General features: G+C 63.3%; 56 protein-coding genes and 2 pseudogenes (1 of these 58 running past the window's edge). 25 read left to right on the top strand and 33 right to left on the bottom strand.

Annotated elements, in window-relative coordinates; translation table 11 throughout:
* Positions 1 to 653: 653 nt before the first annotated feature.
* The 9 genes from QN413_RS12320 to QN413_RS12360 all read right to left on the bottom strand — a co-directional run bounded on the left by QN413_RS12320 (position 654) and on the right by QN413_RS12360 (position 8,549).
* Positions 654 to 1,886: a tyrosine-type recombinase/integrase gene (locus tag QN413_RS12320; protein ID WP_323496896.1), complete on the bottom strand. Its 1,233-nt coding sequence runs from the start codon at positions 1,884 to 1,886 to the stop codon at positions 654 to 656.
* Between the two features lie 369 nt (positions 1,887 to 2,255).
* The gene (locus QN413_RS12325) at positions 2,256 to 2,621 is read right to left on the bottom strand and encodes a hypothetical protein (protein ID WP_323496897.1); all 366 of its coding nucleotides are present in this window, start codon (positions 2,619 to 2,621) and stop codon (positions 2,256 to 2,258) included.
* Between the two features lie 557 nt (positions 2,622 to 3,178).
* Positions 3,179 to 3,625 carry a DUF3619 family protein gene (locus tag QN413_RS12330; RefSeq protein ID WP_323497037.1) on the bottom strand — a complete coding sequence of 149 codons (447 nt, stop codon included), beginning with the start codon at positions 3,623 to 3,625 and terminating at the stop codon, positions 3,179 to 3,181.
* Between the two features lie 248 nt (positions 3,626 to 3,873).
* Positions 3,874 to 4,380 carry a hypothetical protein gene (locus QN413_RS12335; protein ID WP_323496898.1) on the bottom strand — a complete coding sequence of 169 codons (507 nt, stop codon included), beginning with the start codon at positions 4,378 to 4,380 and terminating at the stop codon, positions 3,874 to 3,876.
* A gap of 106 nt (positions 4,381 to 4,486) precedes the next feature.
* Entirely contained in the window at positions 4,487 to 5,428 is a 942-nt protein-coding gene (locus QN413_RS12340) for a mechanosensitive ion channel family protein (protein WP_323496899.1), read from the bottom strand.
* Positions 5,429 to 5,477: 49 nt separating this feature from the next.
* Positions 5,478 to 5,933 carry an SH3 domain-containing protein gene (locus tag QN413_RS12345; RefSeq protein WP_323496900.1) on the bottom strand — a complete coding sequence of 152 codons (456 nt, stop codon included), beginning with the start codon at positions 5,931 to 5,933 and terminating at the stop codon, positions 5,478 to 5,480.
* Between the two features lie 38 nt (positions 5,934 to 5,971).
* Positions 5,972 to 6,532, bottom strand: coding sequence for a murein hydrolase activator EnvC family protein (locus QN413_RS12350; protein WP_323496901.1), 561 nt, complete (start codon positions 6,530 to 6,532; stop codon positions 5,972 to 5,974).
* Positions 6,533 to 6,536: 4 nt separating this feature from the next.
* On the bottom strand, positions 6,537 to 8,048 hold the full coding sequence (locus QN413_RS12355; protein WP_323496902.1) for a tripartite tricarboxylate transporter permease: 1,512 nt from the start codon (positions 8,046 to 8,048) through the stop codon (positions 6,537 to 6,539).
* A gap of 12 nt (positions 8,049 to 8,060) precedes the next feature.
* The gene (locus tag QN413_RS12360; RefSeq protein ID WP_323496903.1) at positions 8,061 to 8,549 is read right to left on the bottom strand and encodes a tripartite tricarboxylate transporter TctB family protein; all 489 of its coding nucleotides are present in this window, start codon (positions 8,547 to 8,549) and stop codon (positions 8,061 to 8,063) included.
* A gap of 207 nt (positions 8,550 to 8,756) precedes the next feature.
* Here QN413_RS12360 and QN413_RS12365 point away from each other — a divergent pair, with 207 nt between their 5' ends.
* Positions 8,757 to 9,173 (top strand): MarR family winged helix-turn-helix transcriptional regulator, encoded by a 417-nt coding sequence (locus QN413_RS12365; protein ID WP_323496904.1) that lies wholly within the window; start codon positions 8,757 to 8,759, stop codon positions 9,171 to 9,173.
* Positions 9,174 to 9,390: 217 nt separating this feature from the next.
* Positions 9,391 to 10,632, top strand: coding sequence for a sodium:proton antiporter (locus QN413_RS12370; RefSeq protein WP_323496905.1), 1,242 nt, complete (start codon positions 9,391 to 9,393; stop codon positions 10,630 to 10,632).
* Positions 10,633 to 10,665: 33 nt separating this feature from the next.
* Here the strand turns inward: QN413_RS12370 and QN413_RS27345 are convergent, their stop codons facing one another.
* On the bottom strand, positions 10,666 to 10,824 hold the full coding sequence (locus QN413_RS27345) for a hypothetical protein (protein WP_416352179.1): 159 nt from the start codon (positions 10,822 to 10,824) through the stop codon (positions 10,666 to 10,668).
* Positions 10,746 to 11,673 (bottom strand): annotated as a pseudogene (locus QN413_RS12375) (SulP family inorganic anion transporter); the annotation flags it as partial. The pseudogene QN413_RS12375 and the gene QN413_RS27345, both read right to left, overlap by 79 nt.
* 184 nt (positions 11,674 to 11,857) lie before the next feature.
* Here QN413_RS12375 and QN413_RS12380 point away from each other — a divergent pair.
* The 16 genes and pseudogenes from QN413_RS12380 to QN413_RS12455 all read left to right on the top strand — a co-directional run bounded on the left by QN413_RS12380 (position 11,858) and on the right by QN413_RS12455 (position 27,261).
* Positions 11,858 to 13,681, top strand: a complete 1,824-nt coding sequence (locus QN413_RS12380) for a glycoside hydrolase family 15 protein (protein WP_323496906.1) — start codon at positions 11,858 to 11,860, stop codon at positions 13,679 to 13,681.
* Positions 13,678 to 14,397 (top strand): ROK family protein, encoded by a 720-nt coding sequence (locus QN413_RS12385; RefSeq protein ID WP_323496907.1) that lies wholly within the window; start codon positions 13,678 to 13,680, stop codon positions 14,395 to 14,397. The genes QN413_RS12380 and QN413_RS12385 overlap by 4 nt, the downstream gene beginning before the upstream one ends.
* Before the next feature lie 245 nt (positions 14,398 to 14,642).
* Entirely contained in the window at positions 14,643 to 15,446 is an 804-nt protein-coding gene (locus QN413_RS12390) for an SDR family oxidoreductase (RefSeq protein WP_323497038.1), read from the top strand.
* Positions 15,436 to 17,016, top strand: coding sequence for a GMC family oxidoreductase (locus tag QN413_RS12395; RefSeq protein ID WP_323496908.1), 1,581 nt, complete (start codon positions 15,436 to 15,438; stop codon positions 17,014 to 17,016). Before QN413_RS12390 ends, QN413_RS12395 begins: the two co-directional genes overlap by 11 nt.
* A complete protein-coding gene (locus QN413_RS12400) occupies positions 17,013 to 17,417 on the top strand; it encodes a DoxX family protein (protein ID WP_323496909.1) in 405 nt (134 codons plus the stop codon). The genes QN413_RS12395 and QN413_RS12400 overlap by 4 nt, the downstream gene beginning before the upstream one ends.
* Positions 17,414 to 17,851, top strand: coding sequence for a cupin domain-containing protein (locus QN413_RS12405; protein ID WP_323496910.1), 438 nt, complete (start codon positions 17,414 to 17,416; stop codon positions 17,849 to 17,851). Before QN413_RS12400 ends, QN413_RS12405 begins: the two co-directional genes overlap by 4 nt.
* A gap of 226 nt (positions 17,852 to 18,077) precedes the next feature.
* Entirely contained in the window at positions 18,078 to 18,188 is a 111-nt protein-coding gene (locus tag QN413_RS12410; protein ID WP_323497039.1) for a hypothetical protein, read from the top strand.
* Positions 18,173 to 19,024: a VOC family protein gene (locus QN413_RS12415; RefSeq protein WP_323496911.1), complete on the top strand. Its 852-nt coding sequence runs from the start codon at positions 18,173 to 18,175 to the stop codon at positions 19,022 to 19,024. Before QN413_RS12410 ends, QN413_RS12415 begins: the two co-directional genes overlap by 16 nt.
* Positions 19,025 to 19,166: 142 nt before the next feature.
* Positions 19,167 to 19,613: a DUF305 domain-containing protein gene (locus QN413_RS12420; RefSeq protein WP_323496912.1), complete on the top strand. Its 447-nt coding sequence runs from the start codon at positions 19,167 to 19,169 to the stop codon at positions 19,611 to 19,613.
* Positions 19,614 to 19,647: 34 nt separating this feature from the next.
* Positions 19,648 to 22,077: a glucose/quinate/shikimate family membrane-bound PQQ-dependent dehydrogenase gene (locus QN413_RS12425; protein WP_323496913.1), complete on the top strand. Its 2,430-nt coding sequence runs from the start codon at positions 19,648 to 19,650 to the stop codon at positions 22,075 to 22,077.
* Positions 22,078 to 22,128: 51 nt separating this feature from the next.
* On the top strand, positions 22,129 to 22,842 hold the full coding sequence (locus QN413_RS12430) for a glutaredoxin family protein (RefSeq protein WP_323496914.1): 714 nt from the start codon (positions 22,129 to 22,131) through the stop codon (positions 22,840 to 22,842).
* On the top strand, positions 22,832 to 23,656 hold the full coding sequence (gene cyoA / locus QN413_RS12435; RefSeq protein WP_323496915.1) for a ubiquinol oxidase subunit II: 825 nt from the start codon (positions 22,832 to 22,834) through the stop codon (positions 23,654 to 23,656). The genes QN413_RS12430 and cyoA overlap by 11 nt, the downstream gene beginning before the upstream one ends.
* A 9-nt stretch (positions 23,657 to 23,665) precedes the next feature.
* Positions 23,666 to 25,657 (top strand): cytochrome o ubiquinol oxidase subunit I, encoded by a 1,992-nt coding sequence (gene cyoB / locus QN413_RS12440; protein WP_323496916.1) that lies wholly within the window; start codon positions 23,666 to 23,668, stop codon positions 25,655 to 25,657.
* Positions 25,654 to 26,289, top strand: coding sequence for a cytochrome c oxidase subunit 3 (locus QN413_RS12445; RefSeq protein ID WP_323496917.1), 636 nt, complete (start codon positions 25,654 to 25,656; stop codon positions 26,287 to 26,289). The genes cyoB and QN413_RS12445 overlap by 4 nt, the downstream gene beginning before the upstream one ends.
* Positions 26,286 to 26,636 carry a cytochrome o ubiquinol oxidase subunit IV gene (gene cyoD / locus QN413_RS12450; RefSeq protein WP_323496918.1) on the top strand — a complete coding sequence of 117 codons (351 nt, stop codon included), beginning with the start codon at positions 26,286 to 26,288 and terminating at the stop codon, positions 26,634 to 26,636. The genes QN413_RS12445 and cyoD overlap by 4 nt, the downstream gene beginning before the upstream one ends.
* Before the next feature lie 15 nt (positions 26,637 to 26,651).
* A pseudogene (locus tag QN413_RS12455) lies at positions 26,652 to 27,261 on the top strand (glutathione S-transferase family protein).
* A 34-nt stretch (positions 27,262 to 27,295) separates the two neighbouring features.
* Here the strand turns inward: QN413_RS12455 and QN413_RS12460 are convergent.
* The 3 genes from QN413_RS12460 to QN413_RS12470 form a co-directional block, all read right to left on the bottom strand.
* On the bottom strand, positions 27,296 to 27,979 hold the full coding sequence (locus QN413_RS12460; RefSeq protein WP_323496920.1) for a chemotaxis protein CheB: 684 nt from the start codon (positions 27,977 to 27,979) through the stop codon (positions 27,296 to 27,298).
* Positions 27,980 to 27,981: 2 nt separating this feature from the next.
* Positions 27,982 to 28,467 carry a response regulator transcription factor gene (locus tag QN413_RS12465; RefSeq protein WP_323496921.1) on the bottom strand — a complete coding sequence of 162 codons (486 nt, stop codon included), beginning with the start codon at positions 28,465 to 28,467 and terminating at the stop codon, positions 27,982 to 27,984.
* A gap of 369 nt (positions 28,468 to 28,836) precedes the next feature.
* The gene (locus tag QN413_RS12470; RefSeq protein WP_323496922.1) at positions 28,837 to 29,448 is read right to left on the bottom strand and encodes an RNA polymerase sigma factor; all 612 of its coding nucleotides are present in this window, start codon (positions 29,446 to 29,448) and stop codon (positions 28,837 to 28,839) included.
* Between the two features lie 406 nt (positions 29,449 to 29,854).
* Here QN413_RS12470 and QN413_RS12475 point away from each other — a divergent pair, with 406 nt between their 5' ends.
* Positions 29,855 to 30,007 carry a hypothetical protein gene (locus QN413_RS12475; RefSeq protein WP_323496923.1) on the top strand — a complete coding sequence of 51 codons (153 nt, stop codon included), beginning with the start codon at positions 29,855 to 29,857 and terminating at the stop codon, positions 30,005 to 30,007.
* A gap of 230 nt (positions 30,008 to 30,237) precedes the next feature.
* Entirely contained in the window at positions 30,238 to 30,651 is a 414-nt protein-coding gene (locus tag QN413_RS12480) for a fasciclin domain-containing protein (RefSeq protein WP_187052351.1), read from the top strand.
* Positions 30,652 to 30,778: 127 nt separating this feature from the next.
* Here QN413_RS12480 and QN413_RS12485 read toward each other — a convergent pair whose 3' ends face one another.
* The 6 genes from QN413_RS12485 to QN413_RS12510 form a co-directional block, all read right to left on the bottom strand.
* Complete coding sequence (locus QN413_RS12485) at positions 30,779 to 31,759, bottom strand: MerR family transcriptional regulator (RefSeq protein ID WP_323496924.1); 981 nt, start codon at positions 31,757 to 31,759, stop codon at positions 30,779 to 30,781.
* Between the two features lie 75 nt (positions 31,760 to 31,834).
* Positions 31,835 to 32,722, bottom strand: coding sequence for a Brp/Blh family beta-carotene 15,15'-dioxygenase (locus QN413_RS12490; protein WP_323496925.1), 888 nt, complete (start codon positions 32,720 to 32,722; stop codon positions 31,835 to 31,837).
* 4 nt (positions 32,723 to 32,726) lie between these two features.
* The gene (locus QN413_RS12495) at positions 32,727 to 33,887 is read right to left on the bottom strand and encodes a lycopene cyclase family protein (RefSeq protein WP_323496926.1); all 1,161 of its coding nucleotides are present in this window, start codon (positions 33,885 to 33,887) and stop codon (positions 32,727 to 32,729) included.
* Positions 33,877 to 34,836, bottom strand: coding sequence for a phytoene/squalene synthase family protein (locus QN413_RS12500; RefSeq protein WP_323496927.1), 960 nt, complete (start codon positions 34,834 to 34,836; stop codon positions 33,877 to 33,879). Before QN413_RS12500 ends, QN413_RS12495 begins: the two co-directional genes overlap by 11 nt.
* A gap of 14 nt (positions 34,837 to 34,850) precedes the next feature.
* Positions 34,851 to 36,437 carry a phytoene desaturase family protein gene (crtI, locus tag QN413_RS12505; RefSeq protein ID WP_323496928.1) on the bottom strand — a complete coding sequence of 529 codons (1,587 nt, stop codon included), beginning with the start codon at positions 36,435 to 36,437 and terminating at the stop codon, positions 34,851 to 34,853.
* Positions 36,438 to 36,441: 4 nt separating this feature from the next.
* Positions 36,442 to 37,194 carry a bacteriorhodopsin-like gene (locus QN413_RS12510; protein WP_323496929.1) on the bottom strand — a complete coding sequence of 251 codons (753 nt, stop codon included), beginning with the start codon at positions 37,192 to 37,194 and terminating at the stop codon, positions 36,442 to 36,444.
* Positions 37,195 to 37,493: 299 nt separating this feature from the next.
* Between QN413_RS12510 and QN413_RS12515 the strand changes: the two genes are divergently transcribed.
* Positions 37,494 to 38,360, top strand: coding sequence for a TorF family putative porin (locus QN413_RS12515; protein WP_323496930.1), 867 nt, complete (start codon positions 37,494 to 37,496; stop codon positions 38,358 to 38,360).
* A 107-nt stretch (positions 38,361 to 38,467) separates the two neighbouring features.
* Here the strand turns inward: QN413_RS12515 and QN413_RS12520 are convergent, their stop codons facing one another.
* From QN413_RS12520 to QN413_RS12540, 5 genes are all read right to left on the bottom strand, one after another.
* Complete coding sequence (locus QN413_RS12520; protein ID WP_323496931.1) at positions 38,468 to 39,670, bottom strand: OmpA family protein; 1,203 nt, start codon at positions 39,668 to 39,670, stop codon at positions 38,468 to 38,470.
* Positions 39,667 to 41,391 (bottom strand): serine/threonine protein kinase, encoded by a 1,725-nt coding sequence (locus tag QN413_RS12525; RefSeq protein ID WP_323496932.1) that lies wholly within the window; start codon positions 41,389 to 41,391, stop codon positions 39,667 to 39,669. The genes QN413_RS12520 and QN413_RS12525 overlap by 4 nt, the downstream gene beginning before the upstream one ends.
* A 205-nt stretch (positions 41,392 to 41,596) precedes the next feature.
* On the bottom strand, positions 41,597 to 41,989 hold the full coding sequence (locus QN413_RS12530; RefSeq protein WP_323496933.1) for a hypothetical protein: 393 nt from the start codon (positions 41,987 to 41,989) through the stop codon (positions 41,597 to 41,599).
* A gap of 206 nt (positions 41,990 to 42,195) precedes the next feature.
* Positions 42,196 to 42,543, bottom strand: coding sequence for a hypothetical protein (locus QN413_RS12535; protein ID WP_323496934.1), 348 nt, complete (start codon positions 42,541 to 42,543; stop codon positions 42,196 to 42,198).
* Positions 42,544 to 42,606: 63 nt separating this feature from the next.
* The gene (locus QN413_RS12540; protein ID WP_323496935.1) at positions 42,607 to 43,413 is read right to left on the bottom strand and encodes a PPK2 family polyphosphate kinase; all 807 of its coding nucleotides are present in this window, start codon (positions 43,411 to 43,413) and stop codon (positions 42,607 to 42,609) included.
* A gap of 96 nt (positions 43,414 to 43,509) precedes the next feature.
* Between QN413_RS12540 and QN413_RS12545 the strand changes: the two genes are divergently transcribed.
* On the top strand, positions 43,510 to 43,851 hold the full coding sequence (locus tag QN413_RS12545; RefSeq protein ID WP_323496936.1) for a hypothetical protein: 342 nt from the start codon (positions 43,510 to 43,512) through the stop codon (positions 43,849 to 43,851).
* A 23-nt stretch (positions 43,852 to 43,874) separates the two neighbouring features.
* Here QN413_RS12545 and QN413_RS12550 read toward each other — a convergent pair whose 3' ends face one another.
* From QN413_RS12550 to QN413_RS12560, 3 genes are read right to left on the bottom strand one after another with little or no spacing between them, the layout of a single operon-like run.
* Positions 43,875 to 44,297: an RNA-binding S4 domain-containing protein gene (locus QN413_RS12550; protein ID WP_323496937.1), complete on the bottom strand. Its 423-nt coding sequence runs from the start codon at positions 44,295 to 44,297 to the stop codon at positions 43,875 to 43,877.
* Positions 44,298 to 44,299: 2 nt separating this feature from the next.
* Complete coding sequence (locus QN413_RS12555; protein ID WP_323496938.1) at positions 44,300 to 45,736, bottom strand: sensor histidine kinase; 1,437 nt, start codon at positions 45,734 to 45,736, stop codon at positions 44,300 to 44,302.
* Positions 45,733 to 46,410 carry a response regulator transcription factor gene (locus QN413_RS12560; RefSeq protein WP_323496939.1) on the bottom strand — a complete coding sequence of 226 codons (678 nt, stop codon included), beginning with the start codon at positions 46,408 to 46,410 and terminating at the stop codon, positions 45,733 to 45,735. The genes QN413_RS12555 and QN413_RS12560 overlap by 4 nt, the downstream gene beginning before the upstream one ends.
* A gap of 143 nt (positions 46,411 to 46,553) precedes the next feature.
* Between QN413_RS12560 and QN413_RS12565 the strand changes: the two genes are divergently transcribed.
* From QN413_RS12565 to QN413_RS12575, 3 genes are all read left to right on the top strand, one after another.
* Entirely contained in the window at positions 46,554 to 47,513 is a 960-nt protein-coding gene (locus QN413_RS12565) for a Bug family tripartite tricarboxylate transporter substrate binding protein (RefSeq protein ID WP_323496940.1), read from the top strand.
* A 166-nt stretch (positions 47,514 to 47,679) separates the two neighbouring features.
* The gene (locus QN413_RS12570) at positions 47,680 to 48,237 is read left to right on the top strand and encodes a tripartite tricarboxylate transporter TctB family protein (RefSeq protein ID WP_323496941.1); all 558 of its coding nucleotides are present in this window, start codon (positions 47,680 to 47,682) and stop codon (positions 48,235 to 48,237) included.
* A gap of 1 nt (position 48,238) precedes the next feature.
* A complete protein-coding gene (locus tag QN413_RS12575; RefSeq protein WP_323496942.1) occupies positions 48,239 to 49,747 on the top strand; it encodes a tripartite tricarboxylate transporter permease in 1,509 nt (502 codons plus the stop codon).
* On the opposite strand, the gene QN413_RS12580 is transcribed toward QN413_RS12575, so the two are convergent.
* From QN413_RS12580 to QN413_RS12600, 5 genes are all read right to left on the bottom strand, one after another.
* Positions 49,744 to 50,238: a hypothetical protein gene (locus tag QN413_RS12580; RefSeq protein ID WP_323496943.1), complete on the bottom strand. Its 495-nt coding sequence runs from the start codon at positions 50,236 to 50,238 to the stop codon at positions 49,744 to 49,746. The genes QN413_RS12575 and QN413_RS12580 overlap by 4 nt on opposite strands.
* Positions 50,239 to 50,273: 35 nt before the next feature.
* On the bottom strand, positions 50,274 to 50,642 hold the full coding sequence (locus QN413_RS12585; RefSeq protein ID WP_323496944.1) for a hypothetical protein: 369 nt from the start codon (positions 50,640 to 50,642) through the stop codon (positions 50,274 to 50,276).
* A 200-nt stretch (positions 50,643 to 50,842) separates the two neighbouring features.
* Complete coding sequence (locus tag QN413_RS12590; RefSeq protein WP_323496945.1) at positions 50,843 to 53,989, bottom strand: efflux RND transporter permease subunit; 3,147 nt, start codon at positions 53,987 to 53,989, stop codon at positions 50,843 to 50,845.
* 12 nt (positions 53,990 to 54,001) lie between these two features.
* Positions 54,002 to 55,129, bottom strand: coding sequence for an efflux RND transporter periplasmic adaptor subunit (locus tag QN413_RS12595; protein ID WP_323496946.1), 1,128 nt, complete (start codon positions 55,127 to 55,129; stop codon positions 54,002 to 54,004).
* Positions 55,126 to 55,805, bottom strand: the final stretch of a protein-coding gene (locus tag QN413_RS12600; protein WP_323496947.1) for an efflux transporter outer membrane subunit. It continues 880 nt past the right edge of the window; the window shows 680 of its 1,560 coding nt (coding positions 881–1,560); its start codon lies beyond the right edge, outside the window — the gene reads right to left on this strand; its stop codon occupies positions 55,126 to 55,128. Before QN413_RS12600 ends, QN413_RS12595 begins: the two co-directional genes overlap by 4 nt.

A 55,805-nucleotide genomic window follows, 5' to 3' on the forward strand; every position in this document is an offset into this window, starting at 1 on the left:
GGGTGAGAACTTGTTCGACTTGTTCATGGCTCAATCCTCTCAGAGTGTTGAGCCTCCTCAAAAACCGGGGCGATTCACTGCCCCTAATGTGCAATACGCTAAGCACCCAACGAGACAATTCTGCCGCATGGCACGTCCATCGCCGACTAGTCCCGTTTACCCACCTTACTTAAGACAGCAGTGTGTCGCGAACTCAACTTATCCAGCACCGATCTCGCACCGTTTCATTGGGAAAAAAGAGCAATTCGACGGGTTTGTGATAGGGCAGGAGTGAGCCGCTATATCGGGCCATTCACCCGATTTGGTCTACCGGTCGATCCAAGGGAGTTTTCACACCTTTATCAGAAGGCAATAGCAACCAAACAACTGGTTTGTGCACGACGGAAAGTCGTCGTCCATGTCGTCGAAACCGAATGTGCTCGCCCGTGCTGCTGGGTGTTGTGCGGCGCGGCCTCTCCCATAGACCGACGCCGGTTGCTGAGCATCTGCCCCTCGTCGACACGAATGTCGGTTGCGTACTTTTCGACGCCGTCCTTGTCGTGTACTTGCGGGTGCGGATCTGACTTCGACATAGGGCTGCGAGCCCTTGCGCCGTTGAAGTGAGCCGACTTCGTCCGTGCCGCGACGGTCGTGCTTCGCTGAGAAAGCGGCGTCTATGCTTTGCGCGCGTGCGGCATGACATTGCCTTTTTTGACGGGCGTCTCGCAGAAGTCTGCCCACGTTTGCATCATCTTCAGCCGCTTGGCGAGCAGATCGCCGCGCCGGTAGGCCGCTTCGACCTTCGATTCGATCGTGTGCGCCAGCGCCATTTCAGCCAGCTCACGCGGGAAGTTCGTCCGCTCCGATGCCCAATCTCGGAACGTCGACCGAAAGCCGTGGGGCACGGCGTCGACTTCCATGCGGCGCATCACGGCCGACAGCGTCATATCGCTCAGGATCTGGTTCTTGCTGCCGGGAAACACGATGTCGACATCTTTGATGCGGGGCAGCGCGGCGAGCAGCGCCAGCGCCTGCTTGGACAGCGGCACGCGGTGCTCACGCTTGGCTTTCATGCGTTCGGCCGGCACGATCCACAAGGCGGCGGCAGTGTCGATCTCTGACCAAAGGGCGCCGCGCACTTCACCGGACCGGGCCGCGGTGAAGATGGCGAACTCAAGCGCGCGGGCGCCTGTGCCATCCATTCGGCGCAGATCGGCGACGAATGCCGCGAGGTCGTCAACCGCTACAGCTTCGTGGTGCTTGACCGTCGCGATCTTGTTCGGTTTGGCGAGTAGCTGGTCGAGGTGGCCTTTCCAGCGCGCCGGGTTGTCGCCGGTCCGGTAGCCCCGGACGGTCGCCCAGTCGAGCACGTTTTCTATACGTCCGCGCACGCGGGTCGCTGTTTCGGTGGTGGTGTGCCAGATTGGCTCGAGCACCTTCAGCACTTGCGCGAGCCCAACGTCTTTCACGAGCAGCTCGCCGATCACCGGGCCGGCGTGCATGTCGAGCGAGTTTTGCCATTGCTGCTTGTGCTTGGCGTTCTTCCATTCCGAAGCGCGGGCTTCGATAAGGCCGGTGACGCACTCGTTGAAGGTCTTGGCAGCCGCCTTGCTGGCGACCAGGGCGCTGCGTGCTTCGGTGCGTGCCTGTATGGGGTCGGTCCCGCCGTGAATCTGCTCACGCGCCACGCGGGCACGTTCGCGGGCTTGGGCAAGCGTGACATCTGGAAAGCCGCCGAGCCCCATGTCGCGACGCTTGCCGGCAATCAGCGACCTCAACACCCATGATCGCGCGCCCGAATCGCTGACTATCAAATGCAGGCCGGCCACGCCCCCGACCGCATGCCGGCCAGGCGTTACAAGCCGGTTCACCTGCAAGGGCCCAAGTTCAACAGCTTTCTTCGGCATTCGAAAAATTCCCACAACCTTTCCCCCATTCTGGACAAGATTGCAAAAGATCGCAATAGCCGGGGCTAGACGATGTCTCGTCGTTCCTCCAATGAGAAAAGCGCCGTACTAGACGACGCTTGTCATTCGGGAAGCTTATCGACGGGGACTCCGGTTCCGCCAGCTATAGCTTTCAGATCACTTCACGGTGCATCAGCAAGCGCTCTAAAGCCCCGCCAGTCGGGGCTTTTTTGCGTCTGATCACTTCACATCGTGTTTTGACACTGCATTCTTTCAGGGTGCAAATTCGGGTGAACAGAGGCGACAACTCGCGACATTCGCGCATGAAGAGGGGCTCTCCGCCCGTCACCATCACCTTGCCAGCCAGCATCAAGGCCGCGGTTCACCGGCCAGATCGCTCTGGTACCGGCATCGAAGATCTGTGACGCGAACGACCTGCGGCGCCGTGTCAATGGAGGCGCCGGTCGCTTCGATCGCACCCCAGCGGTTAAGTGCCATTTCAATGCCATACCGCGCTTCCCATTGCTTTCCCAGGGTGCGCTCAGTGCACTTCTGAACATCGTGGTACTTGACGTTCAGTTCGGTCGCGTCGTGGGTTGTGGCGCTCAGGGCCGAGGCGCTCACCAGCGACAGCGCCAGGACGAAGTTGAAACGAAAGCAAACGATCATGATCAGACAAATCTGTTGGGCGGCACTACGGTATTCACAGAGATCGACCGCGGCGAACCCTGCCATTGCGGAAATCGCAACCCTCAGTCGCACCGGAACACGGCTTCGGCCTCAGGCAGATTTGTAAAGGGCGTCAGTCCACTGGAATCTACCTGAAGGATATCGACTCGTTTGCCGTTCTCTCGACATTGTTTGGACGCTTCCAGGATCGCTGTCGTACGCAGGGTGAAACGATGTGGGCTACTCACTTCGAGGGAGTGAATCCCATTGGCTGACAGGCCCGAACTCGCGCAGGCTGCAAGCAAGAGGAGTGGGCTCATGATGACGAGACGTTTCATTCATCCTCCGATGCTCGCCCAGCGCACCGTCGCCAAAGCGGTCCGAGAGGAGCGTTTAGTTTCAGGGCGGCCCACGATGCCCGGTCGACGACGGCAGCCGGGTTGGCATGCCCATCGATGCACGTGTGAACCGTTGTTCAGCGGTTCTGCTTCAGGCATTTTTGTGTACGAGTGAGCACGGCTTGTCATTGGGCATCTCGATCGGATCTGCCAGCGTGCCGGCACCTGAAGGCACTGCTGCACTGTGAGATCACCGACGATGCTCACTTGGCGGGAGCGACAGCCTCAAGTTGGCCCGTCGGCAGCAGCGACGGCGTTCTGCCGATCGCGCCGCACGAACTCGGCGAAGCCTGGATCGGTGTATGCGGCAAGCGGCAGCTTGCTGGTCAACAGCCTCAGTTCGATTTCCGCGATATCGCTTGAAAGGTTCTCGCTGGTGACCGTGTCGATCGTCCAGAGACCCGCCGCGAGCAGAACAAACGGGACCACCGTCGCAAGCTTCAGTCCGCGAGAGCTCAACTGCAGCCACGATGGGATGCGGCGGGCCGTTGATCGCATCGGGCGACTCAAAGCCTTCTTCTTGCGCCCGAGTGCGCGGCTTCGAGCAGCTTCAAGTCGGGCGAGTTGGGCTTCAGGCAGTTCGTCGGTGCCCACCGTCAGGCACGCCGCCACACGCCCTCCGAACCTGTCGGAGGGAGACGCGCTTCCCAGAGTTTCTTGACGTGATTTCATACCCGTAAATTGATGCTGCTGTGGCGTGAAACGCTGTGATTGCGAATCGCGCGGACGATCCTTGCCCAATCCGAAACAATTTCGGCGTGCTCGGTATTTTCCCGCTGCGAGCCTAATAGGTCACATTGTGATGCATTACACGCGCAGCTCCAACATGAAAAGTTCTGTCGTTGGCGACGGCGTCTGGCCAACGCCCTCAGGATGGTGTGGTCGAGAGCGTGGCTGTCGCTGTCTAAGGTCGCGCAGGCCTATGGTCTTGATCTTTTTATGGCCCAGCATCGCCTGACGAGTTCCTGCAGGTGATCCCTGAATGCAACGGCATTCAACCAAGTCCCGACGTTCACTGTAAATCGAGGTTGCGAGGTAAGTCTGCCGCCAGTGAACACTTTCACTTGGTACTCCCCGTCTTTGGCATTCGTGTCGAACACGGCGTGAGCACGCGCCAGAGCAACGCGCACGCCGTGTCGAGAGGAGAGTAAAGCAGTGAAGCGCAACGTGCATGCGTTGACCAGCAGCGCTTCGCGGGAGGCGTGGTCTGGATCGGACGCCAACATACCGTTGATTGCTGCCAGATGTTGTGCGGCGCCCATGCTTCGTGTATCCGGGGCATTGGACGTCGGATAGCCTTGGCTGCAGCCGGCCAACACCAGAGTTGCAACAACATAGGCAGACCACTGCCTGCCTGTGGCGAAGATCAGCCCCAGGGAACCTGAAGCGAAGCGCAATCGGTCAGCGGGGACGAAGGCGGGATGCATTGCAAGACACTCTAGCTACCGTCGCGACGTATTCACGTCTTTCGCAGGACCGTTCTGTCTGTCACTGCGCTGAATCTCTTCGCCGACGTTGATGCTATCGCTGCGCTCAAGGCAGCACATGATCGAGCACCGCCTGGGCCTCGAGGGCACCGGCCGGCAGCCGCACCGGCAACGCCGGAGCCGAGCCGTCCTTGCCTACGCCCGCATAAACGGTGACATGCGGAAACGGGATCTCGATGCCTTGTGCGTCGAATGCCGCCTTCATGCGGCGCAGGTATTCGCGTCTGACCGTCCATTGCTGGAGCGGTGCTACCTTGAAGCGGCATCGCAGTACAACGGCGCTGTCATCAAGGCGCTCCACGCCTGCAATCTCCAAGTCGCCGAGGATTTTTACGGCATGGTCAGGGTCCGCTCTCAGCTGTCGACCGACCTCGGCCATGAGTGCCATCACCTGATCGACGTCTTCGCGGTAAGAGACGCCCACATCCATCACGGCCTGTGCGAAGGACCGGGACATGTTGGTCACCGACGTAATCAGTCCATTCGGCACGAAGTGCACATTGCCGTCGTAGTCCCTCAGGCGGACATGACGCAGCGTGATGTCTTCAACAGAGCCACCGATGCCCGCGATGCTGACGACGTCGCCGGTGCGGATTTGATCCTCGAACAGGATGAAGAAGCCGGTAAAGTAGTCCTTGACCAGGCTCTGGGCGCCGAAACCTATGGCGAGACCCACCACGCCGGCAGCGCCCAGGATGGGTGCCAGCGACACGCCAACTTCCGCCAGCACCAGCATGACGGCGACGGCGCTGATCACCATGGCGATCAGGTAGCGCACGACGCGACCCAATGTTTCGGCGCGTCGCGCGCTGTCGGTGCCATCCAGGCGCCCCTCGACCCGCAGGCGGATCACGCGCACTGCGCGCTGCAGCACGCTGATCGCAATCCACGCGACCACCACGATCAGCACGATCCGAAGCCCTGAAAGTGCAGGGGCGCTCCAGCGCTCCCAGTTGATCGCGCGGATGGTTTCTATAAGGTCGTTCATGTGCGTGCAATCCGTTGGTGAGCGTAGTGTTCAATGTGATTCACGGCGCCTACCATCCCCAGAGCCTGCTCTTCACTACCCAGCCAACGGGGCCGTGTTCGTGGCGCACCTTGATCCAGCTCCCGCGTTGGCGAAGCGTGCGCAGCACATCGCCTCGGGCGGCCCTGAAGACCACGGCACTGCGTGCGTTGGGGGCTGCGCGCAGCGTCGCCGAGGCCGCACTCACGATGTAGTGCCGCGTCTTGTTCATCAGCGGGCCGTAGACCCAGCCCGAGTCGTGCTCGAAGTCGCTGACCTTGAGCCACTTGCCCTTGCGCGCGAGCACCTTGAATGGGTAGCCCTTGTCGACTGTCCAGCGCGCGACGTAGCTTGTCCCGGGCCCCGTGCGCATGTTGACGGTGTTGCCGGCGGCGCTGACCATCTGGGCGGCCAACGCCGATGGCGCTGCGAGCCAGCAGACCGCGAGCAGGATGAGCAGATTCAAAAGTCGCTTGGGATGAAGCATTCGTATTGGGTTCCGTGTGAAGTAGAAAAAAGAAGATCTCAATGGGCGAGGCCCTGAAGGTAGAGCTCGGGATCGACCGCGACGCCCATCTTGCGAATCTCGAAATGCAGCGCGACCTCGTCGTTCTTCCGGAAGCCAAACTCTGCAATCTGCTGGCCCTGGCGCACCTCGTCGTTCTCGCGCACGAGCGTCTTTCCGAGGTGCGCATAAGCCGTGATGAACGTGTCGTCGTGCTTGATCACGATCATGGTTTCGTAGGCAGGCAGGGCACTGCTCACGAGCACGACGCGGCCGTTGCGCGAGGCGAAGACCGGATCGCCGGGTTGCCCCGCGATATCGATGCCCGGGTTGCCGGCGCCGTCGAACCATGCCCGCGCCGGGCCGCGCGCGGGCATCGCAAAATCGGCTTTGGGCGGGTGCAGGGCGGTGGGGGAGGGCACCACGACCGCCTGCTCGACGCGGCCAGGCGATGCCGTCGAAATCCGTGCAGGCGAAAACGGCGAGGTCGGATTCAAGGGAACTTGGGTACTGCATGCGGCCAGGACCACCAATGTCCCGCCGGGAATGGCAATGCAGAGACGGGAGAGGTATCTGTGCATCGGGTTACTCCTCTACAAACGCTTCTTCGCGTTTCGATTTGACTGCCGGCAACAACACGACGGTGAGCAACAGCACAGCAGCAACCAGCAGCCCCGCCGATATCGGCCGCGTGACCAGCACCCCCCAGTCCCCTCGGGACAACAGCAGCGCGCGCCGGAGGTTCTCCTCCATCATCGGTCCGAGGATCAGGCCCAACAACAGCGGCGCAGGCTCGCAACCCAGTTTCAGGAAGGCGTAGCCGACGACTCCGAAGAAGCCGACCATCCAGACATCGAAGGTGTTGTTGTTCGTCGAGTACACGCCGATGGCACAGAACAGCACGATGGCCGGGAAGAGCCAGCGGTAGGGGATCGACAACAACTTGATCCACACGCCGATCAGCGGCAGATTCAGGATGATCAACATCAGGTTGCCGATCCACATCGACGCGATCAGGCCCCAGAACAGCTCGGGGTTGCTCGTCATGACCTGCGGACCCGGCTGGATGTTGTGGATGGTCATGGCACCGACCATCAGGGCCATCACCGGATTGCCTGGAATGCCAAGGGTGAGCAGCGGGATGAAGGACGTCTGTGCGCCAGCATTGTTGGCGGACTCCGGGCCGGCGACGCCGCGGATGTTGCCCTTGCCGAACGGAATCTCGCCTTGCCGCAGCTTGATCTTCTTTTCGAGCGTGTAGGAAGCAAAGGCCGACAGCAGCGAGCCTCCGCCCGGAAGGATGCCGAGCGAACAGCCCAGCGCCGTGCCTCGAAGCACGGCAGGCATCATGTTCCTGAAATCTTCCTTGGTGGGCATCAGGCCGTGCAGCTTGGCCGTGAAGACCTGGCCCTCCTCTTCGCTGCGTGACAGATTCGCGATGATCTCGCCGTAACCGAAGATGCCCATGGCGATGGCCACGAAGCTGATGCCGTCGGTGAGTTCGGGAATGTCGAAGCTGAAGCGCGCCACGCCTGAATTCACATCGGTGCCGACCAGGCCCAGAAGCAGACCCAGCATGATCATGCAGATGGCTTTGATCAGCGATCCGGAGGCCAGCACCACCGCGCCGATCAATCCCAGCACCATCAGAGAGAAGTACTCCGCCGGGCCGAACTTGAATGCCAATTCGGTCAGCGGCGGCGCGAAGGCCGCGAGCACCAAGGTGCCGACGCAGCCGGCGAAGAACGACCCGAGCCCCGCGGCCGCGAGCGCCGGTCCGCCCCGTCCCTGTTTGGCCATCTGGTGCCCGTCGATGACGGTGACGACAGAGGACGATTCGCCGGGCAGGTTGACCAGGATGGCCGTGGTCGAGCCGCCGTACTGCGAGCCGTAGTAGATGCCGGCCAGCATGATGAGCGCGGCCACCGGGGGAAGCGCGTAGGTGGCCGGCAGCAGCATCGCGATCGTCGCGACCGGGCCGATGCCGGGGAGCACGCCGATGAGCGTTCCGAGCAGGCAGCCCACGAAGCAATAGATCAGGTTTTGAACGGTGAGCGCGGCTTCGAAGCCGATGGCGAGGTTGTGGATCAGTTCCATGGAACGCAGACCTCAGCCGGTGATGAACGTGGGCCAGACCTGGAACTGCAGGCTCAGGCCGATGATGAAGGTCAGGTAGCTGCCAATCGCCAGGATCGTGGCCAGGATGAGGGCCGCCTTGAGCGTGAAACGTGTGCCGGCAAGGCTTGCGATCAGCACTAGGGCGTAGATCGCGATCATCAACCCCATCGCCGGAACGCCCATCGTCGGCAGGCCTCCGAGCAGCAGGCCAAACACCAGGTTGGCGCCGATGACCAGGGTCAGCGGTTTCCAGGCGATGCGCCCGACCGGGTCACCGCCGGCCGGACCTGCCGACAGGGCCCCCACCATGACCACCCCGCCACCGATGGCCAGCAGGATGCCGAGCACGAGCGGGAAATAGCCAGGCCCCATTCGGGCTCCGCTTCCGATGTTGTAGTTCATCGCACCAATGGCAAAGGCAAGGCCAACGCCACTGAACATGAGACCGGACAGCAAGTCCTTCTGGCTCTTGATTTTCATGGATTGGGAAGATCTCTCAGGGAAGTGGAATTCGACAGGGGAAGCCTGCACGAAAGCAGAAACGCAGCCATGACGCCGGGTCAGGCTGCGTTCAGATATGTCATGTTATGAGGTTATGTATGTCACGTCGTGAGTAATAACCCTTCGCACTGCGGGAACAGTCCGCAAGCCACTGCTACATTCATCTGTCCGACGAGCACACAGCCAATGACAAACAACCAAGGTGCAGCGGAGAAGCATCGCTTCGAAGCTCTTTCAGATTTCCGCTTTCGCTTGCGCAGCTTCCTGCGGTTCAGCGAAGACGCTGCACGTGAGGAGGGCATCACGGTGCTGCAGTACCAATTGATGCTTCACACGCAAGGGTTTCCAGGAAGACAGTGGGCGTCGATCGGAGAAATTGCCGAGCGGCTGCAGGCGCAGCCGCACGGTGTGGTCGCCCTGGTTTCGCGTTGCGAGGAAGCCGGACTCGTCAGGCGCAAGGCGAGTGCGGTGGACCGACGCCAGGTTGAAGTTCATCTGCTTGCTGCAGGCCGCAAGAAGCTTGCTCGGCTGGCCACGCAGCACGCCGACCAGCTGTCCGAGTTGGCCATCGCAGTGGGCCTGGCCAATCGCACGCCCGACTGAGCCCTCCGACCGAGTCGCGCTGTGCATTGCGTCCCACGCGGGGGCCGGCGGTTGAGCGCGAGGCTTGCGCCATGGCGTCAGTTGTTCCTCTGAACGCCCGCATCCGCAAACTGCGCAACCCACTCGGCGCTTCATCGACCACCGGAGCGAAGGGCGCGGTGTCCTCCATCACTCTCGAGGCGCTCCGCCTGTCGCTCGGCCTATACAGTTGCCGTACATGCTCGATATTGCCGCCATCTGTCTCGTCGTTACGGCGTTGCTCGCCTACCTTAACCACCGCTTCGTCCGGTTGCCCACCACCATTGGGGTGATGGCCATCGCCTTGGGTATCTCGCTCGTCCTGCTCGGCCTCAACGCACTCGGCCTCGATCACGGGCTGCGCCAGTACGAGGAATCGTTTCTGCGCTCGATCGATTTCTCCGATGTGCTGATGCAGGGCATGCTGTCGTTCCTCTTGTTCGCGGGCGCATTGCATGTCGATCTGCGCGCGCTGCGGCAATACCGATGGCAGATCGCCGTGCTGGCCCTGGTCGGAACGATGGCCTCGACCCTGGTGGTCGGCACGGGCATGTGGCTGGTGCTCCCCTTCATCGGTGTCCAGCTGCCCTTTCTGTACTGCCTCCTCTTCGGCGCACTCATCTCGCCGACCGATCCGATCGCGGTCATGGGCATTCTCAATTCCGCTGGTGCGCCGAAGAACCTGGAGCTTGTGATCGCCGGTGAGTCGCTGTTCAACGATGGCGTCGGGGTGGTGATCTTCGCGCTGCTGCTGGGTGTGCTGACCAGCGGCAGCGCGCCGACGCTGACGGTCGCTGGAGGGTTGCTGCTGCGCGAAGCCGGTGGCGGCATCGCTTTCGGCCTGGTGCTGGGCTACGTGACATTCCGCTTGCTGCGCAGCATCGACCAGTACCAGGTCGAGGTGTTGCTCACGCTGGCTGCGGTGATGGGCGGCTACGCGCTGGCCAGCCATCTCCATGTCTCGGGGCCGTTGGCGATGGTGGTCTGCGGACTCATGATCGGCAACGGTGGTCGTGCGCTCGCCATGTCCGATCACACGCGCCGCTACATCGACATGTTCTGGGAATTGCTCGACGAAATCCTGAACGCCGTGCTGTTCGTGCTGATCGGTCTCGAGGTGCTGCTGATCGCCTTCACCGCACCGATTCTCGTTGCGGGAGTGGTGGCCATCGTCGTGACACTGGCGGCCCGCTGGATCACGGTGGGCTTGCCCGTCGGCATCGCCGGCACCTTGTTCCGCCTGCCGCACGGCTCTCCGCGCGTGCTCGCATGGGGCGGACTGCGCGGCGGTATCTCGGTCGCACTTGCACTGTCGCTGCCGGTCGGCGCCGAACGCGAGATCATCCTTGCGCTGACCTATTGCGTGGTGGTGTTTTCGATCCTGGTTCAGGGACTGACCATTGGTCGTGTCGTGCGATCCGCCATTGGTGCGGTGCGGTGAATTTGCAATGGCTCGCAGGCGACATGCCGCTGTTTACTCGATGCCGACATCCAGCTTCGCCACGAGTGCGCGACCCTGCTCGTTCAGGCCGAACACGTCGACCGTGCTTGCGCCGAGCCCCAGTCCAGCGTGGAGGCCGAGACCATGACCATGATCGCCACCAGCGCGGCCACTGGCACCTGTGCGACCCATGCTTGAACAGCACTATGAGGATCAAGAGGAACGCACCAGCGAACAATGTCGACAGCCGACCACGACCGCCGTAGCGCACATTGCTCGCCGTCTGGTCGATCATTCCGCACCCTGCAATGCCGCCGAAGAGGCTGGCCGCCACATTGACGATGCCGAGCCCGCTGCACTCCGTCTTCTTGGAACTGGGGGTGTCGGTCAATGCGTCGACGACGCTGGCCGTCATCATCGATTCGAGCAGTTCGACCATCGCGATGGCAAATGCTGGCAGGGCGATCAGTCGAAGCGTCTCGATGGCAAAAGGAACGGAAGGCAAAGCAAAAACGGGCAATGAATCGGGCAGCAGACCGAGGTCTGCCACCGTCTTCAACGGCAGATGCATCCACTGACCCACGAGTGTCGGCACCACGACACAGACTAATGGAGAAGGCACCGCTGTCGTGATGCGCGGCAATCCGTAGATCACCACCAGCCCGAGCCCGACCATGGCCCAGGTCGCGCCATTGGCGCCGACGATATGCGGCATCTGCGCTGAAAAAATGAGGATCGCCAGCGCGTTGATGAAGCCGGTGCGGACGGAGCCGGACACGAACCGCATGAGCACGCCGAGCCCGCTGCGGCAGACACCATCTCCGGTCGACCGCCGGTGAAGGCGAGCACGATGCTGATGATGAACGATGCGAACAATCCGATGGCCGGGTCGACGCCTGCCGCGAATGAGAAAGCGATGACTTCCGGTATCAGTGCGAAGGTCGCCACGGCGCCGGCCATGAGTTCGCGCGGAATGCTGGGCGCCCACTGGGCACGGAATAAATGAAGGTATCTGGACACGAGTGAACTCGGCCCAGGCATGGAGCGTCCCGGGGAGTAGAACATCCAGGCAAAAGCTTGCTTTTCCCGAATTCCAGGCCCTTTCTCCCATTTCGATTGAACTCCTGTTGTCGCGAAGCGCTCTATCGGTTCAACCATTGGGAGACACATGATGCAAATGAGGATGATTGGACTTGGGCCCGGAACCGCATTGGAGAATTGATTCATGCCGCTGCTCATTGAAGACTACGCGCTCATCGGCGATGGCCACACCGCCGCGCTGGTGGGCCGTGATGGCTCGATCGACTGGCTGTGTCTGCCACGTTTCGATTCGGGCGCCTGCTTCGCAGCACTTTTGGGCAGTCCCGCGAATGGGCGTTGGCTGATCGCACCGCGGGACTCAGTGAGCAACACAAGCCGTCGCTATCGGAACGGCACTCTCATCCTCGAAACCGACTTCGAGACCGAGAGCGGCACCGTGCGCGTGATCGACTGCATGCCGCTATCGAACCAGCGGTGGGACGTGCTGCGCATCGTCGAAGGGCTGAGCGGCCGGGTCCGGATGCACACAGAGCTCGTGATCCGCTTCGACTACGGCTCCATCGTGCCTTGGGTGCATCGCGCCGATGGTGCGCTTTTCGCGACCGCGGGGCCCGACACGCTCGAACTCCATACGCCGGTTCAGACTCGCGGCGAGCACATGACTTCGACGGCCGACTTTGAAATCGGTGCCGGAGAGCGCGTGCCGTTCGTACTCAACTACCGCCCGTCTCACACGCCGGAGCAGGAGCCGATCGACGCCGACGAGACGCTGATGCGGACGCAGAGCCGCTGGCTGGAATGGTCCGAGCGCTGCAGCTACCAGGGACGCTGGCGAGAACCGGTGCTGCGCTCGCTGCTGACTTTGAAAGCACTGATCTACGAACCCACCGGCGGCATCGTGGCAGCACCCACCACCTCGCTGCCGGAACACCCGGGTGGGGTGCGCAACTGGGACTATCGCTATTGCTGGCTGCGAGACGCCACCTTCACGCTCAATGCGCTGCTGCTGGCAGGCTACACCGAGGAGGCGCGGGCCTGGCAGGAGTGGCTGTTGCGTGCCGTTGCCGGCAGTCCGGCGGACATGCAGATCCTGTACAGCGTGACCGGCGAGCGTCGACTCGAGGAGATCGAACTCGCATGGTTGCCCGGGTATGGCAATGCCGCACCGGTGCGGATCGGCAACGCGGCTGCGACCCAGTTCCAGCTCGACGTCTACGGCGAGGTGATGGACACACTGCACCTCGCACGCGCAGCCGGGCAGACGCCGCAGCCGCACGCTTGGCGCATCCAGTGCGTGCTCCTGGCGTTTCTTGAAACTCATTGGCGCGAGCCCGACGAGGGCATCTGGGAAGTCCGCGGGCCAAGGCGGCACTTCACGCATTCCAAGGTGATGGCATGGGTCGCTTTCGACCGTGGCGTCAAGGCGGTCGAGCGCTATGGCCTGGACGGGCCGGTAGAAGCATGGCGCCGCAGTCGCGACGAGGTCCACGCGCAGGTCTGCGAAGCCGGGTTCGATGCGAAGCGCAACAGCTTCGTACAGCATTACGGCAGCGCGGAACTCGATGCCAGCCTGCTGCTGATCCCGCTGGTCGGCTTTCTGCCACCGGACGACGCACGCGTGCGCGGCACGATCGAAGCGATCGAACGCGAGTTGTTGATCGACGGCTTGGTGTTGCGCTATGCGCCGGCGGCCGGCATCGACAGCCTGCCGCCGGGCGAAGGCGTGTTCCTGCCCTGCAGTTTCTGGCTGGCCGACTGCCTGGCCGTGACCGGTCGGCACGCCGAGGCCGAGGCCTTGTTCGAGCGGCTTCTCGCGCTGTGCAATGACGTCGGCCTGTTGTCCGAGGAGTTCGACCCGCGCAGCGGGCACATGCTGGGTAATTTCCCGCAGGCCCTCAGCCACATGGCGCTGGTGAACACTGCGCGACTACTGTCGCTGTCATCGGAGCAAGTCGAAAAATCGGGCAAGAAGGGTGAACGTCCCGCTGCCGTGAGCCCCGCGCCATGAACGCACCCCGCAAGACAGTGGCGCCCAAGATCCTGGTAGTCGATGTCGGCGGTTCGCGCGTCAAGTGCCTTGTCAGCGGCGAGACGCGTGTTCGCAAGTTCGCGTCCGGGCCGGTTCTCACACCGCAGAAAATGATCGAGGGTGTGCTCGCGATAGTCGCCGACTGGACCTTCGATGTTGTCTCGCTCGGCTATCCCGGCGTCGTGCGCCGGGGCTCCCCAACCCTCGAACCGCAAAACCTGGCGCCGGGCTGGGTCGGCTTCGACTTCGAGGGCGCGTTTGGCCGACCCGTTCGCATCCTCAACGATGCGGCAATGCAGGCCCTGGGCATCTATCAGGGCGGCAAGATGCTTTTCCTGGGACTGGGCACGGGGCTCGGTTCCGCGCTCATCGTCGACAGGCACATCGTGGCCATGGAACTCGGTCACCTGCGCCGCAGCAAGAGGCACGACTATGAAGACCTTCTCGGTAAACAAGGCTTCAAGCGTTTGGGAAAGAAGAGGTGGCGGCGCAAGGTGTGTGCGGTCGTCGAAGGGTTCAGCGCTGCGTTGTTGCCCGACGAGGTCGTGGTGGGTGGCGGGCAGGCCGACCGCCTCAAGAAACTGCCATCCCGCACGCGGCGCACCGACAACACGGCGGCCTTTGTCGGTGGCTTTCGACTCTGGGATGAATCGACCTCCGACGAGCCGGCATCAAGCTATACAGATCTTTCGTGAGCGGCTGAGCAAGCGAGGGCGGTTGAGAGCAGCACGCGCGCGGACCGTTCGCGTAGCGGCCCTGTCCGGCAGCGCCGCCACCACATTCCTGTCATGGCTTGGTGGCTGAGCAGCGCAGTCTTGTTCATCTGCTCGCTTCCCAACGCCCCATGACCACATCATCCAACACCAGTTCCGTCCTGGGAGCGCCAGCGCCGAACGATCGTGTTTTGCCAGAGGACAGCCCTCCGTTGCCACGTCCACCCATTCCCATCGTGCTGGAGGGACAGCCTGCGTTGGTGACGGGCGCCAACTCCGGCATCGGTCGCGCAGTCGCTCTGGCGCTTGGCAGGGCGGGGGCCGACGTGGTCGTCAACTACGTCTCGGATCCCGAAGCCGCAGAGGCTGTCGCAGCAGAGATCCGGGGCTTCGGTCGACGTGCGATTGCACTCCGGGCCGATGTGAGCGATGAGCAGGAGGTCGAAACTATGTTCGCGGAGGCGATCAAGGTTTTCGGCACGTTGCATGTCGTGGTCTGTAATGCTGGCCTGCAGCGCGACGCACCGTTCCACCAGATGACGCTCGACGAGTGGCATACCGTCATCGGCGTCAACCTGACAGGCCAGTTCCTGTGTGCGCGCAGTGCCGTACGCGAATTCGTCCGCCGCGGCGTCGATGAAAAGGTCTCGACGGCCGCGGGCAAGATCATCCACATGAGCTCGGTGCACGAGATGATTCCGTGGGCTGGCCATGCCAACTACGCGGCATCGAAGGGCGGCGTTGAAATGTTGATGAAGAGCCTGGCGCAGGAAGTTGCACCCCTGCGCATCCGGGTGAACGCCATCGCGCCCGGCGCGATCCGCACGCCCATCAACACCGCCGCATGGCAGACCCCCGATGCCTATGCAGACCTCATGAAGCTGGTGCCCTACAAGCGCATCGGTGAACCGGCGGACATCGGACAGGCGGCCGTGTGGCTGGCTTCCGACGCGTCGGACTATGTGACGGGCACCTCGCTGTTCGTGGACGGCGGCATGACGCTCTTCCCTGGGTTTGCCAGTGGCGGCTGACCATTACGACCTGATCGTCGTCGGCAGCGGCCCCGGTGGTGCTTCGCTGGCCCACCGGCTCGCGCCCAGCGGCAAGCGCATCCTGATCCTCGAACGCGGCGACTATCTGCCGAAAGAGACGGCCAACTGGAGTTCCAGCGAAGTCTTCGTTCACGGGCGCTATCAGGCGCGCGAGGCCTGGTACAGCGCCGAGGGTCAGAAGTTCGAACCGGGGCTGCATCGCTATGTGGGCGGCAATTCGAAGGTGTATGGCGCGGCGTTGTTGCGACTGCGCGAGCGCGACTTCGGCGAGCTCGTGCATGGCGACGGTGTGTCGCCTGCCTGGCCGCTGCGCTATGAAGAGTTCGCGCCCTGGTACGACGAAGCGGAGCACCTTTTCCACGTGCACGGGCAGCGCGGCGAGGATCCGAATGAGCCGCCATCCAGCACCCCTTTTCCCTATCCCGCGGTCTCGCACGAACTTCGCATCGAGGCGTTGCATGCCAGCCTGGTAGCACAGGGTTTACGGCCTTTCCATCTGCCGCTGGGCATCCTGCTCGAAGAACGTGACGGCCTGCCGACGCGCACCAGCCGCTGCATTCGCTGCGACGCCTTCGACGGCTTTCCATGTCCACTCGACGCAAAAGCCGACGCGCAGGTGGTGTGCATCGATCCGATGCTGCGAGAGCATCCCAATGTCACGCTGTTAACCAACGCCATGGTCGACCGCCTGGAGACCGATGCGTCGGGGCGTCGAGTCATGGCCGCCTGCGTCACTCGCCATGGCCGGCAGGAGCGCTATTCGGGCGATATCGTGGTGGTGGCCTGCGGGGCACTGAGCACGGCGCTGTTGCTGCTTCGTTCCTCCAACGACGCGCATCCGAACGGGCTTGCCAACGGGTCGGGTCAGGTCGGGCGCAACTACATGCGGCACAACCAGTCGGTGCTGATGGCGCTGTCGCGCGAGCCGAACGACACCACATTCCAGAAGACGCTCGCGGTGAGCGACTATTACTTCGGCGCACCCGACTGGAACCATCCGCTGGGTCTGATCCAGATGTGCGCCAAGTCGCATGCGGACCAGATCCGGGGCGAGTCGTTGCCGTCCTGGCTCGAATGGCTGCCGGACATGCCGTTCGAGGCGATGGCGCGTCATTCATTGGACTTCTGGTTGTCCAGCGAAGATCTGCCGCGACCGGAAAACCGCATCCAGCTTGGCAACGACGGTCGCGTCACGCTCGCCCTCACGCCCAACAACATGGAGGCGCATCACCGCCTGCGGGCCAAGCTGGAGGGCTTGCTCGACGGCGCTGGCGCGCACGTCAAGCTGCTGGAGCGCAAGCTCTATTTCGGCAAGGACATCGCGCTGGGCGGCACGGCGCACCAGGCCGGCACCGCGCGCTTCGGCACCGACCCGGCCACCTCGGTGCTGGATCTGAATTGCAAGGCGCATGAGCTCGACAACCTCTACGTCACAGACGCCAGCTTCTTCGTCTCGATAGGCGCGGTCAATCCGACGTTGACCCTCATCGCGAATGCGTTGCGCGTTGCCGCCCACATCGGCGAGCGTCTCGGAGTGACTCACGCATGAGCCTTGGAAACCACCAAGACCTGCTCATGCTGCTGGCGCGCATCTGCCTGGTACTGATGTTTCCGTTCAGCGCGCTGGACAAGGTGCTGCACTGGAAAGCTGCGCTCGCACAGGCCGACTCGTCCTTCCTGCCCGGTGGCGCCATCTTGCTGGTCGGCGCGATGGTGATCGAGGTGCTGGCGCCCATGTGCATCGTCCTGCAGTGGCATGCGCGAATGGCCGCTCTTGTCCTCACGGCCTTTTGCGTCGTGACGGCCTTGCTGTACCACCCGTTCTGGCGCCGCGGCGATTTGTGGGCCGACGGCGACAGTGTCGATCGCCAGCACTTCTGGGACTTCACCAAGAACTTCGGACTCGCCGGCGGACTACTTCTGGTGGCGCTGGGGGCAGGCCTCTCATGAATGCACCACTGACGCACTACTGGCACCTGTGGACCGACGGCGATGGCGCGAGCCATCAGACGCGCTGCGCGCTCACGGCGTTCCAGCTGGCCCAGGTCGGGCAGGCTGCACCGCAGTGGAACGACGAGCAGCCGCGCAGCGAGGCGACGGTCGTCTTCACCGTGCAGCCGGTGGGCTGGGTCGGCGACTGGCATGAAAATCCGGCGCCGCAATGGATCGTTCCCCTGTCCGGCCGCTGGTGGGTCGAGGCGATGGACGGCACGCGCATCGAGATGGGGCCGGGCGAGCTTTCGCTGGGCGAAGACCAGCACTGTCGTGCTGATGCGCAAGGGCGCAAGGGCCATCGCTCGGGCACGATCGGCGCCGAGCCGGCCCACCTGATCACCATTCGTCTGCACGTCGAGCCAGTCGGCCAGGCATGCCATCTTCGCTAGTCATGAACGACGTGCAAAAACACCACATCGTCGATCCGCGCCTTCGGTCGTTCGTGCTCGCGAATGCCGAACTCGAGCTGCTGTTCGACCAGGCACGCTGGCTCGCAGGTCCGGTCTGGTTCGCCGACCACGGCAGCCTGCTCGTGAGCGATGTGCCACCAAGCAGTCGCCAGAGTTGCCGCCGTCGGTGTACCGCTTCGATCTGCGCAACGGATCGCTCACCGTCGTGGCGGATGATTTCGAAGGGCCGAACGGCCTGTGCTTTTCGCCCGATGAGAAACGGCTCTACGTCTTGGGGAGCGGAGCTGTGAACCAACGGGGATGTCAGTGGCCGTGAACCGAAGTGCCTTGGCGAGGGGCAAAACGACCGGGTTCTTCGCATTGGAGCGTCACGTTCGCTCGCTGGAACGCTCGATCGATTTTTACGTTCGGGGATTGGGATTCACGTGTGAAAGACATCACGGCGAACACGCGCTGGCGGCCGATGTAATTCTGACGCTGGGGCAAGAGCGCATCGCACTGTCCGCCGTCGAAAACGCGGAAGAAGTCATTGCGCAAGTTCCCGGCCCGGACGTGCGCTTTCAGCATCTAGCGATCGTGACCCGCGACATGTCGATGGCCGTGCAACGGTTGCAAGTCTTGGCGCCGATCCCCATTACGAGAGGCCGCCCGCAGCGGCTCCCTCGAGCTTCGGGCGGCGCGACGGCATTCAAATTTCGCGACCCGGATGGTCATCCACTCGAACTCATCGAGTTCGCTACCGGCCAGTGTCCCGATCGATGGCGCCACCGGGCCGGCAGCGACGAAACGCTCGGGATCGACCACGCAGCGATCAGCGTTTCGCGGGTCGAACAAAGTATCGGCTTCTATTGCGGACTTGGTTTCTCGGTGCAAACGCGGCAGGTCAACCGAGGCGTCGAGCAGGGGCGGCTGGATGGCCTTGACGAGTTGGAAGATGTAGAGGTCGAAGTGGTGGCGCTGGTTGCCAGCGGCCCGCCAAGTGTCCACCTCGAACTGCTTGCCTATGCGAAGCCTGCCGCCTTCGGCCAGCGGCGGGACAAACGCGCGCCCTCGCGTGCGGCAGATTGCCTGACGTGGTTCGGCGCCCCGTCCATGACCTGCTTTGCAGACCCGGACGGCCATGTCAACCGTGTGATAGCGAGACCACCTTGATCGGCGACGGGCTGTTGCCTCTTCGCTGGTGGTCTCGGGTCGACGTGCCGTCAGCCCCGCGAACTCCTCATCGCCAAAAAGCTTTCTTTCTGAATCTTCTACCGGGGAATAAAAGATGACACCCTATAAACGTTTCGCTGCAATGGTCGTCGTATCGACGATCGTCATGTTCGGGCTGATGTACCTGAATACATTTGAACTGGATCACGTTTTCTTTAGCGAAACGCGCGCATACATGGCGTTGCTCATGGGCGCAACGATGGCCGTAGTCATGTTGGCTTTCATGCTTCATATGCTGCAAAACCGCGGCGCCAACGTCGGCATTGCAGTCGTGAGCGGTTTGATTTTCGCCGCGTCGCTCTGGTTGGTTCGCAGTCAAGCCACGGTCGACGACGTTTCGTACATGAAAGCGATGATCCCGCACCATTCGATAGCCATCATGACCAGCAAGCGTGCGCACATCACCGATCCCCGAGTTCGCAAACTGGCCGATGGCATAGCCGACACCCAGGTTCGAGAAATTGCGGAAATGAAGCAATTGATTCAGGACATCGAAAAGCGCCGTTCGCGAATCGACCAGTGGCCATGAATCTCAATCCTTGTCGTTGCGGGTTAGGAACTCTATGAAAAACAATTCCTTTGCTCCGGTTTCCGCGGTCTCGGGCTTCGTGATCGCCGCTTTGGGACTGGCGCTCGGCGCCGCCGGCGCATGGCTCATCGCGCTAGGGGGCAGCTGGTATTACCTGATCGCGGCCATCCTCATGTTGTCTGCGGGCGTGTCCTTGATCCGGGGCTCCGTCATGGCACTCTGGATTTTTGCAGCCCTGCTCATGGGGACGCTTGCATGGGCGCTGTGGGAGGTAGGACTTGACTGGTGGCCACTCGCCGCGCGCCTGGGCTTTCTGTTTCTGCTGGGCGCCTTTCTCGTGGGCCCCTGGATCGTCCGGTCGTTGGGCCCGCGCGAGCCGACCGGTATCTACGGCCTTGGCCATGAGGAACGCGCCTCATGGCGTCGCGGAGGCGGCCTGGCACTCAGCGTGGCACTTGTCGCGTGTGCGTTGCCGTTGACTTTCTCACTGACCCGGGACGTTCATCAGATCGATGGCGTGTTGCCCGCCGCGAAGGCACAGGCTTCAGCGTCGAACACCGCAACCAGTGTCTTGCCCGACGGCGAATGGCCTGCATACGGCCGCACCGGCTACGGCCAGCGCTATTCGCCGCTGGCACAGATCACGCCGTCCAACGTCGCGAATCTCAAGGTGGCGTGGCAATTCCAGACCGGTGACATGCGCGGTCAGCCCGGGGATCCGGTCGAGACGACCTACGAAGTCACGCCGCTGAAAGTGGGTGACAGGCTTTACCTCTGCAATCCGCATCAGTCGGTGATCGCGCTGGACGCGACCAGTGGCGCGCAGGTGTGGCGCTACGACCCGAAGATCGAAGGCGCGCTGGCATTGCAGCACCTCACCTGTCGCGGTCTTTCCTACCAGCCTCCACACGCAGCAGCCGACACCGGCATCGTGTCCGATGGCTGTGCGCACGGCAAGCTCTTCATGCCCACGGCCGATGCCCGCTTGATAGCCTTGAACCCCGACAACGGTGCCTTGTGCAGCGCCTTCGGCGGAGGCAAAGGCGAGATCGACCTGTCGGCCCACATGCCCAATCCTCGGCCCGGGTCGTACTACTCCACCTCACCGGTGGTGGTCACGCAGAAACTGGTCATCGTCGGCGGCACGGTACTCGACAACGTTTCGACCCACGAGCAGTCCGGCGTGATCCGTGCCTTCGACGTCGACACTGGAGCGCTGGTCTGGAACTGGGACTCGGGCAATCCGGAGGCCACCACGCCGATCGCGCCCGGTGAGAGCTACACGGTCAATTCGCCCAACAGCTGGTCTATCTCGAGTGTCGACGAGGCACTCGGCATGGTCTATGTTCCCATGGGCAACCAGCCGCCGGACCAGTGGGGAGGCAAGCGGAGCGCAGCCGTGGAGAAGTATTCGTCGTCGGTGGTGGCACTCGATCTCGCGACCGGCAAGGTGCGTTGGGTTTTCCAGACCGTTCACCACGACCTGTGGGACTACGACGTCCCGTCGCAGCCCAGCCTGATCGACCTCACGATCGATGGCGCCACCGTGCCGGCGCTGGTGCAGCCCACCAAGCAGGGCGAGCTGTTCGTGCTCGACCGCCGCACTGGCATGCCGATCAACACCGTGACCGAAGAGCCCGCGCCGCAGGGCGCCGCGCAAGGCGACCATACGGCCCCCACACAGCCGAAGACGGCCCTCTCGTTCGATCCGCCCAAACTGCACGGACGCGACATGTGGGGCGCGACGATGTTCGATCAACTCGCGTGTCGCATCGCATTCCATCGCCTGCGCTACGACGGGCGATTCACTCCGCCGTCGACACAGGGCTCCTTGATCTACCCGGGTAACTTCGGTGTCTTCAACTGGGGCAGTGTCGCAGTGGACCCGCAGCGCCAGATCGCCTTCACGACGCCGACCTACCTCCCTTTCGTGTCGAAGCTCGTTCCGAGGCCCAATGACACGGCCCTGATGGTGCAGACCGATGGGCCGCCGAGCGGCGCCTTGCCGGCGCTCAACGAGAACTTCGGCGCGCCGTTTGCCGTGGCGCTGAGTGCTTTCACATCACCGTTTGGATTTCCCTGCACGGCGCCGCCTTGGGGCTATGTCGCCGGGGCCGATCTCGCGAGCGGAAAAATCGTCTGGCAGCATCGCAACGGAACGGTGCGCGATCTCGCGCCGGTGCCTTTGCCGTTTCGCATGGGGGTGCCCAACCTGGGTGGCCCCATAGTGACCGGTGGCGGCGTCGCGTTTTTGTCGGGCACGCTGGACTACTACGTGCGTGGCTATGACGTCAGCAGTGGCCGTCAGCTTTGGGAGAGCCGGCTGCCTGCCGGCGGGCAAGCCACGCCGATGACCTACACGGGCGCAGACGGACGGCAGTATCTTTTGGTGATTGCGGGAGGCCATGGGTCGACGCACACCAAGGCGGGCGACTACGTGATCGCCTACGCACTCCCAAAATGATGCAAGGTGTCCATGTCGAAGTCTCCAACCCGGACTGCAACGCTCTATCGCATGGTCATGCCGGAGCACGTCTGCCCCTACGGTCTCAAAGCGCGGCATCTTCTGCTCAGCAAAGGCTATGCGGTGGACGATCGATGGCTCGAGACGCGGGAAGCGACCGATGCTTTCAAAGCGTCTCACCAGGTTGAAACGACGCCCCAGACTTTCATTGGCGATGAGCGAGTCGGCACGTACGACGACCTGAGACGTTTCTTCGGCAAACGGTTAAGTGACCCGAACGTCGCTTCCTATCGCCCCGTCATCGCAGTCTTCCTCTGCGCGTTGTTGATGGCAATCGCCGCGCTGGTCGCATTGCGGGAAGCGACTCCTGTCTGGCAGGCCATCCGATGGTTCGTGGCGTTCAGCATGTGCATCCTCGCGCTTTTGAAGCTTCAGGACGTCGAGAGCTTCTCGACGATGTTTCTCAACTATGACCTGCTGGCGCGACGATGGGTGCCGTACGCCTACATCTATCCATTTGCCGAGTTCCTTGCCGGGGTGTTGATGATCTCCGGCCGGTTGTCGGTCGTCGCGATTCCCGTGGCACTTTTCATCGGCAGCATTGGCGCCGTGTCCGTCATCAAGGCGGTGTACGTCGACCGCCGCGAACTCAAGTGCGCATGCGTGGGAGGCAGCAGCAATGTTCCGCTTGGCTTCGTGTCGCTGACGGAAAACCTGATGATGGTGACCATGGCGGTGTGGATGGCGGTCGAGCGTGTCATTTAGCTGGCCGGGGCCGGGTTGGCTCTCGGCGGGCGTGCTGGACCCGAAAGGCCCGGTCGCGTCGGCGGAACACTTGATCCTGCTCAATGCCACGGTGATCATGCTGGCGGTGATCGTGCCGGTCGCCCTGCTGACGCTCGGATTCGCTTGGTGGTTCCGTAAGGGCAATCCCCGCGCCACGCGTCGTCCCAACTGGTCGTATTCTGGCCCGCTCGAGGTGGTTGTGTGGTCCATCCCCTTGCTGGTCATTCTGTTTCTGGGCGGTATTGCCTGGCTCGGCTCGCATGATCTCGATCCGCGCAAGCCACTGGCATCGGAACAGGCCCCGCTGGACATCCAGGTGGTGTCGCTGGACTGGAAATGGCTTTTCCTCTACCCGGAGGGCGGGGTCGCGACCGTCAACCACCTGGTCGTGCCTACAGGTCGGCCGCTGCGCCTACACCTTACGTCGGCCAGCGTCATGAACAGCTTCTTCGTGCCGCAGTTGGGCAGCCAGATTTACACCATGGCGGGCATGGCCACGCAGCTTCATTTGCAGGCAGATCAGGCGGGCACGTTCCCCGGCTTGTCGGCCCAGTTCAGCGGTGAAGGGTTTTCCGACATGCGCTTCATGGTCGATGCGGTGCCACCGCAGGATTTCGCGGCGTGGCTCGCCAAGGCGAAGTCCGGTCCGGAGGTGCTCGATGCCGACGCCTACCTCGCGCTGGCTAAACCCGGCACGAGCGCTGCAACGGCTTACCGCCTGAACGAGCCCAACCTGTTTGACGCCATCGTGCGCGGCGACGGCCAGCCGAAGACGTCCACGCACCTTCACTGAGAGAACCGCATGCTCGGCAAACTGAGTTGGTCTTCCTTGCCCCTGGGCCAACCCATTCCACTGATGGCAGCTGCCCTGGTCGGACTGGTGATCCTGGGCCTGCTGGCCCTGGTCACATGGAAGGGATGGTGGCCGGTTCTGTGGAAGGACTGGATCACCAGCGTCGACCACAAGCGCGTCGGTGTCATGTACATCCTGCTTGCCCTGGTCATGCTGATGCGCGGCTTCGTGGACGCGCTCATGATGCGCTCGCAGCTGGCACTCGCGGCCGGCGGCGCGCAGGGCTATCTGCCACCCGAGCACTACAACCAGATCTTCTCCGCCCACGGCACGATCATGATCTTCTTCGTCGCCATGACCTTCATGGTCGGCCTGATGAATTTCGTGGTGCCGTTGCAGATCGGGGCGCGCGATGTCGCGTTTCCCGTGATGAACTCGGTCAGCTTCTGGCTGACGGCGGCAGGGGTACTGCTCATCAACCTGTCGCTGGTCGTGGGCGAGTTCGCCCGCACCGGCTGGCTTGCCTACCCACCACTTTCGGAGCTGGCCTATTCGCCGGATGTCGGCGTCGACTACTACCTCTGGGCGCTGCAGATATCGGGGGTCGGTACGCTGCTTTCCGGCATCAACCTCACCACCACCATCTTGAAGATGCGGACCTACGGCATGAGCTATTCGCGCATGCCGATCTTCTGCTGGACCGCGTTGGCCTCGAACCTGCTCATCATCGCGGCCTTTCCGATCCTCACGGCCACCTTCGCGATGCTGCTGCTGGACCGCTACCTGGGCTTTCACTTCTTCACGAACGACCTTGGCGGCAACGCGATGATGTACGTCAACCTCATATGGGCCTGGGGCCACCCGGAGGTCTACATCCTCATCCTGCCGGCGTTCGGCGTGTTCTCGGAGGTGATCTCGACGTTCTCCGGCAAGCCCGTGTTCGGCTACCGCTCGATGGCGATCGCCACGATGGCGATCTGCATGCTGTCCTTCATGGTCTGGTTGCACCATTTCTTCACCATGGGCGCCGGCGCGGACGTGAACGGTTTCTTCGGCGTCATGACCATGATCATCGCGGTGCCGACCGGCGTGAAGGTGTTCAACTGGCTCTTCACGCTTTACGGCGGCGAAGTCCGCTTCAGCGTCCCGATGTTGTGGGCACTCGGGTTCATGGTCACCTTCGTGATCGGCGGCATGACGGGCGTATTGCTGGCCATTCCGCCGGTGGACTTCGTGGTGCACAACAGCCTCTTCCTGGTGGCGCACTTTCACAACGTGATCATCGGCGGCGTGCTCTTCGGCGGCTTCGCCGGCTACACGTACTGGTTTCCCAAGGCGTTCGGCTTCACGCTGGACGAGCGCTGGGGCAAGGTGATCTTCTGGTGCTGGCTGGTCGGCTTCTACCTGGCCTTCATGCCGCTTTACCTGCTCGGACTGATGGGTGCGACACGCCGCATGCAACACTACGCCGATTCGTCCTGGCAACCCCTCATGCTCGTGGCCATGGCGGGCGCCGCCGTCATCCTCGTCGGCATCGCGTGCACGATCGTGCAACTCGTCGTCAGTATTCGCAGCCGCTATGAGCGCATCGATACGACAGGTGATCCGTGGAACGGTCGCGGACTGGAGTGGTCGATGCCGTCGCCGCCGCCCGCCTGGAATTTCGACACGCTCGTTCAGGTGCGCGGGCGCGATGCCTTCTGGGACATGAAGCATGGAAGCAAGCCGGAAACCGAGGACGCTTCTTCTTCATCGGCACCGGTCGCACCCCCGGCCCCACGGCCGAGGGTTTCCTCAGACATCGTGCTGCCCGCCCCGAGCGCCCTGGGTTTCTTTCTCGCCTTCTTCGCCGTCGTGCTCGGGTTCAGCATGGTGTGGCACATCTGGTGGCTCGCGGTAGTTGGCTCGATCGGTATCGTGGCGGCACTGCTCTGGCATTCATGGCGGCCGACACCTGAGATCCATGTGCCGGCGCGAACGCTGGAGGCGAGCGCCGCATGAGCACGATGACCGCTCACGCCGGCACACGCGACCTCTCCGACGAAGAGGTGCCCGCGTCCGAGCGCGGTCCTGCGTCGACGCGGGTGGTGGTGACCTACGGCTTCTGGCTCTTTTTGTTGAGCGACATCGTGATGTTCGCGGCCTTCTTCGCGAGCTATTCGGTGTTGCATGGCCATACGGCCGGAGGTCCTTCGGGCCATGAGCTCTTCCACCGCGACAAGGTGCTGATCGAAACAGCTTGCTTGCTGTTTTCTAGCTTCTCTTGCGCGCTGCTTTCCCTTTCGGTGGAACGGCAAAACAAGTTCGCCACCTTCGCCTCCGGACTGGTGACCCTGGCGCTGGGCGCGACTTTCGTGGCGCTGGAAGCGTCCGAATTCACGGCCATGCTTGCGAGCGGCGCAGGCCCCGGCCACAGCGCGTTTCTCTCCGCCTTCTTCGCGCTGGTTGGCCTTCATGGCCTGCATGTGAGCGTCGGGATTTTCTGGCTGATCGTGATGTTGGCGCAAATCGCCACGCTCGGTTTTGCGCCGGAGGTCGTGCGGCGCATGCTGTGCTTCAGCCTGTTCTGGCACGCGCTCGACATTGTCTGGATCGGCGTGTTCACCATCGTCTATTTGGGAGCATTCAAATGAACGAAGCGAGTGACAAGAAGCCCGCCTCGGACGGCGCGCCTGGCGACGGCAGCGATCTGCGCACCAGCCTCTGGAAATACGCGGCTGGCCTGGGGCTTTCGGTGGTGTTGACACTGGTCTCGTTCTGGGTGTCCGGCAGCGACGCCGTGTGGTCGCAAGGCATCCCTGTGTTGCTCGCTGCGCTGGCGATCGGTCAGATGGGAATCCATCTGGTGTTCTTCCTGCACGTGTCCAGCGGACCCGAGGGCACCAACAACATTCTTGCGCTGGCCTTCGGTGTGTTCGTGGTGGCGCTGGTGGTGTTCGGCTCGATGATCATCATGGCCAATCTCGATGCGAACATGTGATGGGTACGACGCCGATTGAAAGAAACAGCGGCAGATGCCCGCATCCTGCTGGCAGAAAAAAGGGCTCGCCCACGAGACGGTGCAGGTCGACCTGCGCACCAACGAACAACTGGGCGAGGCCTACCGCCTGATCAATCCCCTGTGCACCGTGCCGGCGCTGCGAAGCGAGGAAGGATTGCTCCTGACCGACAACGCTGCGATAGCGGCGTATATCGATGCGCGGTACCCGGAGCCATCGCTTTTGGGCGTGACGCCGGCCGAACGCGCCGAGGTCGCCAGCTGGAACTCGCGCATTGAATTCGACGGGTTGATGGCCATTGCCGATGCGCTACGCAACAGCGCCCCGTCGCTGGTCAACCGCGCCTTGCCGGGGCCCGTAGACCATGCACAGATTCCCGAACTCGCACAGCGCGGCTTGGCCAGAGTGCAGCAGTTCTTCGTGACTTTGAATGAGCGTCTGGCCGACCGGCATTTCGTTGCGACGGAGCGCTTTAGCTTGGCCGACATCACCGCCGTGGTGGCGGTCGACTTTGCGCGCGTGGTGAAAGTCAAGCCGATCGAGCAGCATTCCCACCTGTTGCGCTGGCGTGCCGCAATGGCCGAGCGGCCCTCGATGTCGCTCTAGGGTGACGCTTATATGGGCGCCTCCCTAAAGCTTCCTAGTTCTGCGAGCGCTCGCCCTTCAAGAACAATCCTTTAGATGGCTTCTCACCGGCTGCCAAGCTGATTAGGAGTGGCGCCATGTCATCAAGCGAACTAGAGTAATCGGGGTGGTCACCGCGAATCGCATTTGAAGGCATGCTGGGGTCGACCGCTTCTTCCGGGTTTTCGACCACGCCAACTCCCCCGGCGGCCTCTATGACCGAGAGCCCCGCCGTGCCGTCGTGAGAAGCCCCGCTGAGCACGACGCCAACCACTCGGTAACCGTATGCGGCAGCCGCCGACTCAAAAAGAACATTCACTGAGGGGCCGCCGCTGGCGTAGGCGCTTGAACGCTCAAGGTCAACAATTCCTGCTTGCCCAACTCGCATGTCGTAATTCGGTGGCGCTATCAGGACTTGACCGCGCCGAATCAACGCGTTGTTACTTGCAAAACTGACCTTCAGCCGTGAGTAAGTACGCAGAATTTGCAGCACGACCGCTGTTGGCTGAGAACCGATGTCCAAAGCGATTAACACCGCCGCGTCAAACGATGGTGGTATTCCAATAAGCAACTTGGAAAGTGCGCTCAGTCCACCCATCGCAGCACCGATCACGACGATGTCTCTTCGTCCACCAAGCAAAGCGTGCTCTCCACTCGCGGCGGTGGCCCACCTTGAAGCAAGAGTTGTCGCGGTGTCCATTGTCATACGCTTGCGTTCGCGGTGGTACCCGAACGTACACGGAGTGGTTGATCGCCTTCTGCATAGAGCGCAACGTCGGGGCTCTTTGAAAGCAATGTCTTCAACGCTGCCGTGAGTTTCTGCGAGCCTGTGGCTTTGCTGATGTATAGGTCTGCACCGGCCGCGATACATTTGTCTTCCATCTCTGAAGCAGGGGACGCCGAGTAGACCGCCAACGGCGTGTAGGGGTAAAGCCGTCTGATGTGAAGCACCCCAGAATAGCCAGACGCATCCGGCAGATTGAGATCCAGGATGATTGCCAAGGGAGGCGCCAGCGAGCTCATGCTGGGGGGTACTTCGGCAAGACTTCCAAATTCAGAAATACGGGCATCTGCGCGGAGTCGTCGAAGTACGGAAGCAATAGCGTCGCGCATGATCGGGTGGTCGTCGATGACATAGATCGAGGTGCTTCTGCCTGCGCTGTCGACTTGATCGGAAACTGGATTCATCCCGATCGTCCATTCCGCCCCCGTTGCAGTCTTAATCGCATCGCATGCAATACGCGTTTGTGTGGGAGGCGCAGACCTCTCCATTTGGTTGTCGAGGTCCTGGCGAAGCAGGTCTGAGATCACGGGAAGCATTCCGGCGCGTAGACGGTCTTCTGCCACGTATACGGCGGCTGCAAGTAAATGTTTATCTAGGGGGTGGCCACCCAGATGGGCATGCACTAGGGCTTGAGCTACGGTCCGAGATAGGGTCATAAGAGCGTCCTCGTGAAAAGGAGAACTTCAACCTTATCGACGAACACATTGTTTTACTGTGCGATGGCCCACATAGGATCACGTCGTTGACTTGCGCCCTTCGTTGCAGCCGATCGGTCAGGGTGCCGGGCTTGCCTGAACGATCATGGCATTGCGCAAGTTGCTCAAGCCGCGGCGCGCACACGTCTTGACTGTGCCGATCGGCATACCCGTGCACGATGCTACCTCGCTGTGCGTCATGTCGCTCAGAAAAGCAAGTCTGAGCACGTTGCGCTGCGTGGCCTTGAGTTGACCGACATGACGGCACAATAATTCGCACTGTCTTTTGGCGTCCAGCGCGCTTCCAGGATCTGGCTGATCAGACGGCAGAGTTTCTTCATCACGCTCTTCAAAGGAAACCGTCAGACTTTCTCTGCTGGTCACCAGCCGACGCAGGCTCTCGATTGCTCGGCTGCGCGTGATCACCGTCATCCATGCCATCGCGACGCCACGCTCGGCCACGAAGTCCGGAGCCAGCCTCCAAATCGTCACATACGCCTCCTGAAGAACGTCCTCCGCAATCTCCTTTCTGCGAACAACTTTGAGCGCGCAATAGTAGAGAGAAATGCGCGAAAGGTCGTAGAGGTCGCGAAAAGCTTGCGAGTCTCCCGCCGCGATCTGATGAACAAGATTTTCGAGATGTGTGTCTCCGTCTGCTGAAGGATTCCCTACTGTGCGCGATGATTTCATGTGCGCACAAGTTCCCAGAAATCAAAGCCGTTGGTGGTAAGACAAAAGCTTGCGTTGTCGTGCGGTTGGAAAACTAACGCGCGGGGCCAACGGCGTGCCCGTCGCATTCAATAAGGCTTGGTAGGGCATCCCTCACAGTGTCTGAGCGCCCTGGAGCACACGTGCGCGTCGAGTTGCGGCATGTAGTTGCTCCTCCAACACACTTCAAAGGTTTGCTATGTCAAAGTTCTCAACGATTCTCATCTCCGCATGTTTGGCTCTCGGCTCGGTTTCGGCATCGGCTCAGGGTGCAGGTGGCGGTGGCGGTGGGGGTTTGAACGGCGGTTCGGCAACGAGCAGCGGCTCTAGCGATGGGGGTACCTCGGGGGGTAGCACGTCCAACAGTCAATCCATGAGGAAAGGCAGCATGGGCAAGGACCCGATGAGCAACGACAAGATGTCCAACGGCACGATGGACAAGAACAAGATGTCGCCGAAGAAGATGGGCAAGAATCCGATGGCTACCGGCTCAATGCCGGCCGACTCCACGGGTGGAAAACGCACTCCTGATCCGAAGTAAACCAGCTCCTTCAAAAGAGTCGATCCGGACGGCGTGCGAGCCGGTGAAACTCCAACACACAATGCAATGGCCTTGCATGACTGCGTGCACGCGCAGTCGAATTAGATTCGTGCCAGCGAATGTGGGACCGGCATCAACTCCAACGGTTGTGGCCAAGTCCTTTAAACGCACTTTCTGTGCACCGGTGTCGCAACGACCCGGCTTCGCTGACAAACGATTGGAAATTTCTTATGCATGACATCATCGACACGGCCGTTGCCGCAGGCAGCTTCAAGACTCTCGCAGCCGCTCTCACTGCCGCAGACCTGGTGGCCACTCTCAAGGGCCCGGGCCCGTTCACGGTGTTCGCCCCGACGGACGAAGCCTTTGCAAAGCTGCCCGCCGGTACGGTCGACAGCCTGCTCAAGGACATCCCGAAGCTCAAAGCCATCCTGACGTACCACGTGGTGGCAGGCAAGGTCTTGGCTGCCGACGTCATGACGATGGACGGCAAGTCGGCGACCACGGTCAACGGCGCGGCACTGAAAATCAGCACCACCGGCGGCGTGAAGCTGAACGGCGAAGTCAACGTCGTGAAGACTGACATCGAGTGCACCAATGGCGTGATCCACGTCATCGACTCGGTCTTGCTGCCTTCGGCCTGAGTGTCCAAGACTCAATAGAATCCGTACGGGTTCTAATAGATACAGCCCGCAGGCCACCGTCTGCGGGCTTATTTATTGGCTCCACCATGAGTGACGTGCTGCCATGACACTCACGGAGCCTCTACGCTTACGGCGTTGGTGTGCCCTCATGCGCCATGAGCCGCATCAGCGCTTCTTCCAGAATTGCACGGCAGTGTCCGCTGGCGCGATACAGCATTGCGTGGGCCGATTCGTCGGCGCCGTTGCTGCTCTCGCAGTCCAGGCTGTAGCGTTCGAAGGCATTGAGTCGCACCAACAGGTCGGCGACGTGGTTCGGGCACTCGCATTGCACTCTGGACGGCACCTGTGCCAGCTCGTCGAGCACCGCATCGTCGTAGCGTCGTGGCGCCGCCGGATGCACCAGCAGTTCCGAGAAAGTGTCGGGCGCGGAGGGCGCGATCGACAGTCCAAGCAAACAGATGCGTGCGAGCTGCGCCGGGTCGGCCGGTGCTGCCAGCGCGATGACGTTGGCGTCGTCGAGTCGTGCCAGGCTCCGCCGATTGCCGAAGCCGTAGACCACGATGACGACGCGCGCACGAGTCGTTTCCTGCAACTGCCGTACGGCTGCAGGCAGGGAAGGGGCGAGTACGGATGCCTCGATGATCACGGCATCGACCGGGCCGTCGATCACGCCGGTCGATGGGCCGCCGGCGTCGGTCAGCGAAGACAGGACGCCCTGCAGTCGCACGTCGGTGCGATCGCCCCACGCCGTGGCGAGCCGGGCACCCAGCGTTGTGCCGCACACGACGACCCGACAGCCACGTTGCGTTGTCTGCGCCGCTCCCACTGGATTAAATTTGAAACGGGCCTTGATCTGCCGGTCGGTCAGCGACGACACGGTGCCGATCGCATGGCCCGCGTCGACCGCGGCCTTGATCAGCGACAGGCGCTCGATGTCGGCGCGCCGATAGAGGCGCACGTTGGTGGCGCTGCGCGTCGGTTGCACGACCGCATGACGTGACTCCCACACACGGATCGTCTGGACCGGAATGCCGGTGAGGTTCGAGACGGTGGCGATCCGGTAGACACCGTCGAGGGGCGAATTGGCGTTGGTTGAGATGTCTTTCATGAAGGCTGGAATGGTGAGGGCGAGACAGCGGGGACGTTGGCAACGGGGTGGGTGAGAGTAAGGGCGCGCTGCGTTCTATTGTCCGGGCGGCGCTGGCCGCGATGCTCGGCGGACCCTTTCCAGCAGCGCCATGTGCGGCAGCGTCAACGCCGCCAGACCGACGAAGCCGAGTTGCAGCACCCATGTTTCCAGTGGCATGTCACCGGCCAGCAGGCCGGCTCCCACGGCGGCGATAAACACTGCGACGGTAGGCCAAAGCGCCATCGCCAGCGCACGGCGGGCATCGGCCGCCTGCCGGCTGGGTAAGGTGCGCAGGATATGGCGCGGGCTGTGCATGGCGCAGAAATAAACCGCGAACGCGACCAGCGGGGGCGCCGCCGTCGACACTGCGGCCAACGCCGCCAGTTCGGCCGCGGCAAGCGGCGATCTCCTGGCCTCCAGCAAGCAAGCGAGCACGGTCGCGCACAACCAGGGCGTCGCGAGCAGGCGCAACGCCGGCATGACGAAGGCCGCGCTGGCCGGACCGGCCACCAGGCCCAGCAGCCGCTGCAACTCCGCGCCATGGCACAAGGCCGGCAGGACGATCACCGCGCCGCCATACAAGGCGCGCGTCGGCCATGCCACGCCCGCCTCTGGATCGGCGCCGAAGTGCAGCGCGGAGAAGCCGAGAAAGGCAGACAAAAAAACCGTCGGCGCCACCCACCAGAGACCGACGACCAGTGCGGCCAGGCCAACGTAGCGTAGCGAGAACACCGTCCACGCCCTGATGCCTGTCAGTTCCAGCAAGCGACGCGCGACCACCACGTCCAGGGAGCCGTGCGGCACGCCGAGCAACAACACCAATGCGCCGACGGCGATCAGCTCGTGCCCCGGTTCCGCTTTGAAGCCGGCCAGCAACGCCAGCAAAAGCACCAGCGAGACCGCGCAAAAAATACGACCTTGCAGCCGCAAGCCGAAGGTCATCGCGTCAGGCCTCGGCCAGGTCGCGCCGCGCCGAACGCAGCAGCTGGCGCAGGAACAGCCCCGCGGGCAACGAAGCGACGACGGCGGCACGGTCGAGCAAGGTCCCGCGATCGCCCAGGAAGCGGACGATGCGACGCATGTCGGTGCCACCGAACAGCCGCACGAACAGCTCGGGTCCCCGCTCGGGCTGGCTTCGCAGCACGTCCAGGAAAAGCCGGTCCATGATTCGGGTGAGCAACGGGTCGGGCTGGTGTCCGCGCGGCGTCTCGCCGTGACGGAGCGACTCGCCGCAGGCATCGGCCCAGCGCTGGATGCGCTGAAAAGCGTAGCCCGTGGCCGGCCGGGCCGCGCCGCTCATCAGACCAGCGCGCAAGTGGCCCCGGCCCAGCGCGCCCGGGTCGTGTGCCATCCCCATCGGCAGCATGCCGGCTTCGCTGCGCACCACCCGGATCGGCGCATCGCCGCAAAGCCGTCGCACGGCGCGCCGGTGGTGCCGGGCCAGGTCGGACGGGCTGCGCGGGTGGGGGTCGAACAGCGTGGTTTCGACCAGTGCCCGGTCCGGTGCCAACGGCAACACATAGGTGAACGCGACCGCTCCCTGCACCGCGTCCGTAAAGTCCATCAGTTCCACGCAAGCAGCGTCGAACACCGGCCGCTCGCACACCAGCTCCTGCCCAAAAAACGACTGCCAGAGTGTCGAATCGCCGTGCCGGGGCACGCTTGGCGGGCGCGTGTCGATCACCTGTGCGGCCGTGAGCGCACCGGCCGAAGTCTCGACGCGCCACCCGTGCGCCACCGCCACGGGTGAACCGATCACCGACACCCCCAGCGACAGACGCACCATATCGCTGTTCGCGAGCACGTGGCGTGCGTGCGTGTAGAAGGTGCCGGCTTCGAGAAGTTGATAGGGCGTCTGCGGGCAGTCGGCAACCACCGTGCGCGAGGCCGAGCGCACGGCGATGCGCGACCAGCTCTGCGTCACCAGGGGTTCGAAGCGATGCGGCCCGAGCCGCCAGAAGCACCAGCTGCGGTCGTTGGCATAGTCCGGCCGCGCCTCGATCACTGCCACGCGCCGGCAGCGACCGGGGGCTTCTGCCAGCCGCAGCGCCAGGCTCAGGCCCGCGCAGCCGCCACCGAGGATCAGCAGGTCGAGATCAGTCTGCAACACCCGCCCTCGCGAGCCAGGCCGAGCCGGGGTGGGGCGGCAGGGCGCCGTACGGCCGCGCGCTCGACGTCGGCGTTGGCGTTGGCGTCTGCCCGCCGCCCCAGCGTGCGCCGAGCGTCCCGGCCAGAGCACCTAGCGTGATCGCCACCTTGCCGCCGTTGCCGACCATCGCCCGTGACGACCAGCAATCGTATTCCCGCTCCCGCAGGACCAGGCCGATGCCGCGATAGACCCGTGCTGCCACCAGGATCCCGGTGCGCGCGCCGGCGGGCAGAAAGCGCAACCCCAACTCTCCACTGGCGTAGAAGCGGTCGGCCAGATCCAGCAGCGTGCAAAGTGCGTGGGTGGCTGTCGCGCGCACCGCGACGCTGGGATCGACCAAGGCGGCCGGCGTGAGCTCGCCCACCAGCGTCGCTGGCAGGTAGCGCCTTCCGAGCAGCGCATCGTCGCGAACATCGCGGCAGATGTTCGTGAGTTGCATGGCGATGCCGAGGTCGATGGCATGCGGCAACGCCTCGGGCGCGGTCACATCGAGTGCCGCCGTCATCATCAGGCCGACGGTGCCGGCAACGCGGTAGCAATAGCGCAGCAGTTCGTCCATGTCGGCGAAGCGCACGTCACCGAGGTCGCTCCTGACACCACGGATCAACTCGAGCGGGATCGACGCATCGATGTGACAGGAATCCATCAGCTGCAGCATGTCTCGCACTTCGGCGTCGTCGGACCGGCCGGTGTCCAGCGCCCGGCGGACGGTGTCCAGTGCGGCATGGGCTGCGGCCGGTGAGGCAGCGTCGTCGGCCAGATCGTCGATGCGGCGGCAAAAGCCGTAGAGCCGGGTGGCGCGCTCGGCATGTCGGGCGCCGAGCAGGCGACGGGCCCAGTGAAAGCTGCGTCCATGCCGTGCCAGCAACTGGTCGGCAGCGGCGTAGGCGGCGTCGGGGGAGTTCATGACATCGTGTCTTTTCATGCGCCGTGAGGCTCTTGCCGCACCACCATCTCGGCAGCCGGGACCATTGAATCGACGACCTTCGCCGAGCAAAGCACACCTGGCAGACCGGCACCCGGATGCGTGCCGGCCCCGACCAGGTAAAGGTTGCGGATGCCCTCGGCCCGGTTGTGGAAACGGAACCAGGCCGATTGCCGGAACAGCGGCGCGACCGAGAAGCCGGCCCCGTGCACGCTCAGGTAGTCGTGGCTGAAGTCGCGTGGCGTCATGCTGAACTCGGCGGTGATGGTGGCTGCCAGGCCCGGCAGGATGGTTCGGTCCAGCGCTGCGACGATCCGGTCGCGCAGCTTGGGGCCTTCCAGGCTCCAGTCCAGGTCGGCCTGAAGGTTGGGCACCGGGCACAGCACATAGAAGCTCTCGCAGCCGTCCGGCGCGAAACTCGGGTCGGTGGCGGTGGGCCGGTGCAGATAGAGCGAGAAGTCGTCGCCGAGCGTCTTTTTGTTGAATATCTCGTCGAGCAGTTCGCGGTAGCGCTCACCGAGCCAAATGGTGTGGTGGGCTACGTCCGGATACGGCCGGCGCGTGCCGAAATAGAGCACGAACAGTCCCATCGAGTAGCTCGCCGCCGTCAGCTTCAGCCGCGACGACCATGCCTGCTTCGACTTGGGGATCATCGATGTGTACAGGTGCGCCGCATCGGCGTTGGAAACCACGAGATCCGCCGGAATGACACCGCCGCCCGCCAGCTCGACCGCGGTCGCTGCGCCGCCTTCGACCCGGATGCGTTGCACGGTGCTGCCCAGACGCACGGCAACGCCGTGGCGTTCCATCAGCCCGCCCAGCGCGCGCGTGATGGCGCCCGTTCCGCCCATAGCGAAGAACACGCCGTGGGCGCGTTCGAGGTAATGAATCAGCCCATAAATGCTGGTGGTGTCGAACGGATTGCCGCCGACCAGCAGGGGCTGGATCGAAAAGGCCTGGCGCAACTTATCGTTCTTGAGAAACGCTTTGACCAAGCCCCAGACGGTGCGATCGCAGCGCAGCCGGATCAGGCTGGGGATCAGTCGGAGCATGGTCCCCAGCTTGTCGAAAGGCTTCGCAGAAAGTTGGGTGAAGCCGATATCGAAGATGCGCCTGGAGTGTTCCAGCAGTCGCAAGTAGCCTTCGCGGTCTTCAGGTGAAATACGCCCAATCTCGGCCAGCGTTTCATCCAGCGTGCCGCCGTAGTCGAAGTGATCGCCGTCCGCAAATCGGAAGCGGTACCAGGGCGTCAGCGGCACCAGCTCGACGTGATCGGCCAGTCGCTCGCCGAACAACTCGAACAGCTCTTCGAAGAGAAACGGTGCGGTGATCACGGTCGGACCGGCGTCGTGCCGGAAACCGTCGCGCTCGAACACCCGAGCCCGACCGCCGAGTTGCTCGCCCCGGTCGATGAGCGTGACGCGGTAGCCCTTGGCCCGCAGACGCAAGGCAGCGGCGATGCCGCCGTAGCCTGCGCCCACCACCACGGCGTGAGGCACTTCAGCCACCCACCGCGGTGCCGATGCCCGTCGCACCGGCGGCTGATAGCCCCGAACGCGGGCCCACGAAAGCTCGGGGTTCAACGGCTTACCTCAGGGAGGCTTCGATCTCGGTCTTGCGCGAGGCGATCAGGAAGATCAACACGCCGAACACCGCCTTGGCCACCACGTCGGCCACGGTGTAGCCGACCTGCACCGCAATGGTCGCAGCGCTACCGGTGAAACCGATCATGGGGAACACGAAGACGATCGGATAGAACAACCATGACACCACCGTCAACCAACGGGCCGCGCTGACCAAACCGCGGGCACCGGGGGGCTGCGAGGCAATCGAGTTCCGCAGGCCGACGAAGAGGTCGTACACGATGATGACGAAGGGGATCATCGCCAGTCCCCACCACAGCCAGCGGGTGCTCGGGTCTGCCGAAATTTCACCCGGGTAGCCGAGCAACACCATGAGGGCTGCGAGCAGTCCGAGCTTGGTGGCCTTGGCACGTGTTTCGGCACCCGACAGGCGCATCACCAGGATCAGTTCGATCAGCAGCAGCGGCACGGTCAACAGCCAGTCGACGTAGCGATAAGCATCGTTGAACTTGGCGCCGGTCGGTTTCATCACACCATCGGCCAGCGAGTAGGCGGCTTCCCAGCTGTTGAAGATCCGCAGGTAGTGGTAGAGCGCGACGAGCGTTACAAGCCCGGTCACGGTGAGTGCCGTTCGGTACGACGAAGCTACCTGGGATCGCGACAGGAAGAAGAACACAGTCGCCGCTCCCATCACCGCGATGGCGAAGGAAAACGCGTTGTAGACGAGGCTGAATTGCCCGGGAGAGATGGAGTCCATGAGGAGGAGTGCCTGATTGAGAAAGAGCAAGTATGCTATTCAATGAGTTGGTTTTGTATAAGCAATAGCTATACAAAACATCTTCGTCGACAAGGATTAGGCAATCGATACGTGCAGCCGGCACCTAGCTGATGCAGGGAATGCGATACACGCCGTGCGATCAGCGTCGTGCTGGCGTTCCAGGCTCCCGCGCATACAGGGCCATCGACAAGCTTTTTATAAAAGCGCCCGCATTTTTTACGCGGCTTTTACGGAGTCCTGCTTAGCCTGCTGCTGTCGTCAAACAACTGCACAGCTCAATGAAAAGTATCGTTATCAAAGCCGGTCTGACCGGTGTCTTTGCCACCGTGTCTTGCCTTTCCTTCGCGCAATCCGCGCCAGGCACTGTCGGTGATACAGCGGCCGCCGCTCTGGCGACGTCCCCCCTGACCGCCAACATCTCGCTGACCACGAACTACAAGTTCCGCGGCCAGGACCAGGACACCATCGGCCACAACGGCTTGTACAAGACGCGTGGCGTCAAGCCCGCAGTGCAGGGCGGCTTCGACTACGCCTTCGGCGAAAGCGGCTTCTACGTGGGCAACTGGAACTCCAGCGTCAACTGGCTCTCGGGCAACAGCATCGAGATGGACATCTACGGCGGCTACAAGACGAAGGTCGGCGTGTTCGACCTCGACTTCGGCGTGCTGACCTATGTGTACCCGGGCAACCACCTGGGCAACACCACGGAACTCTACGGCGCTGCCACCTACAGCGACGACGCCCTGGGCGCCTTCACCGCGAAGTACTCGCACACGGTGTCCAAGGACTACTTCGGCTTTGCCGGCGCGGCCAACGGCTCGGGCCTGAAGGGCCGCAACAGCGGCTACCTGAACCTGTCGTACGCCAAGGAAGTGATTCCGCACCTGACGTTGAAGGCTGCTGTCGGCTACACGCGTTTGAGCAGCGACATCCGCAAAAACACGGGCTACAAGAGCTATGTCGACTACAACGTCGGCGCGTCGTGGGACTTTGGCGGTGGCCTGTCGCTGGCCGGTGCGGTGGTCGGTGCCAACAAGAAAGACGCCTACCTGGCGGTCGTGGAACCGGGTTTTGGCCCGATCGGCGCGCAGACCCAGTCGATCAACAAGGCGCAGTTAATCGCCACGCTGACCAAGACGTTCTGACAGCGCAAGAGCAATCCTGAGGCCGAACGATGATCTGGAAGGCAGATGTCGCGTCGGCGTGCTTCTGGATCGCGGCGGTGATGAACCTCGCGGTAACGCCAATCGGCTTACTTACCGCACTCCACGATGCTGAACTCGACCCGTCGATCCGGTGCGTCGACCACGTCGTCGGTACCGCTGCCGACGATGTTCTGCTTGGAGCCCATGCCGATCGCACGGGTGCGTTTGACCATGTCTGCCGAGTCGGCGCCGAGGCGCTGCTTGATGAACGCTGCGCGTCTGAGCGACAGGGTTTCATTGGCGTCTTCGGTGCCGGTCTTGCTCGTGTGGCCCACAACGTCCATGCAGACCTTGGTGCGGCTGGCCTGGCGTGCGATCTGCCGTAGCCACATGGCGTAGGCACCGGTCAGTTTGGGGTCGGCCCAGAACTCGGTACTGCCGGGATTGAAAAGGAATTTGACGCCGAGCTGGTTGGTGGCGATGCCATACGCAACGAGTCGCCCGAAGGTTTCTTCGGCTTCAGTCGTCATGCCCAACTTGCTGACGCTCAGATAGATACCCGTGAGCACACGGATCTGGTCGCCTGCGGGCGTCGCAAGCGCGCTGCGGTATTGCCCCAGGGCCTCGCGATAGCGTGCGGCGTTGTAGAGCGTCGTGGCGTCGTTGATGACGGTGGCCGTGGCGATGCGCTCCATGTACGTAGCGTCGGCTTTTTGTCCTGCCGACGTGGCGCTGGTGAGCACGTAGCCATCGGTGACCTTGTCCTTGATGAGCACCGGGCTGTCGCGGTAATAGGGCAACGGGCTCATATCCACGCCTTCTTTCCTCGCGACTGCGGATGAGTGCGCGACCACCACGCCGCCTTTGATGTCGACCAGCGCCAGGTCGATGCGATAGGTGTTCTGCACGCGCACCAACGTGCCGACCAGCAGGTACTGCGCCTTGGCCAGGCTCGCCGCCTGAAACGGAAGCACCTCGATCTGTTCGAAGTTGCGCGGCACGCGCTCGGTGATCGTGCGGTCGAGCTGTTGCGTTGCTGCGGTCTGCTGGCCGCTGGCAGCATCGAGCGTGGGGTCGAGCGCGACGGCCTGCTTGCTGCGCCGGGCCATGAAGCCCATCGCGTCTTGCGACTGTTGAAACAGCGAGTCCGTGGCCGCGGCGATGGCCTGGTCGAATTGCAGCGGTTCATTGCTTGCGACCGGTGTGGTGGTGCTGCAGCCCGCAACGGCGATCGCAAACACGGCGCCGGAAAACAGCCGCGGCAGAGTCGTAGAAGCAAGCTGAGACAGGAAGGGAAAACGGGAACTCATCGGCATTCTTTTTTCAGGTAAGCGACTTCGTCAGCAGTCAGGGTGTCGAGTGAAGATTTCTGAATGATCTCGGCGCAGCGTTGCGGTCGCACCGGGGCCTTGCGAAGCGAAGCGGGTTCCGCCTCGAATTCAGTGCGCGATGCCGTGCGCGGTTCATCGACCGAAGCGATGACCGTCGCCGGCTTCTTGCGCTCGGGGACAGACGGCGCTGCCATGCGCACCGCAGAGCGCGGCGTGGCCGCCAGCGCGATAGGCGTCGCAGTGTCGGGTATTGCAGTGACGGGCGTTGCAACCGCCTGCGCTGGTGCTGGTGCTGGTGCTGGTGCTTCAGTTACAGCGATCGCGCTGACTGCTTTGACCACAGTGGGTGCGACTGGCGATTGCGTTACGGGCGCGGGCGAGCTAGTCACTTCAGCCGCCGACGTGCTGAGGTCCGGCTGCCGTGAACCGCTGCTGTGCATCGTCCAGAACGTCGCACTGCCGACCAGGAGCAGGCATGCGGTAGCGGCGAGATAGACGCGACGATGGGAGCGTTTGACGGCGGACTGCGGCACGTCGGGTTGTGACGATGGCGTCGGGTCGGCGGCCGACTCTTCGATCGATACCTGGGCCGCTTCCGGAGTGTCCTCGGCCTTTGGCGCGTCGGCCTGTTGCGGCGCATCCGAGATCGCCGCCACTTTGGCAACTTTCCCCGCATCGAGTAACGCTCGAAACTCCGCTATGTCTTGCGGCCGCGCCTCGGGCCGCACCGATAAGGCCAGGTCGACGGCGCGCAGAAAGTTGTCGCTGTATTTGCCGGCGTGTGTCACCGTCAGCGGCCGCAGCGTGTCGCTCACCACGCGCACCACAGACGCCGTCGGGGCTCGGCCGGTGATCGCGTAATGCACGACACCTGCCAGCGCATACAGATCGGTCCAGGGCCCTTGCTGCAACTCGCCGCCGTATTGCTCGATCGGTGCAAAGCCGGGCTTGAGCACGGCGGTCAGCACCTGCGTCATGTCGCTGATCACGCGCCGTGCCGCGCCGAAGTCGAGCAGCACCGGGCCCGACGTCGTCAGCAAAATGTTGTCGGGGGAGATGTCGCGGTGATAGCAATGCTCGCGATGCAGCACCGACAGCGCATCGAGCAGAGGCTCCAGCCACGCGCGCAGTTCTGACTCGGACGCCGTGTTGCCGGCGGTCGCCAGCGTTGCCTTGAGCGTCGGCCCTTCATAGAAAGGCATCGCCATGTACGCGGTGCGATTCGCCTCCCAGAACCTGAACACCTTGACCAGCGCCGGGTGATCGAAGCGTGCCAACAGACGCGCTTCGTTGACAAAGCTCTTCAGGCCGGCGTCGAAGGTGCCGCGATGCCGGTCCGACCGCATCGACACTTCGAGCGACGGATTGGCCCGTATCGCCAGCGACGTCGGCATGTATTCCTTGATGGCCACATGCCGTTCCAGCGCCACATCCCATGCAAGGTAGACGATACCGAAACCGCCTTCGCCGATCGATCTGACGATGCGAAAGCCTTCGATGAGCGTGCCATCGGGCAAGGCGTGCTCTGCAAATTCGGTGAATTCCGGGCGCTCGTGATCGACATGGTCGTCCGCTGCCCATTCGGCGGTGCGCTGGACGCGAAGTGTCGCGGCGTGGCTCATCTCGGTATTGGCCATGTCTGCAATGCCGTTCTCTTCACGGTCGACAAGGGTGGCCGATAGGGAGGTGACGCACTTCATGCAGAACTTGGCGAGCGACCGGTTATGCGCACCGCAATTTGGGCAGATCACGGCGATTGCGACCGCAACGACGGCATTTGCGAGGTGTGCGGCAAATTCGGCATGCGGGCAGTTTCGCCGCGTGTTGACAAGGAGTCGCGTGCATATCTCACGCGAAGATACATAAATTCACAATTCCGACGAACGGTGTCGAAACGCGTCGTTATCAGTCTTTTTGGTCCGTTAGGATCGATGCAGCGCGATAGGCGGAGCGGCCCGCAGTTTTTGTATACGCAACCAGCGTTTTCCACTGACGTTCGCGGTCTTGCGGGGAAAGATCACCACCTTGGTTAAGGAGCACCTGGCTCACTTCGAGTAGGGCGATTGCCGATGTCAGGCAGAAGTGGACCGCGGTGTCTTCGGGGTTGGCTTCGTACCGTGCCCGCTCCGATTGCAATGCCATGGCCTGGTCTATCTCGCTCATCGACATCAGCATCGTCGGTCCGTAGAACGGGACTTCGGTGCGGTCCACAGGCGCAGCGCCAAGCACCTTGTCGAGCTCGGCGAGCGCTCGCTCTATGCCGGTCAATTGGTTCTGTCTGCTGGTCATCGCGCTCATGGCATCGAGAATTGTGTTACGAATTACAACCAGGATCGTGCTTCGCCTGGCCTGCGGCCCGTGCAGGCGGTCAGGAGGAACGCGTGTAGGCAACGCGGACCAAATCAGATCGATGGACGAACCTCGATGACCGCATTTCCAGATACGCCTGCATCCCCCCGGGTCGCGGTCGATCTGCAGTGGCCCTCAGTTGAGGACCGGATCGCTCACGCAGCGGAGTTGTTGTTCGCGACGGCGCTGGCAACCTCCGCCTTGACCTCGGCAAGCTTTGCTTCCAATCGTTTGCGCCGCGCCACCTCTTCGGCAAGCACCTTGCCGACGTCTTCCAGGTCGTCGACGCATTCCTGCACTTTGGTCTCTAGTGCCTCGTTCTTTTCGAGCGCGAGCGCAAGATCGCCAGTAAGCGCCTCGACTGGCACTTCCTGCTGAAGCACGGCGTTGGTCACGGCGAGCTCGTTCACGCCGGCACTCAACTTCTCTTGCGTTTCTTGCGTTTGCGCCAACGCCTTCTCTATGGGCGCAGCCGCACTTGGCGAATGGGGCTTATCGGACACGGTGGTACTCGGTTGAATTTAGAAAGGCAGAACCATACACTCCCGCTGGCTGCGGTCGTGTGACTATTTGACAACAAGCCCCTTGAGCGCGGGGTCCGCCGGCGGCGCAGTGGGATTCATCTGCGTGAGCGTCTTGACCAGCAAGCGCGCGATCATCAGATTGCGGTGCAACTTGCTGTTGGCCGGTACCACGTACCAGGGCGCATACCCGGTCGATGTCGCTGCCAGCGCGCGGCTGTAGGCGCGCTGGTAAGCGCTCCATTTCTCGCGAACGATGAGATCGTCGGGGCTGAACTTCCATTGCTTGCCCGGTGTGTCGACGCGTGACTGCAGGCGCACGCGCTGTTCTTCCTTGCCGATGTGCAGCATGCACTTGACGATGACGGTGCCGTTCTCGGTCAGCAGCCGCTCGAAGTCGTTGATCTGCGCGTAACGCTTTCGGGTGACATCCTTGTCGATCCATGCCTCGACCACCGGCACGAGCACGTCTTCGTAGTGGCTGCGGTTCCATACCGCGAGCTCGCCATTGCGTGGCACGACCGCATGGCAGCGCCACAAAAAGTCGCGCGCTTTTTCTTCGTCGGTCGGCGCCTTGAAGGCCGCGACACGTACGCCGAGTGGCGTGGTGCGAGAGAACACCCAGCGAATCGTGCCGTCCTTGCCGCTCGTGTCGGTGCCCTGAAGCACCAGCAGTACTTTGCGCCGACCCTCTGCGTGCAGCAGGTTTTGCAGCACGTCGAGTTGCACTGCAAGTGCATCGAGTTCTTTTTTTTGCGCGTCGTCGCTGCCTTCCAGGAAGGGCGTATCACCAGGGTCGATGTCGGCCAGCTTGAAGTTGTCGCCGACGCGGTAGGTCTTGAAGCTCTTCATAAGCGCTTTCTTCTTCTGTGCAAAAACTGACAGCGTAAGGGATGCGCCCGCAGTATCGTCAAGCGGCTTTGTGTTTGCTGTCAGGGAGAAACAATCATGGAATCGAAATTCCGGTATTTGCGTTTGCTGTCGCTTTCGCTCTGCGCATTCGCTTGTGCAGCGTGCCAGTTCCGCGGCGACGTCCGTCCGCTTTCAGCAGACATCGCGGCACCGCCGCGCTTCTATGAGGCCATGCCGGCTTGCCGGGCGGCCGGCGCACGATTCGCGCTCGGCAAGGTCGTCAACGGACCGCTTCTCGAAGAGATACGCCAACGCGCCGATGCACGCACGGCGCGCACCGTTCTCCGGTCGGACGCGAGCATATTGCCCTTCGACGAGAGCCGATTGAATGTCGACGTCGAGACGAACGGCCGCATCTTCGGCACCCGCTGCGGCTGACATTGCAGCCTCGAGCGTCGGCATCAAGTGTCGATGTCGTCCACGCTGGCGCTCCAACGAGCCCCCCATCCGCCAGAGGCATCGTCGAGCTGACGTCGGTCGCGCTTCGTCGGCCGGCCCTGTTCCAGACTCAGCCCTGGCTCCGTTCCCATGCGCCGCAGTTCTCGCGCATTCGTCTGGGCGGCCAGGCTGTCGGCGGTTTCTGCATAGAGCTGTTGCGCGATCGGTGCCGAGCCGCGTTGTGCGCTGGTGCCGCGCACCTGGACCACACGCGTCATGGCGCCGAGCCGGATACCGACCATGTCGCCCGCCTTCACCTCACGCGACGCCTTGGCGATGTCGCCGTTGACCTGCACGCGGTTCTTGCCGATCTCATCGGCGGCAAGCGACCGAGTCTTGAAGAAGCGCGCAGCCCACAGCCACTTGTCGATTCGCAAACGATCCATCGTCATCCTTGTGTGTGCTCCTTGAGCGGCAACCGCACTTTTGCATCGAGACCGACCACCTGGCCGTCCTGAACGCGATTGTCCAGCGTCAGACTGCCGCCCAGCGCCATCACGATTTCCCGACAGATCGTCAGACCCAGGCCCGACCCGCTGGCCGCGTCGCCGGCGGAAAACGGCTCGAACAGGCGCAGCCGCAGTTCGGCAGAGATGCCCGGCCCTGAATCGACGACCGCCAGCACGGCATGGTCGTTTTCCACATGCACCCGCACCGCCAGCAAACCGCCTTCAGGGCTGTGCTTTATGGCGTTGTGCAGCAAATTCCGCGCAAGCTCCTGCAGCATCCACAGGTGCGCATGCACGGGCGCCGGCTCGGCGTCGAGCTCGAACTCCAGCGTCTTGGCGGCGATCAGCGGCGACACGTCGATGGCAACTTGCCGCACCACCTCGTCGAAGGCGAGAGTCGCCGACTCCGGCCGCTGACGCAACTGTTCGACCTTGGCGAGCGACAGCATCTGGTTGGCCAACAACGTGGCGCGCTCGACCGTCTGGTTGATTTCGTCGAGGGCCTGACGCGGGTCGACGTCGCCGCGACGCGCCGATTGCACCTGCACTTTCAGCACCGCGAGCGGCGTGCGCAGCTGATGGGCGCTGTCGCGCACGAAGCGCTTCTGATGATCGAGTAAACGCTGCAGCCGGCCCATGACGCGCGTGGTCGCGTCGATCAGCGGGCGCAACTCGCGTGGCGCGTCGGGTGCGTGGACGGGCGACAGATCGTCTGCGGCGCGAGCCTCGATCGCTTCGCCGAGTGCACGCACCGGCCGCGTCGCGCGCTGCACCACCAGAATCGTCACGCCCGTGATCACGCCGAGCAGCAGCAACTGGCGCCACAACGTGTCTATCAGGATCTTGCGTGCCAGCGTCTCGCGCAGCTCGAGCGTCTCGGCGACCTGCACCACCGCCATGCCGCGGCCGTGCTCGCTCGCGACCGGCTGCAACAGCACCGCGACGCGCACCGGCTCGCCGCCGAACTGGGCATCGTAGAAGTCGACCAGCGACGCATAGGCGCTCACGTCGGGAATGCGTCCGCGCCAGAACGGCAGGTCGGCAAAGCCGGACACCAGCTCGCCGTCGATGGCCGACACCCGATAAAAGAGCTTGCTCTTGTTGTCGGCCTCGAAGGCCTCGAGTGCGGAATAGGGCACCTTGGCGCGAAGCACCGAATGCTCGTCGTAGCCCTCGACATCCAACTGCTCGCCGATGGTCTTGGCCGACGCCAGCAAGGTGCGGTCGTAAGCCGTCGTGGCGGCAGCCAGCGTCTGGCGGTAGAGGCTCACCGAGTTGATGACGATGAACAGCGCCACCGGCGCCAGGATGCCGAAGAGCAGCGTCGCTCTTAGCGACAACGATCGCGAAAGCGACGTCGACAAAGACCGCGTCATGCCTCGCGCAGCAGATAGCCAAGCCCGCGCAGCGTCATCAACACCGCGCCCGTGCCGACCAGCTTCTTGCGCAGCCGATACACGACCACCTCGATGGCCTCGTACTGCACCTCTGTTTCTCCGGGAAACACCAGCTCGAACAGACGTTCCTTGGTCACGGCATGACCGGGCTTTTCCATCAGCACCTTCAGCAAGCCGAGTTCGCGCGGCGTGAGTTCGAGCACTTCGGCGCGGTGATAGATGGCGCCGCTCTCCGGTTCGTAGCGCAGTGCGCCAACCTGCTGCGGATTGAGTGGTGAATCGACGCCGGCGCTCTGATGGCGTCGGCGCAGTGCGCGCAATCGCGCTTCCAACTCGTCCAGGTCGAAAGGCTTCGGCAGGTAGTCGTCGGCGCCGGCGTTGAGGCCGACGATGCGATCGCCGACCGTTCCGCGTGCGGTCAGCAGCAGCACGGGCGTTTGCAGCCCGGCGGCGCGGGCCTGCGCCAGAACCTGCAGTCCATCGAGGTTCGGCAAGCTCAAGTCCAGCGCGACCACGTCCGGTTCGAGCGCACGCCATTGCTCCAGCGCGTGTGCGCCATCGCCGCAGATGCGGACGTCGATCTGCCGGCGCGCAAGGGCGCGCTGCAGGGTCGTTTGCATCGCGGGATCGTCTTCGATCAGCAGCAGTTTCATGCGTCGGGTTTGGTGTTTTCCCCGATGTGACGGACAGCCAACTGACAGCGGGGCGCCGCATGATAGCGGTGTTCAGCGTTTACTCAGCTTCTGTTCAGGTTCTATTCGGTTTTTTCGGGTTCATTGTCGAAGGAGACATCAACATGCGTCGCGATACCTTTCTGAAATCCCTGGCCGCACTGGCCGCTTCCGGTGCCTTGCCGATGTCGGCCTGGGCGGCGGCCAACGTCAAGATGATGATCCCGGCCAACCCGGGCGGCGGCTGGGACACCACCGGTCGCGCGCTTGGCAAGGCGCTGACCGATGCCAAGGTCGCCGACACGGTGACCTACGACAACAAGGGCGGCGCTGCCGGCGCATTGGGCTTGGCCCAGTTCGTCAACGGCTCCAAGGGCGACCCGAACGCGCTGATGGTGATGGGCGCCGTGATGCTTGGCGGCATCATCACTGGCAAGCCACCGGTGAAGCTCGAATCCGCTACGCCCATCGCGCGCATCAGCAGCGAATACAACGTGTTCGTGCTGCCGGCCAATTCTCCGTTGAAGACGATGAAGGACGTGATCGACCAGCTCAAGAAAGACCCTGGCAGCGTCAAGTGGGGCGGCGGCTCGCGCGGCGCTACCGAGCACATCGCCGCGGCCATGATTGCGCAGAAGGTCGGCGCCGATCCGTCCAAGATCAACTACGTCGCGTTCCGCGGCGGCGGTGAAGCGACTGCGGCCATCCTGGGCGGCAACGTCACGGTCGGTGGAAGCGGCTACAGCGAGTTCGCCGAATACATCAACGCCGGCAAGATGAAGGCCATCGCTGTGACTTCGGCCCAGCGCCTGCCCGGTGTCAATGTGCCCACGCTGAAAGAGCAGGGCATTGACGTCGAGATAGGCAACTGGCGGGGCGTCTACGGCGCGCCGGGCATCACGCCTGACCAGAATAAAGCGCTGACCGACATGGTACTGGCCGCGCTCAAGTCGGCCGCCTGGGCTGACGCCCTCAAGAAGAACAACTGGACGCCGGCGGTGCTGTCGGGTGACGCGTTCGCCAAGTTCGTCGACGACGACTTTGCCAGCCTTCGGGCGATCATGGCCAAGTCCGGAATGATCTAAAGGTCTTAGCTCGCCCCCAGGTCGCTGCGCACTTCGTGTCGCGACTCCCACCCCCTGACCGGGGGCGACACCTGCAGTCCGGTAAAGCCGGTCCTGCGGTGTCTCTGGAAGGGAGCGCTTGCGCCTTTGGCGCTTTGGCGCTCTCGGTTGAAACCTTGAGACGAATATGACAACAACAGAGCCTTCGGCCTTTACCCCCCTTGATGCCGAGCCGCCGCGTGGGCCGGTCGCCGTGTGGCCGCAAACCTTGGTCGGTATTGGCGTTTTGTTGACCGGACTGGCGCTCGGGTTCGGGGCCATCGGCATTTCTTCGGAAGCGGGGTACGGCGGGGTCGGGCCCAACTTCTTGCCTTGGCTGGTCTCTATCGTGCTCACGATTTGCGGGGGCTGGATCTTGTGGGAGGCACGCCGTGGCGGCTTTCGTGAGCTCGATGCGCCTTCCGGTGCGGAGCACGCTTACTGGGCCGGGTTCGTCTGGGTCTCGGCGGGGTTGCTGCTCAACGCGGCGCTCATCACCACGCTGGGGTTCATCGTAAGTTGCACGCTGTGCTACGTGCTGGCAGTACAGGGCTTGCGGCGCGCCAGCGGAGTGGCTTCGAGCTCACCGCGCACCTGGGCGCTGGACGTCGTCACGGGTGTGCTCATCGCCGCGCCGGTGTTCTGGACTTTCACGCAATTCCTGGCGATCAATCTGCCGGGCCTCACTTCGACTGGGTGGCTCTGACATGGAAATCTTCAACGCCCTGATGCATGGGTTCGCGCTCGCGATCACCCCTGTCAACTTGTTGTGGTGCCTGGTCGGCTGTGCGCTCGGCACGGCCGTCGGCGTGCTGCCCGGCATCGGCCCGGCGGTCGCAGTGGCGATGCTGCTGCCGATCACGTCGAAGGTCGACGTCACCGCCTCGATGATCTTTTTCTCGGGCATCTATTACGGCGCCATGTACGGCGGCTCAACCACCTCCATCCTGCTGAACACGCCGGGCGAAACCGCCAGCATGGTGACGGCCATGGAAGGCAACAAGATGGCCAAGAGCGGCAGGGCAGGCGCGGCGCTCGCGACCTCGGCCATCGGCTCTTTCGTGGCGGGCACCATCGCGACCGTGATCGTCACGCTGTTCGCGCCGTTCGTCGCGGAGTTCGCGGTGAAGCTCGGTCCGCCCGAATATTTCCTGCTGATGTTGCTGGCCTTCACCACCGTGAGCGCGGTGCTCGGCAAGAGCAGCTTGCGCGGCATGACGGCGCTCTTCATCGGGTTGGCGGCAGGTTGCGTCGGCCTCGACCAGATCTCCGGCCAGGGGCGTTACACCGGCGGTGTGCCCGAGTTGCTCGACGGCATCGAGATCGTGCTGGTCGCGGTCGGCTTGTTCGCCGTGGCCGAGGTGTTGTATGCGGCGCTGTATGAAGGCAAGGTCGTCGAAGCGCAGAACAAACTCAGCCGCGTGCACATGAGCAAGAGCGACTGGAAGCGGTCGATTCCTGCGTGGCTGCGCGGCACCGCCATCGGCGCGCCGTTCGGTTGCATTCCGGCAGGCGGCACCGAGATCCCAACCTTCCTGAGCTATGCCGTCGAAAAGAAGATGGCCAAAGGCGAGGTCAGGAAGGAGTTCGGGACACGCGGTGCCATCGAAGGCGTGGCTGGTCCTGAAGCGGCCAACAACGCGACGGTGACCACCGCGCTGATCCCCTTGCTGACGCTCGGCATCCCGACCAGCAACACGACCGCCATCCTGCTCGGCGCGTTTCAAAACTACGGCATTCAGCCCGGGCCGCAACTCTTCACGACGTCGGCTGCGCTGGTGTGGGCGCTGATTGCCTCTCTCTATATCGGCAACGTGATGCTGCTGGTGCTCAACCTGCCGATGGTTGGCCTGTGGGTCAAGCTGCTGAAGATCCCCAAGCCGCAGCTCTACGCCGGCATCCTGATCTTCGCGACGGTCGGTGCTTACGGCATGCGCCAAAGCGCGTTCGACCTGTTCCTGCTCTACGCCATCGGCATCCTCGGCGTGCTGATGCGTCGCTTCGACTTCCCCACCGCACCGGTGGTGGTCGGGATGATCCTGGGCCCGCTCGCAGAAGCGCAGTTACGCAACGCGATGTCGATCGGCGAAGGCAGTGCGGCGGTGTTCTTCCAGCGTCCGATGTCGATCGCGCTGATCGTCGTCGTGGTCGCGGTTCTGGTGTTGCCGCGCCTGGCCAAGCGCATGAGCCAGCGCAAGGCGCGGGCGCTGGCCTAACGCCGCACGTACCAGGCCAGCGCCGCGACAACTGCCACGATCGCGATCCAGAGCGACCAGCTCGACAGCACACCGCCGCCAGCGCGGTGCGACTGATAGTTCTCGAGCCGCGCTGGAAGCGTGCGCACCTCGTCGAGCGACCTGTTCGGAAGCAGCCGGTCGTCGCGGTCGATTGCAATCAGCAACGGCTCCAGCAGCAGTCGCTCGCGATCGCCGTCCAGCGACAAGTGGTCGGTGTTGCCATTGGCGGTGCGCTGCGCCAGCAACTGCCCTGCGGGCGTCAGGCCGATGTTTTCGCCAAGGATCGAAAGAGCGCCGTGCTCGATGAGCGCATCTAATCCGCGCCGAACCGCCGGCCGTTCGGCGACCGGCACGGTCAACTGCAGCCCGGTGCGCGAAGTCTTTGAGGAATGAGCTTCACCGCATCGCTCCATCACTATGCCGATCAGCACCCCTGCGAAGGCTTCGCGCTCCGTCAACATTTTTTGCATCGTGGCAGTCCTCTTCCTGAAACCCAATTGGAAAACTAGCGCGGCGTGGCGGTGCCGTCCGATGGCGCAACGATGGTGGCGCGCCCGTCGCGCGACGTGGTCGTGTCGTCGTCATTCGGTGGCGTCGAGCCGACAGGCGCTACCACCGTAGCCCGGCCGTCGGGGGTGGTGGTCGGCATATTGACCGGTGGCCCGCCGTTCGTGCGGTCCAGTTGCCGGCCCGCCATGCGCACACAGCCGTTGCGCTCCGGCGCTGGCAAGCTGCCGTCGTTGCACACCGTCAGTGCCCGCTGATAACGCTCTTGCGCTGAGGCGTCAGCTGATTGAGCCCAGGCACTAGGTGCCGCTATCGCGCCCAACGCGACGATGAAAGACAGGCCTTTGCGAACGTGCTGGCGATTCATGGATTGCCTTGCTTCCTGATTTCCAAAGATTCAGGGTGTCCGATCGCGCGCGCCAGCGGGGTGCGAAGGCGCAGCGTTCGGGGGTAGGCAAAGTGCGCGACGTTCGCGCCGTATCAGCCCGGTTCGGCACCGCCTTCGGCGTGAAAGAGTACGCGGACGCGCTGCGAAAGCGAGGGCTGGAGCGACCGGCTAGATACTGCTCAAGCAGCGGGCTCGGCGGCCGGCTTCAAGTCGTCGTCGACATGCGGATCGGGCGGCTGCCCGCGCAATCGGCGCGCGGTTCGCTTGAGCCAATGCTCGATGTCGTCGATGTAGGTGAAAACGGCAGGCACCACGAGCAAGCTGAGCACAGTCGAGGTGATGAGGCCGCCGATCACCGCGATCGCCATCGGCGACCGAAAGCTCGAGTCGGCCGCGCCGAAGCCGACTGCGATCGGCAGCATACCGGCGCCCATCGCGATGGTGGTCATGATGATCGGCCGCGCCCGCTTGTGGCATGCATCGCGCAGCGCGTCCCAGCGGCTCATGCCGGCAACGGCTGGCCGGCCGTTGCTTCCGTCATGACCACGTCGTGCGACGATGGCGTACTCGACCAGCAGGATCGAGTTCTTCGTCGCCACGCCCATCAGCATGATCAAGCCGATCAACGACGGCATCGACAACGCCTTTTGCCCGATGAGCAAGCCGACGAAGGCGCCACCGAGTGCCAGCGGCAGAGCGCACAAGATCGTCACCGGATGCAGGAAGTCCTTGAACAGCAGCACCAGCACGATGTAGATGCACAGCACGCCGGTCAGCATCGCCAAGCCGAAGCTCGCGAACAACTCGGTCATGACCTCGGCGTCGCCAACTTCGGTCACGCGCACGCCGGGCGGCAAGTTGCGAATCGACGGCAGCCTCATCGTCGCTTCTTTCGCATCGCCCAGGCCGACGCCCGACAGTTCGATCTCGAAGTTGACGTTGCGCGAGCGGTCGTAGCGGTCGATGACGGCAGGGCCGCCTTCTACCGTGAGGTTGGCGACCTGGCCGAGCATCACCGGTCCGCGCGCGCTCGGCACCGACAGCCGCTCCAGAAGCGCCAGGTTCTGTCGCGCCGAGTCTTCCAGCTTGACCACGATCGGCACCTGACGCTGCGCCAGGTTGAGCTTGGGCAGCGACACGTCGTAGTCGCCGAGCGTCGCCACGCGCAGCGTCTCGCCAATCGCCGCGCTGGTCACGCCGAGGTCGGCGGCGCGGGCGAAGTCCGGCCGCACCGAAATCTCGGGGCGGATCAGGCTCGCCGTCGAGGTGATGTTGCCGAGGCCCGGGATGGTACGGAGGTCGCGCTCCACCGCGCGCGCCGCGGTCGTCAGCGCGGCCGGATCGTCGCCGCTCAACGCCAGGATGTACTTCTCGCCCGAGCCGCCGAGCCCAACGGTGCTGCGTACGCCGGGCAGCGTCTCGAGCGCAGTGCGAATCTGGTTCTCGATGACCTGCTTGCGCGGCCGGTCGCCGCGTTCGTCGAGCTTGATCGTCAGCGTCGCCTTGCGCGTTTCGGGTGTTCCGAAGCTGGCGAACGGGTCGCCGCCCGCGCTGCCGCCACCGATGGTGGTGTAGACACTCTTCACATGCTTGATCGCCATCACGCGGCGCCGTGTTTCTTCGGCCATCACGGTGGTCGTGGCCAGCGTCGCACCCGGCGCGAGCGAGATATAGACCTGCGTCTGCGAGTTGTCGTCCGGCGGAATGAAGCCGGTCTTGAGCAGTGGAATCATCGCGATCGAGCCGAAGAAGAAAAGCGTTGCCAGCGCCATCGTCTTGAAGCGGTTCTTCATGCACCACTCGGCGGTGCGCATGTAGATCGTGAGCCAGCGCGCTTCTTTTTCTGCCGTCACGATCGGCTTGAGCAAGTAGGCCGCCATCATGGGCGTCAGTACGCGCGCGACGACCAACGATGCGAAGACGGCGAGCGATGCGGTCCAGCCGAACTGCTTGAAGAACTTGCCTGCGACACCGCTCATGAAAGCGGTCGGCAAAAACACCGCGATGAGCGTGAAGGTGGTGGCGATCACGGCCAGCCCGATCTCGTCGGCCGCCTCCATTGCAGCGTCGTACGGGCTCTTGCCCATGCGCAAATGCCGCACGATGTTCTCGACCTCGACGATGGCGTCGTCGACCAGGATGCCGATCACCAGCGACAGCGCCAGCAGCGAGATCACGTTGACCGAAAAGCCCAGCAGGTGCATGCCGATGAACGCCGGAATCACCGACATCGGCAGGGCGACGGCGGACACGAAAGTGGCGCGCCAGTCGCGCAAGAAGAGCCACACCACGATCACGGCCAGGATGGCACCTTCGTACAACAGGTGCAGCGAGCCTTCGTACTCATCCTTGACCGGCTCGACGAAGTTGAAGGCTTCGTTGAGCTGGATGTCGGGGTGTTGCGTGCGCAGCTCGGTCAGCGATTTTTGGACCGCGGCGCCGACGTCCACTTCGCTGGCGCCGCGGCTGCGCGCCACCTCGAATCCGACCACCGGCTTGCCGTCCAGCAGCGCGGCAGCGCGCGGCTCGGCGATGCCGTCGATCACGCGTGCGACCTGGTCGAGCCGGATGCGACGACCGTCGGACAGCGCAATCTGCAGGCTGCCCAGCTCGCTCGCGCTCTGCACCGTGGCCAGTGTGCGCACCGGTTGCTCGCTGCCGCCCAGGTCGGTACGGCCACCGGCGCTTTCTGTCTGCACCTGGCGCAACTGGCGCGAGATGTCGGCCGCACTGGCGCCGAGCGCCTGCAGCTTGGCAGGATCGAGGTCGACGTTGACCTGCCGCGTCACGCCGCCCACGCGATTGACCGCGCCGACGCCCGGCAGGGCCAGCAACTTCTTCGTCACGTCGTTGTCGACGAACCAGCTCAATGCTTCGGGGTCGAGCTTGCTCGATGCGATCGTGAAGGCCAGCACCGGTTGCCCGGCCAGGTCGAGCTTGGTGACGACCGGATCGCGCACGTCGGCGGGCAGGTCGGCACGCACGCGCTGCACCGCCGAGCGCACATCGTCGACGGCTTCCTGCACGGGCTTTTCAAGGCGGAACTCGACGATGAGCGTGGCCGCGCCGTCCTGCACCTTGGTCGTGATGTGCTTCAGGCCGGTGATCGTCGCGATGGAGTTTTCCAGCTTGCGCGCGACGTCGGTTTCGAGCTGCGACGGCGATGCGCCCGGCAACGCTGCCGACACGGTGACGGTCGGCAGATCGATGTCGGGAAAGTTCTGCACCTTCATCGCGTTGAAGGACAGCAGGCCGCCGAAGGTGAGCAGCACGAACAGCATCACCGCGGGAATCGGGTTGCGGATGGACCAGGCCGAAACGTTCATGGTGGTCGTTCCTTATTTGGCTGCAACCGGTGTCGCATCCACCACGCGCACCAGATCGCCGTCGTTCAAGAAACCCGCGCCCTGCACGACGACCTTGGCATCGGACGGCAGCTTGGTCGTGATCTCGACCCGATCACCGACGCGGCGACCGGTCTCTATCTTCAGCTGCGACACCCGGTTGTCCGGCTGCAGCAGCAGCAGGTAGTTGAACCCGTCGCGCGGCACGATGGACGCTTGCGGCACGGTCGTTGCGCTGCTTTGCCCCAGCAGGAAGTCGCCGCGCGCGAACATGCCCGCCTTGATGCCGGTGTTCTGCAGCACGTTGGGGATGTCGACGTAGACCAGCGCGTTGCGCGTTTGCGGATCGACCGTCGGCGCCACCGCGCGCACCTTGCCCGGCACCTGCGCACCGCTCGCGCTGACGACGGACACTGGCGTGCCGACCGCGATGCGGCCCAGTTCCGCGGAGGTAACTTCAGCCCGCCATTCGAGCCGCCCTTGCCGGATCATCTTGAAGAGCTCGGCACCCGCCGAGACCACGCCGCCGACCGTCGCCGTGCGCGCCGAGATCACGCCGTCGTCCGGCGCCAGCACCTGCGTGTTGCCCTTGCGAACCTGTTGCACCGCGAGCGCTGCTTCAGCCGCTTCGACCTTGGCCCTGGCAGTCTCGGCCGTGGTGCGGTACTGGTTGATCTGCTGCTGGCTGAGCGCGCCGGTTTGCTCCAGCGTGCGGGCGCGCGCAGCGTTGCCGGCAGCGTCGGCGGCGGTGGCGCGCGCTTCGGTCAATGCTGCACGAGACTGCGCCACGTCGGCATTCACTGTCTCTGGCGAGAAGGTCGCCAGCACCTGGCCCTTCCTGACCACGTCGCCCACGTTGACGCGCACTTCGGCCAGTCGCAATCCGTTCGACTCCGAGCCGACGCTGGCTTCTTGCCAGGCCGCGATGTTGCCGTTGGCGGCCAGCGTCATCGTGAGTTCACTCGATTCAGGCTGCGCGACCGTCACGCTCAACGACGGCTTGGGCGCAGCCGTTTTGCTCTTCGCTTCTGTGCCGGCCTTGCTACGCGTGAGCATGAAGGCGGCACCGCCCACGAGCACGAGGGCCGCGACGACGAGGGTGATGAGGGTCGAGCGTTTCATTGTTGTTCTCGTGGCGACGCCGCCGTTGCATTGGAGGGTGAAGCCGAAGTCGATGCGGCGCTTGAAATGGTGGTCGAGGCGCGCGTCCAGCCACCGCCGAGCGAGCGATAGAGCGAAACCCAGGCTTCGGTGCGCTCGCGTTGCAGCGACACGCGTGCTGTCTGCGCAGTGAACAGCGTGCGGCGCGCGTCTTCGAGTTCGAACAAGCTGGCCAGGCCGCTGTCGTAGCGCGCCTGCGTTGCGTTGAACGAGGCCTGGTAGTTCTGCACCGCGCTGTCGGCGTCGCCGGTGCGCGCGCTGGTCGCGTCGAGGTTGACCAGTGCTTCTTCGACCTCGCGCACGGCCGTCCGCACGTTGGCGCGGTATTGCGAGACCGCCTCGGCGTAGCGCGCACGTGCGGCATCGGCATTGGCCACGCGTGCGCCACCGTCCAGCAGTGGAACGGTCAGCGTGGCGGGGCCTAAGGTCCAGGTGTTCAAGGCTTCGCTGAAACCCGACGTGGCGTAGCGCACGCGGCCGATCGAGCCCGACAGCGTGAGTTTGGGATAACGCTCGGCCTCGGCCGAACCGACATCCGCACTCGCCGCTGCGACGGCCAGCTCCGACGCATACACGTCGGGCCGCTGTGCCAATGCCTCGGCTGGCACGCTGGCGACCGGCTGGATCGCGGGCAGCG

Origin of the sequence: Variovorax sp. LG9.2, from assembly GCF_035018885.1 — a bacterium.
Lineage (GTDB): Bacteria > Pseudomonadota > Gammaproteobacteria > Burkholderiales > Burkholderiaceae_C > Variovorax.

Bases quoted from the DNA above. Each gene is read 5' to 3' on its own strand.
- QN413_RS12590 (WP_323496945.1), bottom strand. From the start codon at position 53,989: ATGAACGTTTCGGCCTGGTCCATCCGCAACCCGATTCCCGCGGTGATG.
- QN413_RS12415 (WP_323496911.1), top strand. From the start codon at position 18,173: ATGTCAGTGGCCGTGAACCGAAGTGCCTTGGCGAGGGGCAAAACGACC.
- QN413_RS12530 (WP_323496933.1), bottom strand. From the start codon at position 41,989: ATGAGCGCGATGACCAGCAGACAGAACCAATTGACCGGCATAGAGCGA.
- QN413_RS12430 (WP_323496914.1), top strand. From the start codon at position 22,129: ATGGTCATGCCGGAGCACGTCTGCCCCTACGGTCTCAAAGCGCGGCAT.
- QN413_RS12465 (WP_323496921.1), bottom strand. From the start codon at position 28,467: ATGAATCCAGTTTCCGATCAAGTCGACAGCGCAGGCAGAAGCACCTCG.
- QN413_RS12520 (WP_323496931.1), bottom strand. From the start codon at position 39,670: ATGAGTTCCCGTTTTCCCTTCCTGTCTCAGCTTGCTTCTACGACTCTG.
- QN413_RS12335 (WP_323496898.1), bottom strand. From the start codon at position 4,380: ATGCATCCCGCCTTCGTCCCCGCTGACCGATTGCGCTTCGCTTCAGGT.
- QN413_RS12585 (WP_323496944.1), bottom strand. From the start codon at position 50,642: ATGAATCGCCAGCACGTTCGCAAAGGCCTGTCTTTCATCGTCGCGTTG.
- QN413_RS27345 (WP_416352179.1), bottom strand. From the start codon at position 10,824: ATGGGTCGCACAGGTGCCAGTGGCCGCGCTGGTGGCGATCATGGTCAT.
- cyoD (WP_323496918.1), top strand. From the start codon at position 26,286: ATGAACGAAGCGAGTGACAAGAAGCCCGCCTCGGACGGCGCGCCTGGC.
- QN413_RS12490 (WP_323496925.1), bottom strand. From the start codon at position 32,722: ATGACCTTCGGCTTGCGGCTGCAAGGTCGTATTTTTTGCGCGGTCTCG.
- QN413_RS12405 (WP_323496910.1), top strand. From the start codon at position 17,414: ATGAATGCACCACTGACGCACTACTGGCACCTGTGGACCGACGGCGAT.
- QN413_RS12325 (WP_323496897.1), bottom strand. From the start codon at position 2,621: ATGGCAGGGTTCGCCGCGGTCGATCTCTGTGAATACCGTAGTGCCGCC.
- QN413_RS12545 (WP_323496936.1), top strand. From the start codon at position 43,510: ATGGAATCGAAATTCCGGTATTTGCGTTTGCTGTCGCTTTCGCTCTGC.
- QN413_RS12475 (WP_323496923.1), top strand. From the start codon at position 29,855: ATGGGCAAGGACCCGATGAGCAACGACAAGATGTCCAACGGCACGATG.
- QN413_RS12425 (WP_323496913.1), top strand. From the start codon at position 19,648: ATGAAAAACAATTCCTTTGCTCCGGTTTCCGCGGTCTCGGGCTTCGTG.
- QN413_RS12470 (WP_323496922.1), bottom strand. From the start codon at position 29,448: ATGAAATCATCGCGCACAGTAGGGAATCCTTCAGCAGACGGAGACACA.
- QN413_RS12525 (WP_323496932.1), bottom strand. From the start codon at position 41,391: ATGAAGTGCGTCACCTCCCTATCGGCCACCCTTGTCGACCGTGAAGAG.
- QN413_RS12380 (WP_323496906.1), top strand. From the start codon at position 11,858: ATGCCGCTGCTCATTGAAGACTACGCGCTCATCGGCGATGGCCACACC.
- QN413_RS12580 (WP_323496943.1), bottom strand. From the start codon at position 50,238: ATGCAAAAAATGTTGACGGAGCGCGAAGCCTTCGCAGGGGTGCTGATC.
- QN413_RS12485 (WP_323496924.1), bottom strand. From the start codon at position 31,759: ATGAAAGACATCTCAACCAACGCCAATTCGCCCCTCGACGGTGTCTAC.
- QN413_RS12540 (WP_323496935.1), bottom strand. From the start codon at position 43,413: ATGAAGAGCTTCAAGACCTACCGCGTCGGCGACAACTTCAAGCTGGCC.
- QN413_RS12350 (WP_323496901.1), bottom strand. From the start codon at position 6,532: ATGCACAGATACCTCTCCCGTCTCTGCATTGCCATTCCCGGCGGGACA.
- QN413_RS12570 (WP_323496941.1), top strand. From the start codon at position 47,680: ATGACAACAACAGAGCCTTCGGCCTTTACCCCCCTTGATGCCGAGCCG.
- QN413_RS12320 (WP_323496896.1), bottom strand. From the start codon at position 1,886: ATGCCGAAGAAAGCTGTTGAACTTGGGCCCTTGCAGGTGAACCGGCTT.
- QN413_RS12345 (WP_323496900.1), bottom strand. From the start codon at position 5,933: ATGCTTCATCCCAAGCGACTTTTGAATCTGCTCATCCTGCTCGCGGTC.
- QN413_RS12420 (WP_323496912.1), top strand. From the start codon at position 19,167: ATGGTCGTCGTATCGACGATCGTCATGTTCGGGCTGATGTACCTGAAT.
- QN413_RS12355 (WP_323496902.1), bottom strand. From the start codon at position 8,048: ATGGAACTGATCCACAACCTCGCCATCGGCTTCGAAGCCGCGCTCACC.
- QN413_RS12365 (WP_323496904.1), top strand. From the start codon at position 8,757: ATGACAAACAACCAAGGTGCAGCGGAGAAGCATCGCTTCGAAGCTCTT.
- QN413_RS12330 (WP_323497037.1), bottom strand. From the start codon at position 3,625: ATGAAATCACGTCAAGAAACTCTGGGAAGCGCGTCTCCCTCCGACAGG.
- QN413_RS12385 (WP_323496907.1), top strand. From the start codon at position 13,678: ATGAACGCACCCCGCAAGACAGTGGCGCCCAAGATCCTGGTAGTCGAT.
- QN413_RS12515 (WP_323496930.1), top strand. From the start codon at position 37,494: ATGAAAAGTATCGTTATCAAAGCCGGTCTGACCGGTGTCTTTGCCACC.
- QN413_RS12370 (WP_323496905.1), top strand. From the start codon at position 9,391: ATGCTCGATATTGCCGCCATCTGTCTCGTCGTTACGGCGTTGCTCGCC.
- QN413_RS12560 (WP_323496939.1), bottom strand. From the start codon at position 46,410: ATGAAACTGCTGCTGATCGAAGACGATCCCGCGATGCAAACGACCCTG.
- QN413_RS12595 (WP_323496946.1), bottom strand. From the start codon at position 55,129: ATGAAACGCTCGACCCTCATCACCCTCGTCGTCGCGGCCCTCGTGCTC.
- cyoB (WP_323496916.1), top strand. From the start codon at position 23,666: ATGCTCGGCAAACTGAGTTGGTCTTCCTTGCCCCTGGGCCAACCCATT.
- QN413_RS12510 (WP_323496929.1), bottom strand. From the start codon at position 37,194: ATGGACTCCATCTCTCCCGGGCAATTCAGCCTCGTCTACAACGCGTTT.
- QN413_RS12360 (WP_323496903.1), bottom strand. From the start codon at position 8,549: ATGAAAATCAAGAGCCAGAAGGACTTGCTGTCCGGTCTCATGTTCAGT.
- QN413_RS12340 (WP_323496899.1), bottom strand. From the start codon at position 5,428: ATGAACGACCTTATAGAAACCATCCGCGCGATCAACTGGGAGCGCTGG.
- QN413_RS12400 (WP_323496909.1), top strand. From the start codon at position 17,013: ATGAGCCTTGGAAACCACCAAGACCTGCTCATGCTGCTGGCGCGCATC.
- QN413_RS12565 (WP_323496940.1), top strand. From the start codon at position 46,554: ATGCGTCGCGATACCTTTCTGAAATCCCTGGCCGCACTGGCCGCTTCC.
- QN413_RS12555 (WP_323496938.1), bottom strand. From the start codon at position 45,736: ATGACGCGGTCTTTGTCGACGTCGCTTTCGCGATCGTTGTCGCTAAGA.
- QN413_RS12550 (WP_323496937.1), bottom strand. From the start codon at position 44,297: ATGGATCGTTTGCGAATCGACAAGTGGCTGTGGGCTGCGCGCTTCTTC.
- QN413_RS12575 (WP_323496942.1), top strand. From the start codon at position 48,239: ATGGAAATCTTCAACGCCCTGATGCATGGGTTCGCGCTCGCGATCACC.
- QN413_RS12500 (WP_323496927.1), bottom strand. From the start codon at position 34,836: ATGAACTCCCCCGACGCCGCCTACGCCGCTGCCGACCAGTTGCTGGCA.
- QN413_RS12480 (WP_187052351.1), top strand. From the start codon at position 30,238: ATGCATGACATCATCGACACGGCCGTTGCCGCAGGCAGCTTCAAGACT.
- QN413_RS12460 (WP_323496920.1), bottom strand. From the start codon at position 27,979: ATGGACACCGCGACAACTCTTGCTTCAAGGTGGGCCACCGCCGCGAGT.
- QN413_RS12445 (WP_323496917.1), top strand. From the start codon at position 25,654: ATGAGCACGATGACCGCTCACGCCGGCACACGCGACCTCTCCGACGAA.